General features: G+C 55.9%; 57 protein-coding genes, 3 tRNA genes and 1 other annotated feature (2 of these 61 running past the window's edge). Of the genes, 34 read left to right on the plus strand and 26 right to left on the minus strand.

From position 1 onward, the window contains the following. Positions 1-1,402: the 3' portion of a methyl-accepting chemotaxis protein gene (tsr, locus tag ACMGGH_RS08530; RefSeq protein ID WP_048959804.1), read on the plus strand. It extends 263 nt beyond the left edge of the window; 1,402 of the gene's 1,665 nt are visible here — the last part of the coding sequence; its start codon lies beyond the left edge, outside the window; the stop codon is at positions 1,400-1,402. Between the two features lie 90 nt (positions 1,403-1,492). Here tsr and ACMGGH_RS08535 read toward each other — a convergent pair whose 3' ends face one another. The 10 genes from ACMGGH_RS08535 to ACMGGH_RS08580 form a co-directional block, all read right to left on the minus strand. Next, positions 1,493-2,008 (minus strand): GNAT family N-acetyltransferase, encoded by a 516-nt coding sequence (locus ACMGGH_RS08535; RefSeq protein WP_232948648.1) that lies wholly within the window; start codon positions 2,006-2,008, stop codon positions 1,493-1,495. Next, a complete protein-coding gene (gene opgB, locus ACMGGH_RS08540; protein ID WP_048959805.1) occupies positions 2,008-4,299 on the minus strand; it encodes a phosphatidylglycerol--membrane-oligosaccharide glycerophosphotransferase in 2,292 nt (763 codons plus the stop codon). The genes ACMGGH_RS08535 and opgB overlap by 1 nt, the downstream gene beginning before the upstream one ends. A 268-nt stretch (positions 4,300-4,567) precedes the next feature. Beyond that, a complete protein-coding gene (locus tag ACMGGH_RS08545; protein WP_048959799.1) occupies positions 4,568-5,050 on the minus strand; it encodes a DUF2501 domain-containing protein in 483 nt (160 codons plus the stop codon). 84 nt (positions 5,051-5,134) lie between these two features. Then, positions 5,135-5,872, minus strand: a complete 738-nt coding sequence (dnaC, locus tag ACMGGH_RS08550) for a DNA replication protein DnaC (RefSeq protein ID WP_028015417.1) — start codon at positions 5,870-5,872, stop codon at positions 5,135-5,137. Further along, positions 5,869-6,414, minus strand: a complete 546-nt coding sequence (gene dnaT / locus ACMGGH_RS08555; protein ID WP_028015418.1) for a primosomal protein DnaT — start codon at positions 6,412-6,414, stop codon at positions 5,869-5,871. Before dnaT ends, dnaC begins: the two co-directional genes overlap by 4 nt. 147 nt (positions 6,415-6,561) lie before the next feature. Beyond that, positions 6,562-6,990 carry an organic hydroperoxide resistance protein gene (locus tag ACMGGH_RS08560; RefSeq protein ID WP_013095463.1) on the minus strand — a complete coding sequence of 143 codons (429 nt, stop codon included), beginning with the start codon at positions 6,988-6,990 and terminating at the stop codon, positions 6,562-6,564. 83 nt (positions 6,991-7,073) lie between these two features. Then, positions 7,074-7,526, minus strand: coding sequence for a MarR family winged helix-turn-helix transcriptional regulator (locus ACMGGH_RS08565; RefSeq protein WP_028015419.1), 453 nt, complete (start codon positions 7,524-7,526; stop codon positions 7,074-7,076). Positions 7,527-7,567: 41 nt separating this feature from the next. Continuing rightward, on the minus strand, positions 7,568-8,209 hold the full coding sequence (locus tag ACMGGH_RS08570; protein WP_232948647.1) for a TetR family transcriptional regulator: 642 nt from the start codon (positions 8,207-8,209) through the stop codon (positions 7,568-7,570). 67 nt (positions 8,210-8,276) lie between these two features. Beyond that, entirely contained in the window at positions 8,277-8,750 is a 474-nt protein-coding gene (locus ACMGGH_RS08575; RefSeq protein WP_232948646.1) for a threonine/serine exporter, read from the minus strand. Then, positions 8,741-9,517: a threonine/serine ThrE exporter family protein gene (locus tag ACMGGH_RS08580; RefSeq protein WP_028015422.1), complete on the minus strand. Its 777-nt coding sequence runs from the start codon at positions 9,515-9,517 to the stop codon at positions 8,741-8,743. The genes ACMGGH_RS08575 and ACMGGH_RS08580 overlap by 10 nt, the downstream gene beginning before the upstream one ends. Positions 9,518-9,925: 408 nt before the next feature. Here ACMGGH_RS08580 and ACMGGH_RS08585 point away from each other — a divergent pair, with 408 nt between their 5' ends. Further along, entirely contained in the window at positions 9,926-10,663 is a 738-nt protein-coding gene (locus ACMGGH_RS08585; protein ID WP_028015423.1) for a helix-turn-helix transcriptional regulator, read from the plus strand. Next, a complete protein-coding gene (bglJ, locus tag ACMGGH_RS08590; protein WP_193051535.1) occupies positions 10,660-11,295 on the plus strand; it encodes a DNA-binding transcriptional activator BglJ in 636 nt (211 codons plus the stop codon). The genes ACMGGH_RS08585 and bglJ overlap by 4 nt, the downstream gene beginning before the upstream one ends. 40 nt (positions 11,296-11,335) lie before the next feature. Here bglJ and ACMGGH_RS08595 read toward each other — a convergent pair whose 3' ends face one another. Beyond that, positions 11,336-11,794, minus strand: a complete 459-nt coding sequence (locus ACMGGH_RS08595; RefSeq protein WP_023331967.1) for a YbaK/EbsC family protein — start codon at positions 11,792-11,794, stop codon at positions 11,336-11,338. A 328-nt stretch (positions 11,795-12,122) separates the two neighbouring features. On the opposite strand from ACMGGH_RS08595, the gene ACMGGH_RS08600 reads away from it, so the two are divergent. Beyond that, the gene (locus ACMGGH_RS08600; RefSeq protein WP_180262112.1) at positions 12,123-13,469 is read left to right on the plus strand and encodes a PTS sugar transporter subunit IIC; all 1,347 of its coding nucleotides are present in this window, start codon (positions 12,123-12,125) and stop codon (positions 13,467-13,469) included. Positions 13,470-13,565: 96 nt separating this feature from the next. On the opposite strand, the gene fhuF is transcribed toward ACMGGH_RS08600, so the two are convergent. Together fhuF and ACMGGH_RS08610 are read right to left on the minus strand one after the other, a co-directional pair. Next, a complete protein-coding gene (fhuF, locus tag ACMGGH_RS08605) occupies positions 13,566-14,354 on the minus strand; it encodes a siderophore-iron reductase FhuF (RefSeq protein WP_232948645.1) in 789 nt (262 codons plus the stop codon). A gap of 94 nt (positions 14,355-14,448) precedes the next feature. Further along, entirely contained in the window at positions 14,449-15,513 is a 1,065-nt protein-coding gene (locus ACMGGH_RS08610; RefSeq protein ID WP_227442046.1) for a GGDEF domain-containing protein, read from the minus strand. A 216-nt stretch (positions 15,514-15,729) separates the two neighbouring features. On the opposite strand from ACMGGH_RS08610, the gene ACMGGH_RS08615 reads away from it, so the two are divergent. Continuing rightward, on the plus strand, positions 15,730-15,999 hold the full coding sequence (locus ACMGGH_RS08615; RefSeq protein ID WP_032644970.1) for a DUF1435 domain-containing protein: 270 nt from the start codon (positions 15,730-15,732) through the stop codon (positions 15,997-15,999). A gap of 41 nt (positions 16,000-16,040) precedes the next feature. Here the strand turns inward: ACMGGH_RS08615 and ACMGGH_RS08620 are convergent. From ACMGGH_RS08620 to rsmC, 4 genes are all read right to left on the minus strand, one after another. Further along, positions 16,041-16,126 (minus strand) — tRNA-Leu (locus ACMGGH_RS08620). Between the two features lie 33 nt (positions 16,127-16,159). Next, positions 16,160-16,245 (minus strand) — tRNA-Leu (locus tag ACMGGH_RS08625). Between the two features lie 28 nt (positions 16,246-16,273). Beyond that, positions 16,274-16,359, minus strand: a tRNA-Leu gene (locus tag ACMGGH_RS08630). A 174-nt stretch (positions 16,360-16,533) separates the two neighbouring features. After that, entirely contained in the window at positions 16,534-17,562 is a 1,029-nt protein-coding gene (gene rsmC, locus ACMGGH_RS08635) for a 16S rRNA (guanine(1207)-N(2))-methyltransferase RsmC (protein WP_047363626.1), read from the minus strand. A gap of 102 nt (positions 17,563-17,664) precedes the next feature. Here rsmC and ACMGGH_RS08640 point away from each other — a divergent pair, with 102 nt between their 5' ends. The 8 genes from ACMGGH_RS08640 to ACMGGH_RS08675 all read left to right on the plus strand — a co-directional run bounded on the left by ACMGGH_RS08640 (position 17,665) and on the right by ACMGGH_RS08675 (position 24,026). After that, complete coding sequence (locus tag ACMGGH_RS08640; RefSeq protein WP_041911296.1) at positions 17,665-18,078, plus strand: DNA polymerase III subunit psi; 414 nt, start codon at positions 17,665-17,667, stop codon at positions 18,076-18,078. Then, positions 18,047-18,490, plus strand: a complete 444-nt coding sequence (gene rimI, locus ACMGGH_RS08645) for a ribosomal protein S18-alanine N-acetyltransferase (protein ID WP_028015431.1) — start codon at positions 18,047-18,049, stop codon at positions 18,488-18,490. Before ACMGGH_RS08640 ends, rimI begins: the two co-directional genes overlap by 32 nt. Positions 18,491-18,509: 19 nt before the next feature. Continuing rightward, complete coding sequence (gene yjjG / locus ACMGGH_RS08650; protein WP_232948643.1) at positions 18,510-19,187, plus strand: pyrimidine 5'-nucleotidase; 678 nt, start codon at positions 18,510-18,512, stop codon at positions 19,185-19,187. A gap of 91 nt (positions 19,188-19,278) precedes the next feature. Continuing rightward, positions 19,279-20,868: a peptide chain release factor 3 gene (gene prfC / locus ACMGGH_RS08655; protein WP_028015433.1), complete on the plus strand. Its 1,590-nt coding sequence runs from the start codon at positions 19,279-19,281 to the stop codon at positions 20,866-20,868. A 299-nt stretch (positions 20,869-21,167) separates the two neighbouring features. Beyond that, complete coding sequence (gene osmY / locus ACMGGH_RS08660) at positions 21,168-21,785, plus strand: molecular chaperone OsmY (RefSeq protein WP_028015434.1); 618 nt, start codon at positions 21,168-21,170, stop codon at positions 21,783-21,785. Between the two features lie 127 nt (positions 21,786-21,912). After that, positions 21,913-22,074, plus strand: a complete 162-nt coding sequence (locus tag ACMGGH_RS08665; protein ID WP_003856556.1) for a DUF1328 domain-containing protein — start codon at positions 21,913-21,915, stop codon at positions 22,072-22,074. Between the two features lie 120 nt (positions 22,075-22,194). Next, on the plus strand, positions 22,195-23,247 hold the full coding sequence (locus tag ACMGGH_RS08670; protein WP_032644971.1) for a patatin-like phospholipase family protein: 1,053 nt from the start codon (positions 22,195-22,197) through the stop codon (positions 23,245-23,247). Beyond that, positions 23,244-24,026, plus strand: coding sequence for a TatD family hydrolase (locus ACMGGH_RS08675; RefSeq protein ID WP_232948642.1), 783 nt, complete (start codon positions 23,244-23,246; stop codon positions 24,024-24,026). Before ACMGGH_RS08670 ends, ACMGGH_RS08675 begins: the two co-directional genes overlap by 4 nt. Here the strand turns inward: ACMGGH_RS08675 and ACMGGH_RS08680 are convergent. Together ACMGGH_RS08680 and ACMGGH_RS08685 are read right to left on the minus strand one after the other, a co-directional pair. Continuing rightward, positions 24,021-24,881 carry a YjjW family glycine radical enzyme activase gene (locus ACMGGH_RS08680; RefSeq protein ID WP_232948641.1) on the minus strand — a complete coding sequence of 287 codons (861 nt, stop codon included), beginning with the start codon at positions 24,879-24,881 and terminating at the stop codon, positions 24,021-24,023. The genes ACMGGH_RS08675 and ACMGGH_RS08680 overlap by 6 nt on opposite strands. Further along, on the minus strand, positions 24,856-26,391 hold the full coding sequence (locus ACMGGH_RS08685; RefSeq protein ID WP_232948640.1) for a YjjI family glycine radical enzyme: 1,536 nt from the start codon (positions 26,389-26,391) through the stop codon (positions 24,856-24,858). The genes ACMGGH_RS08680 and ACMGGH_RS08685 overlap by 26 nt, the downstream gene beginning before the upstream one ends. 262 nt (positions 26,392-26,653) lie before the next feature. On the opposite strand from ACMGGH_RS08685, the gene deoC reads away from it, so the two are divergent. The 4 genes from deoC to deoD all read left to right on the plus strand — a co-directional run bounded on the left by deoC (position 26,654) and on the right by deoD (position 30,981). Next, entirely contained in the window at positions 26,654-27,433 is a 780-nt protein-coding gene (gene deoC, locus ACMGGH_RS08690) for a deoxyribose-phosphate aldolase (protein WP_003856543.1), read from the plus strand. A gap of 103 nt (positions 27,434-27,536) precedes the next feature. Next, positions 27,537-28,859: a thymidine phosphorylase gene (gene deoA / locus ACMGGH_RS08695; RefSeq protein WP_041911290.1), complete on the plus strand. Its 1,323-nt coding sequence runs from the start codon at positions 27,537-27,539 to the stop codon at positions 28,857-28,859. Between the two features lie 53 nt (positions 28,860-28,912). Next, positions 28,913-30,136, plus strand: coding sequence for a phosphopentomutase (gene deoB / locus ACMGGH_RS08700; RefSeq protein ID WP_028015441.1), 1,224 nt, complete (start codon positions 28,913-28,915; stop codon positions 30,134-30,136). Between the two features lie 125 nt (positions 30,137-30,261). After that, positions 30,262-30,981: a purine-nucleoside phosphorylase gene (gene deoD, locus ACMGGH_RS08705; protein WP_003856538.1), complete on the plus strand. Its 720-nt coding sequence runs from the start codon at positions 30,262-30,264 to the stop codon at positions 30,979-30,981. Positions 30,982-31,066: 85 nt separating this feature from the next. Here the strand turns inward: deoD and lplA are convergent, their stop codons facing one another. Both lplA and ACMGGH_RS08715 read right to left on the minus strand, forming a co-directional pair. Continuing rightward, the gene (gene lplA / locus ACMGGH_RS08710; RefSeq protein ID WP_232948639.1) at positions 31,067-32,083 is read right to left on the minus strand and encodes a lipoate--protein ligase LplA; all 1,017 of its coding nucleotides are present in this window, start codon (positions 32,081-32,083) and stop codon (positions 31,067-31,069) included. A gap of 39 nt (positions 32,084-32,122) precedes the next feature. Beyond that, complete coding sequence (locus ACMGGH_RS08715; protein WP_028015443.1) at positions 32,123-32,767, minus strand: YtjB family periplasmic protein; 645 nt, start codon at positions 32,765-32,767, stop codon at positions 32,123-32,125. Between the two features lie 117 nt (positions 32,768-32,884). On the opposite strand from ACMGGH_RS08715, the gene serB reads away from it, so the two are divergent. From serB to nadR, 3 genes are read left to right on the plus strand one after another with little or no spacing between them, the layout of a single operon-like run. Continuing rightward, positions 32,885-33,853, plus strand: a complete 969-nt coding sequence (serB, locus tag ACMGGH_RS08720) for a phosphoserine phosphatase (protein WP_028015444.1) — start codon at positions 32,885-32,887, stop codon at positions 33,851-33,853. An 11-nt stretch (positions 33,854-33,864) separates the two neighbouring features. Continuing rightward, positions 33,865-35,250 carry a DNA repair protein RadA gene (radA, locus tag ACMGGH_RS08725; protein WP_003856523.1) on the plus strand — a complete coding sequence of 462 codons (1,386 nt, stop codon included), beginning with the start codon at positions 33,865-33,867 and terminating at the stop codon, positions 35,248-35,250. Positions 35,251-35,285: 35 nt separating this feature from the next. Beyond that, positions 35,286-36,518 (plus strand): multifunctional transcriptional regulator/nicotinamide-nucleotide adenylyltransferase/ribosylnicotinamide kinase NadR, encoded by a 1,233-nt coding sequence (gene nadR, locus ACMGGH_RS08730; protein WP_028015445.1) that lies wholly within the window; start codon positions 35,286-35,288, stop codon positions 36,516-36,518. Between the two features lie 40 nt (positions 36,519-36,558). Here nadR and ACMGGH_RS08735 read toward each other — a convergent pair whose 3' ends face one another. After that, a complete protein-coding gene (locus ACMGGH_RS08735; protein WP_028015446.1) occupies positions 36,559-37,560 on the minus strand; it encodes a zinc-binding alcohol dehydrogenase family protein in 1,002 nt (333 codons plus the stop codon). Positions 37,561-37,668: 108 nt separating this feature from the next. On the opposite strand from ACMGGH_RS08735, the gene ACMGGH_RS08740 reads away from it, so the two are divergent. After that, the gene (locus tag ACMGGH_RS08740; RefSeq protein WP_232948638.1) at positions 37,669-38,568 is read left to right on the plus strand and encodes a LysR family transcriptional regulator; all 900 of its coding nucleotides are present in this window, start codon (positions 37,669-37,671) and stop codon (positions 38,566-38,568) included. 63 nt (positions 38,569-38,631) lie between these two features. On the opposite strand, the gene ettA is transcribed toward ACMGGH_RS08740, so the two are convergent. Beyond that, a complete protein-coding gene (gene ettA / locus ACMGGH_RS08745) occupies positions 38,632-40,299 on the minus strand; it encodes an energy-dependent translational throttle protein EttA (RefSeq protein ID WP_003856515.1) in 1,668 nt (555 codons plus the stop codon). A gap of 227 nt (positions 40,300-40,526) precedes the next feature. Here ettA and sltY point away from each other — a divergent pair, with 227 nt between their 5' ends. Beyond that, the gene (gene sltY / locus ACMGGH_RS08750; protein ID WP_028015448.1) at positions 40,527-42,464 is read left to right on the plus strand and encodes a murein transglycosylase; all 1,938 of its coding nucleotides are present in this window, start codon (positions 40,527-40,529) and stop codon (positions 42,462-42,464) included. Between the two features lie 55 nt (positions 42,465-42,519). After that, positions 42,520-42,849 carry a trp operon repressor gene (trpR, locus tag ACMGGH_RS08755; RefSeq protein WP_024907404.1) on the plus strand — a complete coding sequence of 110 codons (330 nt, stop codon included), beginning with the start codon at positions 42,520-42,522 and terminating at the stop codon, positions 42,847-42,849. Here the strand turns inward: trpR and yjjX are convergent. Further along, positions 42,840-43,355 carry an inosine/xanthosine triphosphatase gene (gene yjjX / locus ACMGGH_RS08760; RefSeq protein WP_041911281.1) on the minus strand — a complete coding sequence of 172 codons (516 nt, stop codon included), beginning with the start codon at positions 43,353-43,355 and terminating at the stop codon, positions 42,840-42,842. The two genes, trpR and yjjX, sit on opposite strands and share 10 nt — an antisense overlap. Before the next feature lie 50 nt (positions 43,356-43,405). On the opposite strand from yjjX, the gene gpmB reads away from it, so the two are divergent. Next, positions 43,406-44,053, plus strand: coding sequence for a 2,3-diphosphoglycerate-dependent phosphoglycerate mutase GpmB (gene gpmB, locus ACMGGH_RS08765; protein ID WP_008502057.1), 648 nt, complete (start codon positions 43,406-43,408; stop codon positions 44,051-44,053). On the opposite strand, the gene robA is transcribed toward gpmB, so the two are convergent. After that, complete coding sequence (gene robA, locus ACMGGH_RS08770) at positions 44,050-44,919, minus strand: MDR efflux pump AcrAB transcriptional activator RobA (protein WP_028015450.1); 870 nt, start codon at positions 44,917-44,919, stop codon at positions 44,050-44,052. The two genes, gpmB and robA, sit on opposite strands and share 4 nt — an antisense overlap. Before the next feature lie 211 nt (positions 44,920-45,130). On the opposite strand from robA, the gene creA reads away from it, so the two are divergent. Genes creA through creD form a run of 4 tightly spaced genes read left to right on the plus strand, consistent with a single transcriptional unit; the run spans position 45,131 to position 49,138 of the window. Beyond that, positions 45,131-45,601 carry a protein CreA gene (gene creA / locus ACMGGH_RS08775; protein WP_048225583.1) on the plus strand — a complete coding sequence of 157 codons (471 nt, stop codon included), beginning with the start codon at positions 45,131-45,133 and terminating at the stop codon, positions 45,599-45,601. A gap of 14 nt (positions 45,602-45,615) precedes the next feature. Continuing rightward, on the plus strand, positions 45,616-46,305 hold the full coding sequence (creB, locus tag ACMGGH_RS08780; protein ID WP_232948637.1) for a two-component system response regulator CreB: 690 nt from the start codon (positions 45,616-45,618) through the stop codon (positions 46,303-46,305). Continuing rightward, a complete protein-coding gene (gene creC / locus ACMGGH_RS08785) occupies positions 46,305-47,729 on the plus strand; it encodes a two-component system sensor histidine kinase CreC (RefSeq protein ID WP_232948636.1) in 1,425 nt (474 codons plus the stop codon). The genes creB and creC overlap by 1 nt, the downstream gene beginning before the upstream one ends. 56 nt (positions 47,730-47,785) lie before the next feature. Further along, positions 47,786-49,138 (plus strand): cell envelope integrity protein CreD, encoded by a 1,353-nt coding sequence (gene creD / locus ACMGGH_RS08790; RefSeq protein ID WP_028015453.1) that lies wholly within the window; start codon positions 47,786-47,788, stop codon positions 49,136-49,138. A gap of 45 nt (positions 49,139-49,183) precedes the next feature. Here the strand turns inward: creD and arcA are convergent, their stop codons facing one another. Next, positions 49,184-49,900 (minus strand): two-component system response regulator ArcA, encoded by a 717-nt coding sequence (gene arcA, locus ACMGGH_RS08795; RefSeq protein WP_003856501.1) that lies wholly within the window; start codon positions 49,898-49,900, stop codon positions 49,184-49,186. A 95-nt stretch (positions 49,901-49,995) separates the two neighbouring features. Here arcA and yjjY point away from each other — a divergent pair, with 95 nt between their 5' ends. The 6 genes from yjjY to thrC all read left to right on the plus strand — a co-directional run. Next, positions 49,996-50,136, plus strand: coding sequence for a protein YjjY (yjjY, locus tag ACMGGH_RS08800; protein ID WP_085928893.1), 141 nt, complete (start codon positions 49,996-49,998; stop codon positions 50,134-50,136). A gap of 399 nt (positions 50,137-50,535) precedes the next feature. Beyond that, positions 50,536-51,222: a tRNA/rRNA methyltransferase gene (locus tag ACMGGH_RS08805; RefSeq protein ID WP_059355609.1), complete on the plus strand. Its 687-nt coding sequence runs from the start codon at positions 50,536-50,538 to the stop codon at positions 51,220-51,222. 211 nt (positions 51,223-51,433) lie between these two features. Continuing rightward, complete coding sequence (thrL, locus tag ACMGGH_RS08810) at positions 51,434-51,502, plus strand: thr operon leader peptide (protein ID WP_015572623.1); 69 nt, start codon at positions 51,434-51,436, stop codon at positions 51,500-51,502. Then, positions 51,441-51,558: a sequence feature (Thr leader region), on the plus strand. (Overlaps the previous gene by 62 nt.) A gap of 24 nt (positions 51,559-51,582) precedes the next feature. Beyond that, positions 51,583-54,045, plus strand: a complete 2,463-nt coding sequence (gene thrA, locus ACMGGH_RS08815) for a bifunctional aspartate kinase/homoserine dehydrogenase I (RefSeq protein ID WP_420299111.1) — start codon at positions 51,583-51,585, stop codon at positions 54,043-54,045. 1 nt (position 54,046) lies between these two features. Beyond that, positions 54,047-54,976: a homoserine kinase gene (gene thrB / locus ACMGGH_RS08820; RefSeq protein ID WP_041911275.1), complete on the plus strand. Its 930-nt coding sequence runs from the start codon at positions 54,047-54,049 to the stop codon at positions 54,974-54,976. Positions 54,977-54,979: 3 nt separating this feature from the next. Further along, a protein-coding gene (thrC, locus tag ACMGGH_RS08825; protein WP_045259424.1) for a threonine synthase crosses the window boundary here: on the plus strand, positions 54,980-56,091 show its 5' portion. 175 nt of this gene lie beyond the right edge of the window; the window shows 1,112 of its 1,287 coding nt (coding positions 1-1,112); it begins with the start codon at positions 54,980-54,982; its stop codon lies beyond the right edge, outside the window.

Below are 56,091 nucleotides of genomic sequence, written 5' to 3' on the forward strand. Positions count from 1 at the left end.
CGATCTGATGCAGATTGCGTCTGCCTCGCTGAAACAGGCGGAAAAAAACTGGGCTGACTATGAAGCCCTGCCGCGCGACCCGCGTCAGAGCGACGCCGCTGCGCTGGAAATTAAACGTAACTACGATATCTACCACGGTGCGCTGGCTGAGCTGATTCAACTGCTGGGGGCGGGTAAAATCAACGCCTTCTTCGACCAGCCGACCCAGAGCTACCAGGATGGATTCGAGAAGCAGTACGTGAGCTACCTGCAGCAGAACGACAAGCTGTACCAGATGGCGGTTGAAGACAGCAACAGCTCTTACACTCAGGCTATCTGGGTGCTGATCAGCGTGCTGGTTGCCGTGCTGGTGGTGATCGTGGCCGTCTGGCTGGGTATCAAGCAGGCGCTGATCTCTCCGCTGACGCGTCTCATTGACAATATTCGCCACATCGCCAGCGGCGACCTGGTGAAGCGCATCGACGTGGAAGGCTCTAACGAGATGGGCGAACTGGCCGACTCGCTGCGTCATATGCAGGGCGAACTGGTGCGTACCGTGGGCGACGTGCGTAACGGCGCGAACGCTATCTATAGCGGCGCGAGCGAAATCGCGATGGGCAATAACGACCTCTCTTCCCGTACTGAACAGCAGGCCGCTTCCCTGGAAGAGACCGCTGCCAGCATGGAACAGCTGACGGCGACCGTTAAGCAGAACGCCGAAAACGCCCGTCAGGCGAGCCACCTGGCGCTAAGCGCGTCTGAAACCGCGCAGAAGGGCGGCAAGGTGGTGGACAACGTGGTGCAAACCATGCGTGACATCGCGGGCAGTTCGCAGAAAATTGCCGATATCATCAGCGTGATCGACGGCATTGCCTTCCAGACCAACATCCTGGCGCTGAACGCGGCGGTAGAAGCGGCGCGTGCGGGCGAACAGGGTCGTGGATTTGCGGTGGTGGCAGGGGAAGTGCGTAACCTGGCCCAGCGCAGCGCTCAGGCAGCACGTGAGATCAAGAGCCTGATTGAAGACTCCGTGGGACGCGTGGAAGTGGGGTCAACGCTGGTGGAAAGCGCCGGTGAAACCATGGGTGAGATCGTGAACGCGGTGACCCGCGTGACCGATATCATGGGCGAGATTGCCTCTGCGTCCGACGAGCAGAGCCGCGGTATCGACCAGGTGGGCCTGGCGGTGGCAGAGATGGACCGCGTGACCCAGCAGAACGCCTCGCTGGTAGAAGAGTCAGCCGCAGCGGCGGCGGCGCTGGAAGAGCAGGCGAGCCGTCTGACGCAGGCCGTGGCAGTGTTCCGCATTCAGCAGGAGCAGATGAAGGCGCGCGAGTTCGCTGCCGCGAAAAGCGTTGTCGCGCCGGTGATGTCGCGTAAAGTCGCGACGGCGGACGCGGGCGATAACTGGGAAACGTTCTGATCCAGCGCGTTGTGCCGGGTGGCGGCTACGCCTTACCCGGCCAACGGAAGCTTGTTGTAGGCCCGGTAAGCGAAGCGCCACCGGGCGATATCAAAGCGGCAGGCGCATGGCGCAGCGGGAGTCATACGCTAAACCGTGCGCCGTCTCTTCTTCGCGTTTTTCACGCAATTCAGGCGTCAGCCTCGTCATCATTTCAAACCCCAGCCGCGCATAGAAGGGCGCATTCCACGGCACGTCCCGGAACGTCGTCAACGTCAGCGATCTCAGCCCCTTTTGGCGGGCATGGTCAGCTGCACAGGCGATGAGCTGCCGACCGATCCCTTTTCCCTGCCAGGCCAGATCGACCGAGAGCTCCACAATAAACAGCGACGAAGGGTGCGCTTCAGTGAGGATAAACCCCACGGGACGGTCGTTCGCCAGCGCCAGCCAGCTTAGCCCCCGTTCGGCATAGTCGAGATGCTGTTCAGCGGAAATGACCTCGCCATCGGCAAGCCAGGCGAGGTCGGGGTAGTCACGAAAACGCTCGCCCGCCGCGCGCTCAATGGCGGGCAGGGCGGCAACGTCGTCGGAATGTGTGGGCCGAACGGTGAGGTTAAGGGTGACCATTAGCCTGCGCGACTCACGATTTTAATTTCAACCATGCCGATCCCGAGCTGGCGCGGTGAATGGCCGAGAATATTTCCTTCATTGGTGGACTGCGGGTCTGGCGGCACAATCACCAGGGTACTGCTGCGCGATGGATTCTCAAAATGCAGGGTGTGAGTGCTTACGTCATTTCCAAGCGTAAGCGTCTGCTCTTGATCGCCCACGCGCACCGGTACGGGTTTATTCGCGTTAGGCCCGTACGCCCTGGCCGTGATCACCAGATCAAATTGTTCTGGCAGCGGATGGGTGTACTCAATTTTCACCTCGTTGCCCAGCTGCGCGTTTGACCAGCGTCCCCACGACTCCGGACGGGAGATGCCGCTAAACTGCTTCACCTCTTCGGGCGCGCCGGCCACGTTAAAGATAAAGCTGTCCGCTTTATAGCGGATGTCGTTGTCGACGATTTTCAGCATGTCGATGTTGTGCTGATAGCGAGCCGTATCAATCACCGTATCTTTAAAGGCGGTTTTGCCTTTCCACTGGGCTTTGTCGACATGCTGCACGGTTTGCTCCCCGCCAAGCTGGCCCTGAGAGACGCACCAGTCCGTAGAGAGCGCCAGCGGCTGCGACCAGAGCTGACCCATTTTGTAACACCGGTCAATCCAGACGAAGTTATCGCGAGGGGCGAAATCGGCCAGCTGGAAGCGCAGCGGCGCGGAATACTCGCTTTCCGGCAGCGGTTCGACGCGACTATCCGACACGCGCACCAGCAGCGGCAGGCGGAAATTGCTGCCGGAGAAGGCAACGGTGTTTTTATCCCGATCGACGGTGAAGTCTTTCATCTCTTTCGGGAAATTCCACAGGCGGATGATGTCGGGCTTCCAGGCGAGGATTTTCTCCTTCATGTTGAGGAACACTTCCGACAGGGATTGCCCCGACAGCGTGCTGCGCCCGAGGCCAATAAAGTTGTCGCCCCCCAGAATGTCCAACACGGTTGCGCCGTTATCCATGGAGTTGCGTTTGGTGGCGATTAACTCCTGCTGCGGCTGGTCGCCGCGCAGCACGAAGAACAGGTTGCTGCGATCCTGCTTGCTGAGCTGGTCCCACGCGCTGTTTTTCATCGCCAGATGGTCAGACGATACGACGATGACGGTGTTTTTAAACCAGGGCGAGGCTTTGATTTTCTCGACCAGCGCGGCGATGTGCTCCTGGCTACAGGTCACGGCGCTGAAAGACTTGTTGTTTTTGCCGTCCACGTCATAGCTTTTTCGCTTACAGGTGCGCGAGACGAACCCGTCCGGATGGTGCGTATCTACCGTCAGCGCAAAGAGAGAAAAACGCTTCCCGGCGCGGGAAAGTTCCTCGAATTTCTTCCAGGTTTCGTCCAGCACCGTATCGTCATAGAAGCCCCAGTCGTTGCGGTAGGTGGGATCGGCAACCGTCGTTTTTAACTCTTCTGAGCCATACAGGTGGTCAAAACCGTGGGATTTCAGGAACACATCTTTTCCGGCAAAGCGCAGGTTTGCCCCCTGCATAAAGTAGTTTTCATAGCCGGAGTTTTTCAGGATATCGCCCAGGCAAATATTCTGCGGGAAGAACGTCGACATCGAGGCGGAGGCGTTGCCTTCAAAAGGTGCGAACAGCGGGATACCGCACTGGGAGGCCACCATCCCGGCGATAGTGTAATCCGTGCCGGGTAACTGCATGGTGTGGCTGAAATCGAGGCCTTCGTTTTTCAGCGCGCCCAGTTCCGGCGTGAGGTTCGGAAACGCATCGTTATCAAAGTAGGTGCGCTCCAGGCTTTCACCGTAGATGTAGACCAGGTTGAGCTTCGGGTTGGCGATCGTTTTCGACGGCTCTTTATAGTAGGCCACGAAGTCCGGATCGCCGTCGCGCGACTGGGATTTTACAAGCTCGGTGATCTGATGAAACGCGGGGCTGGCGTCGACGGAGGCCAGCGCCAGGAAAAGCGCCAGCAGGCTGTAGCCATGATGGTGAGGAAGATGGCGACGGCGGCGCAGCACCCAGGCGAGCGCGCCGAAAATCGTCACCAGCGCCACGATCAGTCCCAGCCCCGGAAGGATGTATTTACCTACTCCCGCGCCCGTCAGGCTGTTCGTCAGGGTGTAGAGCACAGCATCGTTAATGCCGTCGCCGGTGAAGTAATCGCTGGCGTATAAGGTAATGTTTAAAACGATAAAAATGCCGAGCACCACCAGCGTGGCGATAAACCACCAGGTGTTACGGCCGGCTTTCCAGGCATAAACGCCGACGGAAGCCAGAAAAAGGATAAGAGAGATGAATTCTGACAACAGCATATCCTCATGACGCCAGGTGCTTCGCTGGCTAACTGTTTATTTTTGGTAAGACAATGTAATGGCGATGTCGTTTAGCTGCAATTTTAGTGTCACGAAAGTGTGCTGTTGTTAGGATTTGGTTTATAAAATCGTTTTTATGAGGATGGTCGCATCCTGACAAACGGACGCTGAGACGGTGGCAGGTAGGAAAAATGCTCGTTTAACGCCGCGATGCAAGCCTATCGCATTAAACGCGGCGTGTTGTGGCAGAAAATGGGGCGGATCAGGAGATGAAATTAACGCCTTGTTTCAGCACCAGATCGCAGGCTTTGGTTTTCACCTGTTTTGCCAGGGCGGAGTTGCCGAGGGTGCTCAGATTCAGCTGTTGGCCGTTTTGCGCGTTAAGCAGGCCCTGAATGCCGTCCATATAGCTGGTGTCCGCTTTTTGCTCCTGCGTGTCGAGACCCAGTTTACCCAGCACCTGGTTTTTCACGTTTTGCGCGTCGGTCACCGAGGCCAGCTTTTGCTTAGCGCAATATTCCAGGATCCCCGCCGCGTTGTTCATCGTGCCCGCGCTCAGGCTCTGGGAACTGTTGCTCAGCAGGCTGGTGAGAGAAGAGGCCGAGAGCCCGCCCTGGGCGCTGCTGCTCTCTTTGGTCAGCTCATTCGCGGCGCTTGACAGGGACTCCTGCCACGAAGCCGCTTGTGCTGCGCCGGTAACCAGCAGCGCGCCTAAAAAAGTGCTGATAAGAATCTGTTTTTTCATAATGTCTTTCTCAAAAAGGTCCGTTTTGGGCCGGAAGGGGTTCCAGTATATACCTGCGCCCTGCTGGCGATTCCTGGAACTGTCTTAATACTCTTTGCCGGTGACGCGGCTGCGGTAACTGTCCCAGTCGAAGATGACATACAGACTGTTGCCCAGCTTCATGCGGTCCATGACGCGTTCACCCAGTAAGCGGGTCATCTCGTCAATGTTGTGGTTCGTCAGCATCCCGGTGGGACGTTTGGACGAAGAGCGGCGATCGACTATCTGGTTAATGATGACCTTTTCATAACGGGATTCGGTCTGAACGCCAATCTCGTCGATGACCAGTAGATCGACATTGCTCAGATCGTTAAGAAGCTGCTCTTCGCTGGTTTCACGGTTGCTGAAGGTGTCTTTCATGGCGGACATGATATCGGCCACGGTGATAATGAGGACCGATTTACCGCGCAGAAGCAGTTCGTTGCAGATGGCGGCCGCGAGGTGGTTTTTACCTGTGCCCGGCTTGCCGCTAAAAATGAAGCTGGCGATATTGCCGTCAAATTCATCCACGTACTGACGCGCGGCGGCGAGCGCGTTCATCTGCCCGCTGGTCTCAATTTTATAGTTATCAAACGAGCAGTTCTGATGCAGGGGACGAATACCGGAGCGGTTAAAGGTGCGCTGCATTTTCATCGCCCGGTTTTCGCGGGCGAGCGCGGCGGCACGAATTTTTCCTTGCTCCTTTTGCCACGCCAGCAGCTCTTCACCCGTGGTGAAGGCGGGCTTCACGTTGGCTGGCATCATCTTTTGCAGACGTTTCATCAGGTCGCCGACGTTCTTCATTTCGCACCTCGGAATCCACTCGGGATCTGTTTATCCGGTTCTGAAAACGTGTTGATATCGCGCTTAGGCTGGCCATTGTTACTGGCGCGGGTAATTTGAAGATGACGCGCGAGTTTTTGCTGCCACTGAATGTGGGTGAACACTTTGCCTTCCGCCTGCCACCAGGCGATAAACGCGGCGAGCTCTTCCGCGGTGGCTGGCTGAGTTAACGCAATGCCCCACAATGCTGCCTGCCGCTGAAAATCTGCGTCAGGCTGCCAGCCCGCGTACAGGACAAATTTGCCCATCGGAACGGTTAGCGGGGTATTAACCGGTTCTTCAAAAAACTGGTTATCCAGCGTGACGTCGCTTGCCGGACGTGACATCTGCGCTTCGATCTCCAGAAGCTGCGCCAGACGTTCCGGCGTGATTGCGTAAAACGCCGGCGCGTTGTCGGCAAAAACCGCAACCGTGCCGCCTTCGGCGTGGGTCAACACACCGCGTGGGTCGCGCATAAAGGCATCAATGCCAGCAATGCTGGTGGTCAGAATTCTGGAGGACATAACGCTTACTCAACTGATTACTACGGGCGTGATATGGGCTTATGGTAGCACAGAGAGGGGAGGGGATGGAGGGGATTTCCCCGGTGGCGCTGCGCTTACCGGGGCTACAGTCGTAGGCCTGAAAAGCGCAGCGCCATCAGGCAGTTATCACGCGATGATATTCAGCGTCACGTCGATGTTGCCGCGGGTCGCGTTAGAGTACGGGCAAACGATATGCGCCGCATCGACCAGCTTTTTGGCTTCCGCAGGATCCATCCCTTCAACGTGGATATTCAGTTTTGCTTCGATACCAAAACCGGTCGGCAGCGGGCCGATACCCACTTCGCCTTCAATAAACGCCTCTTTTGGCAGGGTAAATTTGTCGCGAGCCGCCACAAACTTCATCGCGCCCAGGAAGCAGGCAGAGTAACCCGCAGCAAACAGCTGCTCAGGGTTCGTGACTTCTCCACCCATACCGCCCATCTCTTTGGGCACGCCCAGTTTGACGTCCAGTACGCCATCGGAAGAGGTCGCGCGGCCGTCACGGCCCCCGGTTGCTTTTGCTTTGGCGGTATAAACAACTTTTTCTAAAGACATGGCAGGTTCCTCATCTTACTTTATATGTGCTATTAAATAGCGTGCGATGTATATGGGTAAATAAGAACGCGTAAAGTATAGCCTTACGCGCGTTGAATCTGTTGTCGCAAAAGTTCCAGCTGCTGCTTGAGCGCCAGCATGGTGTCGGTATCACACTGTGCGGCGCACCCCACCGCGTGTGGGATACCCAGTGCCTGCTGCTGAAGTTCACGTCCGGCTTCAGTCAGCGTGACGGCGACCTGACGTTCATCTTTACGCGAGCGGTGGCGGTTGATTAGCCCTGCGCTTTCCAGACGCTTCAGAAGCGGCGTCAGCGTTGCGGAGTCAAGGAACAGCCGTTCACCGATGTCCGACACCGTCACGTCATCCTGCTCCCACAGCACCAGCATCACCAGATATTGCGGGTAAGTCAGGTTTAGCGGCGCCAGCAGTTGCCGGTACAGCTTATTAAGCGCCAGATTTGCCGAATAGAGGGCAAAACAGAGCTGGTTATCCAGCAGGAGCGCAGCGGTCGTGTCGTTCGTTTTTGCGTTCATGAAATGAATATAGATTGTGCGCGATTTAATTGCAAGCAATTTTAGTGGCAGGTATAACGCAGCGCCACCTGAACGGCCATTTTACGGTAGTGCTGGCGCTGGGCCTGCTCGTCTGCACCCTCTTCAAACAGCAGGGTGAAGGTGTAGCTGTTGGCAACGTAGTGAAAGCTGAAGCTGCTGATCAGACGGTGAAGGTCGCGGGCGTCAACCGTCTGGCTGAAAAGCTGTTTTTCTTTGCCCCGGCGCAGGATACCTTCCAGCAGGTCGAGCGCGCTGCGGTTGACCTGCCGCAGATAGTTTGACTGCTGCATAAAACGGCCGCGCTGCATGTTTTCCATGCAGATAATACGGATGTAATCCGGGTGATCGGCATGATAGTCAAAGGTGGCTTCAACCAGATGGACCAGCGCTTCGACGGGAGGCATATCCGCCAGGCTAAGCGCCTTTTCACTGGCACGAATTTGGGTGTAAACGTACTCCAGGACGAGCAGGTAGAGATTTTCTTTGTTTTTAAAATGGTAAACGACCATGCGTTTGGTGGTACCTGCTTTCTCCGCGATCTGCTCCATGCGGGCGCCGTTCAGTCCAAATTCGGCAAACAGCGCGATAGCGCTCTGAAAAATTTTTTCTTTCAGGCTCGATTCTTCACTGTGATCGGGGTGTTCGCTGCCAGAGTTAGCCACATCCTTTCCTTATTTTTACCAAACGGACCAGAAAGATTATCTCCACGGCAGCGAAATAACACAAATATCAAACGCGCGGGCGTTTGCGGTAGAACCATAGCCCGGGTATCGACAGCCCGATAGAGAGCGCACCGACGATGGAGGACGCCTTAAGAAAGTTGCTAAGGAGAAGGATCATCTGCGGCTCGGTGTAGCCAAAATGGCTGATTTTCACCGCGGAAATCATCGCCGTATAGGCAGATATGCCGGGGAACATCGGGATAACGGCGGCGACGGTGAACACTTTCGGATGCGCCAGATACCAGCGCGACCACTGAATACCGATGCTGCCGACCAGCATAGAGGCGATAAACGTCGACCATTCGATGTTAAAGCCCGCCGTCATCATCACCATTCGCGAGCCGTGGCCAATTGCGCCCAGCAGCGCACACCACGGCAGAGCGCGTTGCGGAACGTTAAATACCATCGCAAAGCCGACGGCAGGAATGGCCGCCAGGGCCATGTCCTGTGCCAGCGCCAGCAGAAAATCTATCACGCCCATCCTCGTAACCCCCACAGCGTCATCGCCATCACCACGCCGATGCAGGTCGCCAGCGTCAGCAGGCTGGCGATAGCCCAGCGTGCCAGCCCGGTATTGATGTGCCCTTTAAACATGTCGGCAACGGCGTTAATCAGCGGGAAGCCCGGCACCAGCAGAAGCACGCTGGCGGCCATCGCAATCGTCGGGGTAGCGGCAAACTGCGGCAGGCGCAGCAGCAGGCCAGACACCGTAGTGGCAACAAACGCGGTAATGCAGAAGTTAATTTGCGGGTGCAGCTGCCGGTGCGTCAGCAGCTGGCGCACGTACATGGCGATGCTGCTGGCGAAAAAGGTGACGATCGCGCCGTCCCAGCCGCCTTTATTGAGCTTACAAAAACAGGCGCACGACAGCCCCACCATAAGCACGACCAGCCAGCGTGGATAACGTAATGGCTTGATTTGGTTAAAACGTTTTTCAATCTCCTTGAGATCGAGAAGCTTATGCTCAGCCAGGATGACGATGTGCTGGACCTCGGTTACAACGTGCATATTAATGCCGCGGTCGTGGTTTTTACGGGTGGACGTAAGACACTGCCCGTCTTTAATGGTGGTCAGCACAATGGCGTTGGACGAGATAGCGCTCTCAACGCTGTCCATCCCCAGCGCCAGCCCCAGCCGGGTTGAAAGCTCCTCGACCAGCGCGCTTTCCGCGCCGTGCTGGAGCAGAAAAAGACCGCACTGAATACAGAGCCGCGTGATAGCACGCTGCGTTGACCGATCTGCCTGCATGTATTGTCCCGAAGATAAGGTGAATAGTTGCCGGTTGGCCCGTAATGCCTACTTTTAGCACAAAGTGCAGTGGCCCTTGCTGTGGGTCAGATCAAGGTTTATGCAAACAGTTACCCCCCTCGTCACGACGACTTACAGGATTAATTTATTAATACGATGAATTATTAATTTGAAATAATAAAATATTTGTATTTAGAAATTCTAATTTTATTTTGTTGTTATTTTAATGTCTGCACAATTAAATTGATTTGCGCTTTGTGAGATATTAGCGCTGTTTTAGGCATTTCCTAAACTAAGAACATATCTCATCTTCTGCTTGTATTAATCTTTTTATACTCAGGGAAGAAAATATTTATACCTTGGTGCGTTTTACATGACGCACCGAAGGAAAATGGACACGGAGGGTCTATGTTGTCGTTGCCTGGTAAGCATGGCGTTGTCATTAGCCGGATACCCGTCATGCAGAATGGGTTAGGGGACGTGATGGCACGTCATTTCCCCGATTTTGAATTGACCTACTGCCGCTCACTGCAGGAGTTAACCCTGCTTCAGTTGCGCCGCGCAGATGTGATTATCGCCGACGTTTCAGGCGAATACAGGAACCCACGGGGTACGCTCGAAGAGTATTACCGCTTACTGAACCAGTACCGGGAAATCCACTGGATATTTTTGGTCTCCCGGCCGTTTTACCCTATTGCCGTTGAGCTGCTTATGCGGCCGGAAAGCACGCTGCTTTCTGATATGGAACCTATCGAAGGTGTCGTTAACGCTATCCGGGCAGGGAGCGAACGCGCAGAACGGATAAGCCAGACGTTATTAACCCCAGAACCTGAGCAAAGTGAGGATGACGACGAACACTTTATTGCGCTCACGCACTCAGAACGTAAGGTGCTTCGCCTGTTAGGCAAAGGGTGGGGGATTAACCAAATCGCTACGTTGCTTAAAAAGAGCAATAAAACGATCAGTGCGCAGAAAAACAGTGCGATGAGAAGGCTGTCATTACGGAGTAATGCCGATATGTACGCCTGGATCAACAGTACACAGGGAATGAGAGAGCTGAGTTTAATGTCAGCCTATGGAGAGTTCGAGGAATGGAAAAAACCGATTCAACAAGACATATCGCCATCATCGAAAATTGCTCGATGAGTGCGGTCGGGCTGCAGCATCTTTTTACGCAGTCTGAACTCAGCCAATATCAACTGCACCTGTTTAATGATTTTGATGGCTTTAAGAAAGCACTGCATCACGTGAATTTTTTCTCGCTGATCTATTCGCTTTCCGATGCGCGAGAAGAACGACGTAACTGCCTGGCGCATCTGCGGGATCTCGCGTTTACGCATAGCCATATTCAGCGCATTATCCTGGTCTCGGATGAGATGGAGGCGAGGTTGATTAGCCATCTTTCGCCTTCACGGCTTCACGGTGTGGTCAGTAAATCGGTGACCCTTGAACACCTGCTGAAGGAGTTAGTGGTATTGTTGAGCGAAACGCTGCGCATTAATGACAATATGCTTAACCACTGGTACTGCAGTCAGAACCGGATGTTAAGCCCAACGGAAAGAGCAATTTTACGTTATATGTCATGCGGATATTCCATTCCCGAAATCGCGGCGCAGCTTGAACGCAATATCAAGACTATTCGCGCGCATAAGTTTAATGCGATGGTGAAGCTAGGGGTGAATTCTGACGTAGGATTGCTTGATGCAGCGGATATTCTTACCCATCTTCCGGTTAGAGAACCGCGAACTGTGGGGCTAAGCAAACCGACATTTTTGTAACCTGTACCTTTTGCGCGCCAGATATGCCCTGGCGCGTCATTCAGATGCACACATCAACCCACTTTGCTGAAGTCAGCTCTGCCATTCTGTCCGGAGAAATACGTACGGCACTATGGATAGCGCCAGCGGCGGGGAGCACTTCAGCGTATTGTTTTAAAGAGATATCGCAGTAAACCGCAAGTGGGTTTTCAAGCCCAAACGGGCAGACGCCACCAACGGGATGACCCGTCACGGTAACCACTTCATCACTGCTGAGCATGCGTGCTTTCGCGCCAAACGTGTCTTTCAGTTTTTTGTTATCCAGACGCGCATCACCCTTCGCCACCACCAGAATCACCTCATTTTTAACCTTCAACGATAGGGTTTTGGCGATTTGTCCCGGCTCTACACGGTGGGCGGCAGCAGCCAGCGCAACGGTAGCCGTACTCTGGCTAAGTTCTATTACCTCTATTTCCGGCGCGTTATCGGCAAAAAACTGCTGTACGGACTGCAAACTCATTGTTTCCTCCTGACAAATATCCTGCGTAATCTGTCATAAGAATTTATGCTCTGTAAATATCTCTTAAGTAACAAATATCTAGGATGGCTGATTTCTGGATCCTCTTCACAATCACAGAAACCGGTTACAGTAACCGGTTGCAGAGCGTGATGCGTAGATTAATACTGAGTATGTAACGTCCCCTGTATCCAATAATAAGAGCCAATTATGAAACCATTTCGTCTGAGCAGTACCGCTGGTACGCAAGCCAGCAAGGTTGTGAAGCTGATTTATGGAACAACGTGCGGCGCGAGCGCGCCTGTAATAAACGTCTGACAGGAGATCAACCATGTCTGCCAACCATGCTGCGTTTAATCTGATATTCCGTTTCGTTGAAAATTACGTGAGCCCGATTGCCGGGCGGATCTCGTCCCAGCGTCATGTCATGGCTATCCGTGATGGGTTCATCTCTGCGATGCCGTTCATGATTGTGGGTTCATTTTTATTAGTGTTTGCTTACCCACCGTTTTCGCCAGATACCACCTGGGGTTTCGCACGCGCCTGGCTGGATATGGCGAAGCAGTTTGAAGGCCAGATCCTGACGCCGTTTGATATGACTATGGGCATTATGTCCATTTATATCTGCGCGGCCATCGCCTATAACCTTGGCAAACATTATGTCAAAACGCACCAGCTGGATCCGTTCATGTGCGCCATGCTGTCGCTGATGGCATTTCTGCTGGTTGCCGCCCCAAAAACCAAAGGCACGCTTCCCGTCGACAGCCTGGGCGGAACGGGTATTTTTACCGCCATTCTGGTGGCGATTTACTGCGTTGAAATGATGCGTTTCCTGAAGGCGCATAACATCGGTATTCGCCTGCCGGACCAGGTGCCGCCGATGATCAAAAACTCCTTTGATCTGCTGATCCCGGTGCTGGTGGTGGTGTTAACGCTTTATCCGCTGAGCCTGGTGATTCAGTCTCAGTTTGACATGCTGATCCCGCAGGCAATTATGTCCATCTTCAAACCTCTGGTTTCCGCGGCGGATTCGCTGCCCGCGATCCTGCTGGCGGTGTTGATTGGTCACCTGCTGTGGTTCGCCGGGATCCACGGGGCGGCTATTGTCTCCGGGATGCTGCAGATGTTCTGGCTGACTAACCTTGGAGCGAACCAGACCGCGCTGGCCGCCGGCCATCCTCTGCCACATATTTTTATGGAAGCCTTCTGGACGTTCTTCATCGTGATTGGCGGGTCGGGTGCAACGATGGGTCTGGTGATTTGCTATCTGCGCAGCCGTTCAGCGCATTTACGCTCTATTGGCCGATTGAGCGTGGTGCCCAGCTTCTTCAACATCAACGAACCCGTTATCTTCGGTACGCCGATTGTAATGAACCCGGTGTTCTTTATTCCGTTCCTGCTAGCCCCGATGGTTAACGCCGTGCTGGCCTGGGCGGCGATGACGTTTGATCTGATTGGTCGTGTTATTTCAGTGGTTCCCTGGACGGCACCGGCACCGATAGGCGCAGCATGGGCCCTGGGCTGGGATTTCCGCGCGGCTATCCTGGTTGTGGTTCTGGCCTGCGTGTCGGCAATCATCTACTACCCGTTCTTTAAAGTGTACGAGAAACAGCTGCTGGAGCAGGAAGCGGAAGAAGCGCAGCGTAATGCGGAAGAGGACAATCAGCAGGTGGCTTAAAGACGTTGTGCCGGGTGGCGGCTGCGCCTTACCCGGCCTACGAGTCGAGGTTTTTGTAGGCCCGGTAAGCGAAGCGTCACCGGGCAATTCACTGCACTACTTCAGCGTGCAATCCCCGCACTGCTTAACGTCCGGCAGGCGATAGCGCTGGCAGCAGGTACGGCGTACCAGAAGCCCGTCACGGAGCACAACGGTACGGAATAACGGGTTATCGCGGCCATCGGAAAGCTGTTTGGCAAAGAAGCAGGACTGGCGCAGGGCCTCCACTTTCTCATCGCCAAGCAGCGGCTTCATTTCCGTTAAATACCAGTGAATTAAATACCCGGTATTACTCCAGATAAGCTTCCCGTTAATCTCGCCCGTTGCTTCAAGTGCCTCTACCACTGGGATCAGGGCCTGGATGACAAGCTGTTCCAGACGTTCCTGAGCAGAGAACTGCTCTGCGCCGCAATCTTCGTGCAGATCAATCCAGAAGCAGGCTGCTCGGCCAGTTTCGTGGAACTCGACGTGAAAATGATCCGGGGAGAGCGCCAGCATGCTCTTTTGGGTTAATACCGCCAGCATGAGCGGGGGAACCATCAGCCCGATATACCATTGTGCCCACAGGGAAAGCAGAGGTTTATTTTCCCGCGTTAGGGTCGGCTGATTGCGATAGATATGGTCGGAATAGGTTGCAAGCAGCGACTGCAGCGTAGAGGGCTGCTGCCACTCAGCGAGCGTCATGGCGTGGTGCGGGGGCGCTTCATCAAGCCTGATAAAGTCCAGCAGGTGGGCGCGCGTCTTAGCAATCTTGTCCCGTATGGCATCCGCAAGCGACGCATTCCCGCTGGTGAGCGGCGCTCGCCAGAGGAGTGGTTCAACGATGTGTGCGGTATGCGTAGCCATAGTTGAGATAGAAATCTAAATGATAATGATTGCCAATCCTAACTATTGCTCATACCAATGGCAAGACTTTTGTCCTGATTAACCGAAGACGCGCTTAAGCGGTTTGTAGCTCTTCACTCAGCAGAATGTTATTGCGACCTAAATGCTTTGCTTCATAGAGGGCTCTGTCCGCTCTCTCCAGAGCGCTTTCCACGTCCTCATTTTCGAAAATGGCAATACCGATGCTGATGGTGACATTGGTGGCGACGCTTTCGTTGAACAGATGGGGGATTTTCAAATCATAGACTTTCTGACGGATCCGCTCTGCCGTATGGCGGGCGTGTTCAAGTGAAATATTCGTCAGCAGCACCATGAACTCTTCCCCACCGAAACGCGCCACAATATCGCGCGAACGGACGGCATCACGAATTGCCGCAGAGACGCGCTTCAGCGCCTGGTCACCCATCATATGGCCATAATGGTCGTTATAGGCTTTGAAGTGGTCGATATCCATCAAAAGAACAAAATGTTCGCCGTTTTCTACCGCTGGCAGGTTCTCCAGACGGCTCTGCAGGCCGCGACGATTATAGAGCCCGGTTAGCGGGTCCATCATACTGAGATCGGTCAGAGTTTCCCGTTCTTCCAGCAGACGAGAGAGCAGCTCCTGGGCGAAGCGATCGTTGCGCCGTTGCAAAATGTTATGAATAGCAATAGCTACCACAGGAAGTGCGAAAGAATAGGACATTCTTAGCCACATATCCTGGTCACTTAACCACACGCAGACAATAAAGGCGGGGAGCGAGTGCAGCGTAAATGCTTTGATATTACTGGCGAAGGCCAGCGTTCCGATAAAAAGCACCGTGAGTAAAGCTATTATCAAATACATCGCCTGGTCATGGGTAATTAGCGAAAATTTCGAATCTATTTGCCAGGCCCACAAAATACCAAAGATTGCTGAAACGGCAGGAATATTTATCTTCCGCGCGCGCTTTTTCCAGTGCCAGACGAACAGGCCAGTACTGATCGCGAAAATAGCAATCAGAGGGGCAGAAAACACGCGTACAGAATAGAGCGGGTTTGTTACCGAGAACACGGCTGACGTTGCGTTCAGAAATAAAAATAAACGTAACGATAATTGATATTTTCTTTGAACCAAAGACCGCCAGGATTGTGATGTCATAGTCGTGCGTTTTTATTAAAACTTAATTAAAACAGATGAATAGGTGTGCTTTCGCACTTAATTATGCAAAAAACTCAAAGCGTAATTATAAGAAAAACTTTATGTGTAGTTAACAGGTGAGCAATTTATCACCTTAGGAAATTTCTGTCATTCTACATAAGGAGAAAGGGCGATTTTTTTTGCTTCATTGCGCTGACAAATGATAATTTTTATCATATGATATTGTTTATCATTATCGTTATGAAAGGGCGATGTATGTTGAACAGGGCGCTGGGAAGTGCATGGGGAGTATTGCTGCCGGGCGTAATCCTTGGCGGTTTGATGTTTGCCGATCTCTCCATCGAAAGCTGGAAGGCCATCATTGTGTCAGGGCTGCTGATGACGTCAGGCATGATCTGGCATAAGCACCTACGCCATTATGTGTTACTGCCATCATGCGTCGCATTAGTCAGCGCAATTCTGGTGATAATGATGAGTTTGAAATAACAGGGAAAATAAGAGGTATTACAGAAGGGAGATAAGATAATTGGTGCGAGGGGGGGACTCGAACCCCCACATCCGTAAGGACACTAACACCTGAAGCTAGCGCGTCTACCAATTCCGCCACCTTCGCACAGTCATCTTACTATTTTTGATATCGCCTCGTTGGTGCGAGGGGGGGACTCGAACCCCCACATCCGTAAGGACACTAACACCTGAAGCTAGCGCGTCTACCAATTCCGCCACCTTCGCCCAGTGCGAGCAATATCAACGTGATTTATGGTGCGAGGGGGGGACTCGAACCCCCACATCCGTAAGGACACTAACACCTGAAGCTAGCGCGTCTACCAATTCCGCCACCTTCGCATACCATCGATACTGTAAAAGTATCGTAACCACGGAGGCGCATTCTAGATGTTTTCAGCTTTACGTCAACAGAAAAGTGCGCGCCTTTTATTGATTGCTGCAAAAATGGACGGAATTGCGACGCCTGCTTGCCGGATGGCGCTGGCGCTTATCCGGCCTGCATTGTATGGCGAATTATTTCTTTGCCTGACGCGTCATCACGGTGCGGTAGACCTTAAAGCGGCCCGTCTGGGCGATCACCTCGTGGAAGCCGAAGGTTTCGTCCAGCACTTTCGGGTACGCCAGGAAGGCGTTCGCCACGATGCGCAGCTCGCCGCCGCTGTTGAGGTGACGAGTCGCGCCACGGATCAGGGTTTGCGCAGCTTCGAGGCTGGTTTCCATCCCGTCGTGGAACGGCGGGTTAGAGATGATCATGTCAAAGCGGCCGGTGACGTCAGAGAAGACGTTGCTGGCAATCACGTCGCCTTCAATGCCGTTGGCCGCAAGCGTTGCGCGGCTGGCTTCTACCGCCGGGGCGCTCACGTCACACAGGGTTAAACGCACTTTTGGTGAATGGCTGGCAAGCACCGTTGAAAGCACGCCCGCGCCGCAGCCCACGTCCAGCACTTTGCCTTTGGTGTGCGGCGTCAGGGTGGAGAGCAGCAGCTTGCTGCCCGTATCCAGCGCGTCACGGCTGAAGACACCCGGCAGGGTTTTGATGGTCAGGCCGTCAAGCTGATACTCGTCCCAGAAGGTGTTGGCATCGAACGTTGTCTGCTTTTCCAGACGGCCATGATACAGACCGCAGCGACGTGCGCTGTCGACTTTGGTCAGCGGCGCGTAGGCTTCCAGCATCTGCTCGGCGCTACGGACACCGCTGCGGTTTTCACCGACCACGAAAATATCGCAGCCAACCGGCAGCAGGGAGAGCAGGTTCATCAGCTGGAACTGGGCTTCTGGCTTGTTCTTCGGCCAGTAGTAGATCAGCGTATCGCAGTCGGCAATATCGCTCTGCTCCGCCACCAGGCTGAAGCGTGCGCGCTCGCCCATCTGGCGGCTCAGCACCTGCCAGTGGTGGTAGTATTGGGTGTGGGCACGGCTTTCAGCACAGTCGAAACGCGCGGGCAGGTCATCCTGCATATCTCCGGCAAACAGAATACGGCTTTCTTCGAAATCATCACTGTGACGCAGCAAGACTTCACTTGCCGGGGTAAATGCAGACATGAATTGTTCCTCAATAAACTCAGGCGGGGATTATAGTAGGTAGATGGCGCACTTTCGACACATTTGCTATATTTGCGCGCCTGAGAGACAGGAGTTATCCCTATGACATCCCGACGAGACTGGCAGTTGCAGCAGCTGGGCATCACCCAGTGGGCTTTGCGTCGCCCGACGGCGTTGCAGGGCGAAATCGCCATCTCCATCCCCGCGCACGTTCGGCTGGTGATGGTGGCGGAAGAACTGCCTGCCCTGAATGAGCCCCTGATCGGTGATGTCCTTCGCAGCCTGAAGCTGACGCCCGACCAGGTCTTACAGCTGACGCCGGAACGGGTTGCCATGCTTCCTCCTGATAGCCGCTGTAACAGCTGGCGCATCGGAGAGACAAACGACATCTCTCTTCAGGGGAGCCAAATCAGCTCACCAGCGCTGGACGAGCTGAAAGCCAATCCAAAGGCGCGCAGCGCGCTATGGCAACAAATCTGCGAATATGAACACGATTTCTTCCCTCACGACGCCTGACCTGACCGCAGCGTTCGCGATTGAAACACGCGCCCACGCCTTTCCGTGGAGCGAAAAAACGTTTGCCAGCAATCAGGGCGAGCGCTATCTGAACTACCGTCTGGACGTTGACGGCACTCTGGCCGCGTTTGCCATCACGCAGGTGGTTCTTGACGAGGCGACGTTGTTTAACATCGCCGTCGACCCGGCGTTTCAGCGCCGTGGGCTGGGCAGAGAACTGCTTGAGCATCTCATTCGTGAGCTCGAAACCCGCGACGTTTTCACCCTGTGGCTGGAGGTGCGCGCGTCGAATGTCGCCGCCATCGCGCTCTATGAAAGCTTAGGCTTTAACGAGGCGACAGTCCGACGTAACTACTACCCCACCGCAGAGGGACGTGAAGACGCCATTATCATGGCTCTGCCAATTGGATAACGAATATAAGGTTGTAACGATGAAATGGGACTGGATTTTCTTTGATGCCGACGAAACGCTGTTTACGTTTGACTCGTTCGGCGGCCTACAGCGGATGTTTCTCGACTATAGCGTGACCTTCACCGCCGAAGATTTTCAGGACTATCAGGCGGTGAACAAGCCGCTGTGGGTGGATTACCAGAACGGTGCCATCACCGCGTTACAGCTTCAGCACCAGCGATTTGACGTCTGGGCGGAACGCTTAAAGGTCAGTCCGGGGACGCTGAACGAGGCTTTCCTTAACGCCATGGCCGATATCTGTGCGCCCCTGCCGGGCGCGATTTCCCTGCTGAATGCGTTGAAAGGCAAGGTGAAACTGGGGATCATCACTAACGGCTTCACTGCGCTGCAGCAAATCCGCCTGGAGCGCACCGGCCTGCGCGATCATTTCGATGCGCTGGTGATCTCGGAAGAGGTCGGCGTGCCGAAACCGGATCCGCGAATTTTCGATTATGCGCTGGCGCAGGCCGGTAATCCCGACCGCGATCGCGTGCTGATGGTGGGTGATACCGCAGAGTCTGATATTCTTGGCGGTATGAAGTCAGGTTTGTCGACCGTCTGGCTGAATGCGCATGGCCGCGTGAAGCCTGAAGGCATCGAGCCAACCTGGACCGTCACGTCATTGACCGAACTGGAGCAACTCCTGTGTAAACAATGATTGCCTGCCCCCCGTTGATGGGTAAAATAGCCGCAATTTTGTATTCCATGATGCGTGGCGTGCTGCCGCGCTTATAAAAGAAGATTTAATTATGACGTTGTCTCCTTATCTGCAAGAGGTGGCCAAGCGCCGTACTTTTGCCATTATCTCGCACCCGGATGCCGGTAAAACGACCATCACCGAGAAGGTGTTGCTGTTCGGACAGGCGATCCAGACTGCGGGTACCGTTAAAGGCCGTGGCTCCAGCCAGCATGCAAAATCTGACTGGATGGAGATGGAAAAGCAGCGTGGTATTTCGATTACCACCTCCGTGATGCAGTTCCCGTATCACGACTGCCTGGTGAACCTGCTGGACACCCCGGGGCACGAAGACTTCTCCGAAGATACCTACCGTACCCTGACGGCGGTGGACTGCTGTCTGATGGTGATCGACGCCGCGAAGGGTGTAGAAGATCGTACCCGCAAGCTGATGGAAGTTACTCGTCTGCGCGATACGCCGATCCTCACCTTCATGAACAAACTCGACCGTGACATCCGCGATCCGATGGAGCTGATGGATGAAGTGGAAAACGAGCTGAAGATCGCCTGTGCGCCAATCACCTGGCCAATTGGCTGCGGTAAGCTGTTCAAAGGGGTTTATCACCTCTATAAAGACGAAACTTACCTGTATCAGACCGGTAAAGGCCACACCATTCAGGAAGTGCGCATTGTGAAAGGTCTGGACAACCCGGATCTCGATGCCGCCGTTGGCGAAGAGCTGGCCGCGCAATTGCGCGACGAGCTGGAGCTGGTGAAGGGTGCGTCTCACGAGTTCGACAAAGAGCTGTTCCTGAGCGGCGAAATTACCCCGGTCTTCTTCGGTACCGCGCTGGGTAACTTCGGCGTTGACCACATGCTGGACGGTCTGGTGGAGTGGGCACCTCAGCCGATGCCGCGTAAAACCGACACCCGCGAAGTGGAAGCGAAGGAAGAGAAGTTCACCGGCTTCGTCTTTAAAATTCAGGCCAACATGGACCCGAAACACCGCGACCGCGTGGCCTTCATGCGCGTGGTGTCCGGTAAGTATGAGAAGGGCATGAAGCTGCGCCAGGTGCGCATCGGTAAAGATGTCGTGATTTCCGACGCGCTGACCTTTATGGCGGGCGACCGTTCGCACGTTGAAGAGGCATATCCGGGCGACATCATCGGTCTGCACAACCACGGTACGATCCAGATCGGCGATACCTTCACCCAGGGCGAGATGATGAAGTTCACGGGTATTCCGAACTTCGCACCGGAGCTGTTCCGTCGCATTCGTCTGCGCGATCCGCTGAAGCAGAAACAGCTGCTGAAAGGCCTGGTCCAGCTTTCTGAAGAGGGCGCCGTGCAGGTGTTCCGTCCAATCGCCAACAACGATCTGATTGTCGGCGCGGTCGGTGTGCTGCAGTTCGACGTGGTGGTTGCGCGCCTGAAGAGCGAGTACAACGTGGAAGCGATTTACGAATCGGTCAACGTGGCGACCGCGCGCTGGGTTGAGTGTTCTGACGTGAAGAAATTCGAAGAATTTAAGCGTAAGAACGAAATTCAGCTGGCGCTTGATGGCGGCGACAACCTGACCTATATCGCGCCAACGATGGTCAACCTGAACCTGACGCAGGAACGTTATCCAGACGTTCAGTTCCGCAAAACGCGCGAACACTAATCCCCTCCCGGAGCACGGCAATCGCCGTGCTCTTCTTTTATTCCTGTCTTATTAGTCCCTTGCGGAATGTTCTTAATTCACCGCAAATTCACGCTATTCGCGCGTTTTTTACGCAATTCTGAAAGCGGCATTGTGAGAGTGATCTATATTTAACTCAGTGTTTAGCACCGGGCATGGATGAATTAACTGTTCAATGCATGTCGATTGGTTCTCCATTTCACCCGTGTGTTTATTCGCGATATATAAAACTACTAAGGAAGTATTTAGCCCGAATAACGGGTAAACACAGGAATACATCGATGAATATGACAAGACTGAAGATTTCTAAAACTCTGCTGGCTGTAACACTGGGTAGCGTTCTGGTTAGCGGTTCCGCCCTGGCGGAAAGCAGCACCATGGATAAAGCACAGTCCACGGCCGACACCGCAGGGCAAAAAATCGATAGCTCTATGAATAAAGTCGGTAATTTCATGGACGACAGCTCTATCACAGCAAAAGTGAAAGCCGCACTGGTGGATGATGAAGCCATCAAGAGCACTGATATTTCCGTTAAGACCGACAAAAAGGTCGTTACCCTGAGTGGCTTTGTTGAAAGCCAGGCCCAGGCCGAACAGGCTGTGAAGGTGGCGAAGGGTGTCGAAGGTGTCGCATCCGTGAGCGATAAACTGCACGTTCGCGACGGTAAAAACGCCTCGGTGAAAGGTTATGCCGGTGATGCCGCTACTACCAGCGAAATCAAAGCTAAACTGTTAGCAGATGACATCGTGCCGTCTCGTAAGGTGAAAGTGGAAACCACCGATGGCGTGGTTCAGCTTTCCGGTACGGTTGATTCACAGGCGCAAAGTGAACGCGCCGAGTCAATTGCGAAAGCCATTGATGGTGTTAAAAGCGTTAAAAACGATCTGAAAACGAAGTAATTCTGGACCATTCGCCCGTAAGGTTTAACCCTGCGGGCGAAATAAGAACGACTCTGGAAAAACGCCGGTGAGTGACCTGAGCGCTCACGTTTAGCGGCCGACATTAACTATGGTAAAGGAGAAGCTTATGTTTCGTTGGGGCATTATATTTCTGGTTATCGCGTTAATTGCCGCCGCATTGGGCTTTGGTGGTCTGGCAGGTACAGCGGCATGGGCAGCTAAAATTGTCTTCGTCGTCGGTATTATTCTGTTCCTGGTCAGCCTGTTTACGGGTCGTAGACGTCCGTAGCAAACGCAATATTCCTTCAACAAAATAAAGCCAGTCACTGCGACTGGCTTTTTCTTATTTGCGTTACAGGTCGGGTGCGTTACTGTGGAGTGATAAAATAATCAAAACAGGAAAGCAGAGGTGGGGCAACGAATTCCCGTTACGCTCGGCAATATTGCGCCGCTGACGTTAAAACCGTTTAGTGCGGGTCAACTCGCTCTGGTCTGCGAGGGGGGAGGACAGCGCGGCATTTTCACCGCCGGCGTGCTGGATGAATTTATGCGCGCGCAGTTCAACCCGTTTGACCTCTACTTCGGCACGTCCGCCGGGGCGCAGAATCTCTCTGCGTATGTCTGTAACCAGCCCGGCTACGCGCGAAAAGTGATCATGCGCTTCACCACGGCGAAAGAATTTTTTAACCCGGTGCGCTTCGTGCGCGGCGGCAACCTGATCGATCTCGACTGGCTGCTGGAGTCGACCTCCAGCCAGATGCCGCTGGCTATGGATACCGCTGCCCGCCTGTTTGATAGCGGCAAAGAATTCTGGATGTGCGCCAGCCGGGGGGATGACTATTCGCCGGGCTATTTCTCACCGCAGAAGGAGAACTGGCTCGACATCATCCGCGCCTCCAGCGCTATTCCCGGTTTTTATCGTACCGGCGCGCTGCTGGATGGCATCAGCTATCTGGACGGCGGCATCAGCGACGCGGTGCCGGTTCAGGAAGCCGCGCGACGCGGGGCGAAAACCATCGTGGTGATCCGTACCGTTCCGTCGCAAATGTATTACACCCCCCAGTGGTTTAAGCGGATGGAGCGCTGGCTGGGCGACAGCAGCCTGCAGCCGCTGGTGAACATCGCGAAGCAGCATGAAACCACCTACGGCGCGATGCAGCGCTTTATTGAAAAACCCCCGGGCAAGCTGCGCATCTTTGAAATTTATCCGCCTAAGCCGCTGCTGAGCATGGCGTTGGGCAGCCGGCTGCCTGCGTTGCGTATGGATTATAAAACGGGGCGGCTGTGCGGGCGTTACTTCCTGGCGACCGTCGGGAAAATGCTGGCCGAGCAACCGCCTCTGCATCGGCATAAACGCATTATTACGCCACCTGCAATTGTCGCCAATGACGCCCTGACCATGCCGCTGGTGGACATTCCGCAGGCGAATGACGCTTTACTGGATAATGAGGATCTGGCGTGACGCACCGCTTTGTTGATACCCACTGCCACTTTGATTTCCCGCCGTTTACGGGGAATGAAGCGCAAAGCATTGTGAAAGCTGCCGAAGCCGGCGTGCAGGCCATCATTGTGCCGTCGGTTGAAGCCGCCTATTTTACCCGCGTGCTGGAGCTTTCCGCGCGATACTCCGCGCTTTATGCCGCGCTCGGCCTGCATCCGATTGTGATTGAGCGCCATCGTGATGAGCATCTTGAAGAGCTGGATCGGGTGCTGCAACGTGCGGGAGAGAAACTTGTCGCCATCGGCGAGATCGGCCTCGATCTCTATCGCGAAGATCCGCAGTTTGAACGCCAGCAGACGATCCTCGACGCGCAGCTTCGGCTGGCAAAACGTCACGATCTGCCGGTGATCCTCCACTCCCGACGCACTCATGACAAACTGGCGATGCACCTGAAGCGCATCGACCTGCCGCGACGAGGCGTAGTGCATGGTTTTTCCGGCAGCCTGCAGCAGGCGCAGCGTTTTATTGAACTGGGCTATAAAATTGGCGTCGGTGGCACCATCACCTATCCGCGCGCCAGTAAAACCCGTGACGTAATGGCGCAGCTGCCTCTCTCTGCGCTGTTACTGGAAACGGATGCCCCCGATATGCCGCTGAATGGTTTTCAGGGGCAGCCGAATCGCCCGGAACAGGCGGCGCGGGTGTTTAACGTGCTGTGCGAACTGCGTCAGGAACCTGAAGAGGTCATTGCCAGCGCGCTGCTCGAAAATACCCGTTCGGTTTTTGGCATCACGCTATAGATAAAGCGCCGGACGAATCACCGTTATCTTCTGTTTTTCCAGCGCCCGCGCCAGCGGTTCAATATCCTCCTGCGTGGCGCTACGCCATGACGCCGCCTCGCCGTAAACTCCGTGTGCATGAAACGCGTTAATACGCACCGGAACATTCCCCAGCTCGAGGATGAACGCGATCAACGGTTTGATATGTTCCAGATAATCACACTGTTCCGGGATGACCAGCAAGCGGAGCTCCGTCAAACGGTGACGGTCTGCCAGCCAGCGAATACTCTCCTTAATCTGCGGGTTTTCGCGTCCGGTCAGGAAGCGGTGATGTTCATTCCCCCACGCTTTGAGATCCAGCATTGCGCCATCCAGCACCGGCAGCAGTTTTTGCCAGCCGGTTTCGCTTAGCAGACCGTTGCTGTCTACCAGGCAGGTTAAATGATGTAGCTCAGGATCGGTTTTGATCGCGGTAAACAGGGCGATCAAAAACGGCAGTTGGGTTGTGGCTTCGCCGCCGCTCACTGTGATCCCTTCGATAAAGGGCGCGGATTTACGGACCTGAACGAGGATCTCGTCGACGCTCAGGCGGTGCGCCATGGGCGTGGCCTGCTGCTGGCACAGGCGCAGGCAGGTGTCGCACTGCTGGCAGTGACTCTCCTGCCACCAGACGCGTCCGGCCTGAATGGTCAGCGCGTCGTGCGGGCAGTGGGGCACGCAGTCCCCGCAGTCGTTGCAGCGCCCGATGGTCCACGGGTTGTGGCAGGTTTTGCAGCGCAGGTTGCAGCCCTGCAGGAACAGCACCAGGCGGCTGCCCGGCCCGTCCACGCAGGAGAAGGGGATGACCTGACTAACTAAAGCGCATCTGCTGTTCATGGCTTATCACGCGCGGCTGACGTTCCAGAATACGGGTATTGCGTGCGGCCTCTTCCCCCAGCCACGTGGTGTTCGTTCTTGAACCCGCTTCCCGGTATTTCTCCAGATCCGACAAGCGAACCATATAGCCGGTCACGCGTACCAGATCGTTACCGGCCACATTCGCGGTGAACTCACGCATACCGGCTCTGAACGCCCCCAGGCAAAGCTGAACCACCGCCTGCGGATTGCGTTTTACCGTCTCATCCAGCGTTAAAATATCGCTGATGCCGGAATGATAGTGTTTATGGTGCGGCGCTACGGCCAGCAGATGACTGACAGGATCCGGCTCGTCACCGTACGGCAGACGCGCCCCCGGCGTGGTGCCCGAATCGGAGCTGATGCCTGACTGGGCGTGCAGCATCGCGCGATGCTTCCAGCCGTGCTTCACCGGCGTATTTTCAACAAACGCCGCAAGCTGTTCGCTGATGCGATAACCCACCGCGTTGGCCTGCTCGTCTTTCCCGTAACGCCCCGCCATGCCTGCTTTCTCACACAGTACGTTCACCGCTTCGGCAAGACCGTACATGCCAAACATCGGCACAAACCGATCGGCATCAATCAGCCCCTCTTTCACCAGGAAGCTATTCTCAAAGAAGCCGGATTGCCCGTACAGAAAATCGCAGCGCGCATCGATGATGGCGATTTGCTGCTGGCAGTAGTGCGGTAGCGTGCGGGTGAAGAAGTCGTCAATGGATGTGCTGTGTTCGGCGATTGCCTTGAGATTAAGGCGCACCAGGGTGCTGCCACCGCCCGCCAGCGGCAGAGAGTTGTAACAGCTCACCACCCCAAAACGGCCTTTTGTGAAAATTTTATCATTCACCGGGCCGTTTGAAATATGCGGTTTGCTGCATTCACAAATGTTTTTTGCCACCTCAAGCAGTAAATCGTCTGGGGTGATCTCAGGATCGTAGATAAAGGTCAGATTGGGCGCAACCTGCTTCAGTTCAGCATCTGCACGCAGAATGGCACGGGTGACAGGGCCGTCGGCAGGCCCGATGTTGGCGTGCATAAACGCATCGGGCAGCGTTCTGTCGAGATAGCGCCAGAAACGTTTTATTCGGCTATCGATTTCTTCTTGTGTTAGAATTCTAACATACGGGTTCAGTAGCGCATCAAGCTGCCCCAGATAGACCGGCATTGATGTCACTGAAGGAACATGGTGATAGAGAATAGTTAACAGAGAGAGGGCGTCATCAAGATCTTTCGCGCCTTCCAGCTCCAGCCATTCCGAACCGTTAGCCAGGAATTTTTCATAATCCGGCAGCACGTAGCGCGGTTTGTAGGGCGCATGGCCTTCGTACATGTCGCAGATAAACCCCTCGTCCAACGCGGCGCGGGCGGCCGGAGATAGCGTCGGGTAGGGCAGATAATTTTCCGCTTCCAGCGCCAGAAAATGACGTTTTTGCTCCGGGGTTAACACCGGGCTTGTCACAATGTGCTGGCAACGTTGTTGCAGGGCGTCGGGCATGTTCACTTCCTTGAATGTTCTGCGGATGATGAACGGATTGTAGGAAGCCAGCCTGCCGGCGCTTTTGATCCAACAAGGGGTATCGCTGCTTTAGTCAGCAATTTGCACGCTAAAGTTTGAAGAAGATCTCATTACAGTAATGCAAATTTGTACGCAGTTTTCATTAACTGTGATGAATGTCGAAGTGTGGATGCGGGTGAATGTTAGAATACTCACAGACCCGCAAGGTAAAATTTATACGGCACTGCCGTTGGAGAATGTTATGACCGATTTAACTGCAAGCAGCCTGCGCGCGTTGAAGCTGATGGACCTGACCACCCTGAACGATGACGACACCAATGAAAAAGTCATCGCCCTGTGCCATCAGGCAAAAACGCCAGTGGGTAACACCGCCGCCGTCTGTATCTACCCGCGCTTTATCCCGATTGCCCGCAAAACGCTGAAAGAGCAGGGCACGCCGGACGTGCGCATTGCAACCGTGACTAACTTCCCGCACGGCAATGACGACATTGAGATTGCGCTGGCGGAAACCCGCGCGGCAATTGCCTACGGCGCAGACGAAGTTGACGTGGTGTTCCCGTACCGCGCGCTGATTGCCGGCAACGAGCAGGTCGGTTTTGACCTGGTGAAAGCCTGTAAAGACGCGTGTGCGGCGGCAAACGTGCTGCTGAAAGTGATCATCGAAACCGGTGAGCTGAAAGAAGAGGCGCTGATTCGTAAGGCGTCAGAAATCTCCATCAAAGCCGGTGCGGATTTCATCAAAACCTCTACCGGTAAAGTGCCGGTCAATGCGACCCCGGAAAGCGCGCGCATCATGATGGAAGTTATCCGCGATATGGGCGTGTCCAAAACCGTGGGCTTCAAACCTGCGGGCGGCGTACGTACCGCGGAAGACGCGCAGCAGTTCCTGGCGATCGCCGACGAGCTGTTTGGCGCCGACTGGGCCGATTCCCGTCACTACCGCTTCGGCGCGTCCAGCCTGCTGGCAAGCCTGCTGAAGGCGCTGGGTCACGGCGACGGTAAGAGCGCAAGCAGCTACTGATTGCCAGACAATGCCGGATGGCGCTTCGCTTATCCGGCCTACAGGATCGCAGGGCGGGTAAGCGTACCCGCCGTCATTCACCCGATTCCGCATGGGGGTTACCGTGTTTCTCGCACAAGAAATTATTCGTAAAAAACGTGATGGTCTTGCTTTAAGCGACGAAGAAATTCGCTTTTTCATCAACGGCATTCGTGACAACACCGTCTCAGAAGGGCAGATTGCGGCTCTGGCGATGACCATTTTCTTCCACGATATGTCGATGCCTGAGCGCGTGTCGCTGACCATGGCGATGCGAGATTCAGGAACCGTTCTGGACTGGAAAAGCCTCAACCTCAACGGCCCGATTGTGGACAAACACTCCACCGGCGGCGTGGGTGATGTGACTTCGCTGATGCTCGGCCCTATGGTGGCAGCCTGCGGCGGTTACGTTCCCATGATCTCCGGGCGCGGCCTGGGCCACACCGGCGGTACGCTCGACAAACTGGAAGCCATTCCGGGCTTCGATATCTTCCCGGATGACAATCGCTTCCGCGACATTATTAAAGACGTTGGTGTGGCGATTATCGGCCAGACCAGCTCTCTTGCTCCGGCAGACAAGCGTTTTTACGCGACGCGTGATATTACCGCCACCGTAGACTCCATCCCGCTGATCACCGCCTCTATCCTCGCCAAAAAACTGGCGGAAGGGCTGGACGCGCTGGTGATGGACGTGAAGGTGGGCAGCGGCGCGTTTATGCCGACCTATGAACTCTCTGCTCAGCTTGCCGAAGCGATCGTTGGCGTCTCCAACGGCGCGGGCGTGCGCACCACCGCGCTGCTGACCGACATGAACCAGGTGCTGGCCTCCAGCGCCGGTAACGCGGTTGAAGTCCGCGAAGCCGTGCAGTTCCTCACAGGCGAATACCGTAACCCGCGCCTGTTCGATGTCACCATGGCGCTGTGCGTGGAGATGCTGATTTCCGGCAAGCTGGCCAAAGACGACGCGGAAGCCCGCGCGAAACTGCAGGCGGTGCTGGACAACGGCAAAGCGGCGGAGATCTTTGGCCGCATGGTGGCGGCGCAAAAAGGCCCGACCGATTTCGTCGAAAACTACGCGAAATACCTGCCGACCGCGATGCTCAGCAAAGCTGTTTATGCGGATGGCGAAGGTTTTGTCTCCGCCATGGACACCCGCGCGCTTGGGATGGCTGTTGTATCTATGGGCGGTGGTCGTCGTCAGGCATCGGACACCATTGATTACAGCGTCGGCTTTACCGATATGGCCCGTCTGGGCGACAGCGTCGACGGCCAACGTCCGCTGGCGGTGATCCACGCGAAAGACGAAGCCAGCTGGCAGGACGCGGCGAAAGCGGTGAAAGCGGCAATATCTCTTGACGATAAAGCACCGGAAACCACACCGACGGTCTATCGTCGTATCACTGAATAGCGGTATACTGATCTGATCGCATTTTTATGAAGCACTAAGTACGGAGAACAATTATGAAACGTGCATTTATTATGGTGCTGGACTCATTCGGCATCGGCGCAACCGAAGATGCAGAACGTTTTGGTGACGTGGGTTCCGATACCATGGGTCACATCGCGGAAGCCTGTGCAAAAGGCGAAGCGGACAACGGTCGTAAAGGCCCTCTGACTCTACCTAACCTGACCCGCCTCGGGCTGGTAAAAGCACATGAAGGCTCTACCGGTAAAATCGCAGCCGGTATGGACGGCAACGCGGAAGTGGTGGGCGCCTACGCCTGGGCGCACGAGCTCTCTTCCGGGAAAGATACCCCTTCCGGTCACTGGGAAATCGCCGGTGTGCCGGTGCTGTTTGACTGGGGCTACTTCTCCGATCACGAGAACAGCTTCCCGCAGGAGCTGCTCGATAAGCTGGTGAAGCGTGCCAACCTGCCGGGCTACCTCGGTAACTGCCACTCTTCCGGCACCGTGATTCTGGATCAGCTCGGCGAAGAGCACATGAAAACCGGCAAGCCGATTTTCTACACCTCTGCTGACTCCGTGTTCCAGATAGCCTGCCACGAAGAGACGTTTGGCCTGGATAAACTCTACGAGCTGTGCGAAATCGCCCGTGAAGAGCTGACCGAAGGCGGCTACAACATTGGCCGCGTTATCGCGCGTCCGTTTATCGGCGACAAAGCGGGTAACTTCCAGCGTACCGGTAACCGTCATGACCTGGCCGTTGAGCCACCGGCGCCAACCGTGCTGCAGAAGCTGGTTGACGAGAAGGGCGGTCACGTGGTGTCCGTGGGCAAAATAGCGGATATCTACGCCAACTGCGGTATCACCAAAAAAGTGAAAGCGACCGGTCTGGATGCGCTGTTCGATGCCACTATCAAAGAGATGAAAGAAGCAGGCGATAAGACCATTGTCTTCACCAACTTCGTGGACTTCGACTCCTCCTGGGGCCACCGTCGCGATGTAGCCGGTTATGCTGCGGGCCTGGAGCTGTTTGACCGCCGTCTGCCGGAGCTGATGGAGCTGGTGGGGGAAGATGACATTCTGATCCTGACCGCAGACCACGGCTGTGACCCAACCTGGACCGGTACCGACCACACCCGTGAGCATATTCCGGTACTGGTGTACGGCCCGAAAGTGAAGCCAGGCTCGCTCGGTCACCGTGAAACCTTCGCGGACATCGGCCAGACCATTGCGAAATACTTTGGTACGTCTGACATGGAATATGGCAAGGCCATGTTCTGAACGGATTGGGTGCGGCCTGATGCCCTCACCCCGGCCCTCTCCCACAGGGAGAGGGAGAACAGAATGTAGGCCGGGTAAGGCGTAGCCGCCACCCGGCAAAAACAACAATGTAAAAGGAACTGAAGATGGCAACTCCTCACATTAATGCAGAAATGGGTGATTTCGCTGACGTCGTATTGATGCCGGGCGACCCGCTGCGCGCGAAGCACATTGCAGAAACTTTCCTCGAAGACGTGCGTGAAGTGAACAACGTTCGCGGCATGCTGGGCTTCACCGGTACCTATAAAGGCCGCAAAATCTCCGTTATGGGCCACGGCATGGGTATCCCGTCCTGCTCCATCTACACCAAAGAGCTGATCACCGATTTCGGCGTGAAGAAAATCATCCGCGTGGGCTCCTGCGGTGCGGTGCGTATGGACGTTAAGCTGCGTGACGTGGTGATCGGCATGGGCGCGTGTACCGACTCTAAAGTTAACCGCATCCGCTTTAAGGATCATGACTTTGCGGCAATCGCTGACTTTGACATGGTGCGTAACGCGGTTGACGCGGCAAAAGCGCTGGGCGTTGACGCACGCGTGGGCAACCTGTTCTCTGCCGATCTGTTCTACTCGCCAGAAGGCGACATGTTCGACGTGATGGAAAAATACGGCATCCTGGGCGTGGAAATGGAAGCGGCGGGTATCTACGGCGTGGCGGCTGAGTTTGGTGCGAAAGCGCTGACCATCTGCACCGTGTCTGACCACATCCGTACCCACGAGCAGACCACCGCTGCCGAGCGTCAGACCACCTTCAACGACATGATAAAAATCGCGCTGGAATCCGTTCTGCTGGGCGATAAAGAGTAAGAGCTGTTGTGCCGGGTGGCGGCTTCGCCTGACCCGGCCTACGGTTTTCCAGGCCCGCTAAGCGCAGCGCCAGCGGGCTTTTTTACTAGCGTACTGCCTGCGCAATCCATGCCGATAAGTCCTGCAACTCTTGTTCCTGCTCCGGGAAATCCCCCATTAACGCGTCGCACTCCTGCTGCAGCATATCCGCCCGATACAAACAGCCCTGCAAGCGGGCCGCCAGCGCTTCCAGCGGTGCCGGGTTGAGGCTGTCCGTAAACACCTGCGTACGGGTAATGTGGCCTTTCTCCACGTCAAAGTGCAGCTCCACGCCGCCCCAGGTAAAACGTTCGTCCAGCAGGTGTGAAAACGCCGGGGCCTGGCCGAAGTTCCATTCCCAGCTGCTCTGGCGTGCAAAGGTTTCGGCGAAGTTGGGCAGATCCGGGGTCTTATCCGGCGAAATCACTTCCGCATCCACGCGCTCGCCGTAATGTTCAAAGAACGCTTCACGGATCGCGTCGCAAATCTGCTCGTGCGTAATCCCCGGCAGCAGCTCCACCAGATTCGCCACGCGTCCGCGCACGGAGGTAATGCCCTTAGCCTGGAGCTTTTTCTTATCAGGATTAAGGTAGTTCGCCAGACGGCTCAGGTCGGCGTTCAGCAGCAGGGTGCCGTGGTGGAACCCGCGATCCATCGTTTCGCGGTAGGCGGAGCCGGAGATCTTGCGGTCGCCCTCGGGCGTTTTGACCACGAGATCGTTCCGCCCCGAGGCTTCAGCCGTCACGCCGAGCGCATTGAGCGCGTTGAGCACAATAGACGTAGAGATAGTTTTGTCGTATTCCGGTTTTCCCGCCATAAAGGTAAAGCAGGTATTGCCCAGATCGTGAAACACCGCGCCGCCGCCGCTGCTCCTGCGTGCGAGACGGACGTTGTCCTCTTCCATACGCCGGGTGTTGCACTCTTTCCACGGGTTTTGCGCGCGGCCGATGACCACCGTATCGGCGTTACGCCAGAGAAACAGGACGCGCTGGGTGGCGGGCATCTGGCGGAAGATGCACTCTTCAACCGCGAGATTAAACCAGGGATCGTGAGAGTCAGAGATAAGCAGGCGTAACGTCGTCATGGCAGAGTTCCTTTTCCATATCTTTCGCCTACTTTATCACTATTCCTTCTTCTCGCTCTCTTCGTCTTCGGGAACCGACCTGCTGGCGGTCAGCAGGAACGGCGACTGCTGCCAGCGGGTACGCTTGCCCTGAAGCAACGTGCGCGCCAGCACGACGCCAATCGCCAGCGAGAGTAACAGCATCAGGCGCAGAATATTGGTGGTGTTATCCACCTGCTTAGCTTCTGTTGGCAGGGTGTGGGTATCCAGCGTCAGGCGCAGATACCCCAGCGGGCCATTTTTACCCTGAACGGGTTCGACAATCTGCTGGTTGAAATAGCCTCCGGCTTTTTTGCCGTCCAGCGCCAGCCTGTCGCGCACGTCGACGTGCTCACCGGCGCGGGCAATCAGGTCGCCTTTTTCATCGTACACGCCCGCATCCAGAATGCGGCTGTTTTCCGTGAGCTGACGCAAGACCTGGCCTATCCGCTTATCGTCCGGCGTTTCATTGCGCATCAGGGGCGCAACGTTGAGCGTCACCTGACGCGCCAGGGTACGGGCCAGCTCTTCAAACTGCGGGTTGCGCTGCCGCTGATGATTCTGGCTAAACCACGATGCCCCTTGCATCAATGCGACTAACAGTGCGAGACAGATCAGGACAATCACGGCGCGATGAAGCCGGAATTTCAGTTTTGCGCGAGCCATATTCCACCTGCTGAAAATTTAGGGCTTAATGTTGCCAGAAGTGATGGTTACAGGGTAGCCTCATGCGTTATTTTCCCTCTGGAACCTTCCGGCGCGAACAAAATTACAGGAGCTTTAATGCCGAACATTACCTGGTGTGACCTGCCAACGGATGTCTCTTTATGGCCAGGATTGCCGCTCTCGTTAAGTGGCGATGAGGTGATGCCTCTGGATTACCACGCTGGCCGTAGCGGCTGGCTGCTGTACGGACGCGGCCTGGATAAGCAACGCCTGACCCAGTATCAAACCAAACTGGGCGCGGCGATGGTCATTGTCGCCGCCTGGTGCGTGGAAGATTACCAGGTCATCCGCCTCGCGGGTTCCCTGACGCAGCGCGCCACGCGTCTGGCGCATGACGCCGGGCTGGACGTAGCGCCTCTCGGCAAAATTCCGCACCTGAAAACGCCGGGTCTGCTGGTGATGGACATGGACTCCACCGCTATTCAGATCGAATGTATTGACGAGATTGCTAAACTGGCAGGCAGCGGCGAGCTGGTGGCGGAAGTCACCGAGCGTGCGATGCGCGGCGAGCTGGACTTCACCGCCAGCCTGCGCCAGCGCGTGGCGACCCTGAAAGGGGCCGATGCTAACATCCTGCGCCAGGTGCGCGACGTGCTGCCGCTGATGCCGGGGCTGACGCAGCTGGTGCTGAAGCTCCAGTCCCTCGGCTGGAAAGTGGCGATCGCCTCCGGTGGCTTTACCTTCTTTGCGGATTATCTACGCGAGAAACTGCATCTGACCACGGTGGTCGCTAACGAGCTGGAAATCATGGACGGCAAGCTGACCGGCCAGGTGATCGGCGATATCGTGGATGCCCAGTACAAAGCCAATACCCTGACGCGCCTGGCGGAAAAGTATGAGATTCCGGTCGAGCAGACCGTCGGCATTGGCGACGGCGCGAACGATCTGCCAATGATCAAAGTGGCTGGCCTTGGCATTGCCTACCATGCCAAACCAAAAGTGAATGAAAAGACGGAAGTCACTATCCGTCACGCTGACCTGATGGGGGTGTTCTGCATTCTCTCCGGCAGCCTTAATCAGAAATAACGAGGTAAACCGTGGCGAAAGCTCCAAAACGCGCATTTGTCTGTAATGAATGTGGTGCGGATTATCCGCGCTGGCAGGGGCAATGCAGCGCCTGTCATGCCTGGAACACCATCACCGAAGTGCGTGGTGTGGCGGCTTCGCCGAGCGTGGCCCGCAATGAGCGCCTGAGCGGCTATGCGGGCAATGCAGGCGTGTCGAAGGTGCAAAAGCTTTCTGATATCAGCCTGGAAGCGCTGCCGCGCTTTTCCACCGGCTTCAAAGAGTTTGACCGCGTGCTGGGCGGCGGCGTGGTGCCGGGCAGCGCGATTCTGATCGGCGGTAACCCGGGGGCGGGGAAATCGACCCTGCTGCTGCAAACGCTCTGCAAGCTCGCCGAACAGATGAAAACCCTGTACGTGACGGGTGAAGAATCCCTCCAGCAGGTGGCGATGCGCGCTCACCGTCTCGGCTTGCCGACCGGTAACCTGAACATGCTGTCGGAAACCAGCATCGAGCAGATCTGCATGATCGCCGAAGAAGAGCAGCCGAAGCTGATGGTGATCGACTCCATCCAGGTAATGCACATGGCGGACATTCAGTCCTCGCCGGGCAGCGTGGCGCAGGTGCGTGAGACCGCCGCTTACCTGACGCGCTTTGCCAAAACGCGCGGCGTGGCGATTGTGATGGTCGGCCATGTGACCAAAGATGGCTCTCTGGCGGGTCCGAAGGTGCTCGAACACTGTATTGACTGCTCGGTGATGCTCGACGGCGACGCGGATTCCCGCTTCCGCACCCTGCGCAGCCACAAAAACCGCTTTGGCGCGGTGAACGAACTGGGCGTGTTTGCTATGACCGAGCAGGGGCTGCGCGAGGTCAGCAACCCGTCGGCCATCTTCCTGAGCCGCGGCGATGAGATCACCTCCGGCAGTTCGGTAATGGTGCTGTGGGAAGGGACGCGCCCGCTGCTGGTTGAAATTCAGGCGCTGGTGGATCACTCGATGATGGGTAACCCGCGGCGCGTGGCGGTCGGTCTGGAGCAGAACCGCCTGGCGATCCTGCTGGCGGTGCTGCACCGTCACGGCGGGCTGCAGATGGCGGATCAGGATGTGTTCGTCAACGTGGTTGGCGGGGTGAAAGTCACTGAGACCAGCGCAGACCTGGCGTTGCTGCTGGCGATGGTCTCCAGCCTGCGCGACAGACCGCTGCCGCAGGATCTGGTCGTCTTCGGTGAAGTAGGGCTGGCCGGGGAAATCCGTCCGGTGCCGAGCGGCCAGGAGCGTATCTCCGAGGCGGCAAAGCACGGCTTCCGTCGGGCTATCGTTCCCGCCGCCAACGTGCCGAAAAAAATCCCGGAAGGGATGCAGGTCTTTGGCGTTAAGAAACTCGCAGATGCGTTAAATGTCTTTGACGACTTATAATTACGTATTCGATTTTGCAGGAGGCACCGTAATTTATGTCATCATTTGACTACATCAAGACCGCGATCCGCCAGAAGGGCTGCACGCTGCAGCAGGTGGCGGACGCCAGCGGCATGACCAAAGGCTACCTGAGCCAGTTGCTGAACGCCAAAATCAAAAGCCCCAGCGCGCAGAAGCTTGAAGCGTTGCACCGCTTTCTGGGGCTGGAGTTCCCGCGGATGCAAAAGAACATCGGCGTGGTGTTCGGCAAGTTTTATCCGCTGCATACCGGGCATATCTATCTGATCCAGCGCGCCTGTAGCCAGGTGGACGAGCTGCACATCATCATGGGCTACGACGAAACGCGCGATCGCCAGCTCTTTGAAGACAGCGCCATGTCGCAGCAGCCCACCGTGCCTGACCGTCTGCGCTGGCTGCTTCAGACCTTTAAGTACCAGAAAAACATTCGCATTCATGCCTTTAATGAAGAGGGCATGGAGCCGTACCCGCACGGCTGGGACGTGTGGAGCAACGGCATCAAAGCGTTTATGGAAGAGAAGGGCATTACACCTAACTGGATCTACACTTCTGAAGAGTCCGACGCGCCGCAGTTCCGCGAGCATCTGGGCATTGAGACGGTGCTGATCGACCCGAAACGCACCTTTATGAACATCAGCGGGGCGCAGATCCGCGAGAACCCGTTCCGCTACTGGGATTATATTCCGACCGAAGTGAAGCCGTTCTTCGTGCGTACGGTGGCTATTCTGGGCGGCGAGTCGAGCGGTAAATCAACGCTGGTCAACAAGCTGGCGAACATCTTCAACACCACCAGCGCGTGGGAGTATGGACGCGATTACGTCTTCTCTCACCTCGGCGGCGACGAGATGGCACTGCAGTATTCCGACTACGATAAAATCGCGCTCGGGCACGCCCAGTACATTGATTTCGCGGTGAAATACGCTAACAAAGTGGCGTTTATTGATACCGATTTCGTCACCACGCAGGCGTTCTGTAAAAAGTACGAGGGGCGCGAGCACCCGTTCGTGCAGGCGCTGATTGACGAATACCGCTTTGACCTGGTGATCCTGCTGGAAAACAACACCCCGTGGGTGGCCGACGGCATGCGCAGCCTGGGCAGCTCGGTGGACAGGCGCGAATTCCAGACCATGCTGGTGGAGATGCTTAACGAGAACAACGTTGAGTTTGTGCACGTTGAAGAGTCAGACTACGACTCCCGTTTCCTGCGATGCGTCGAGCTGGTGAAGGAGATGATGGGGGATCAGGGGTAATAACTTCCCCCTCGCCCTTTTGGGGTGAGGGGGGAATACCTCAGAACTCAACCACCACCTTCCCGCGCATATGCCCCTCCAGCACCTTACGGTGCGCTTCGGTAATGCTTTCCACGCTCAGCCCGTGCAGCGTTTCGCTGAGCGAGCTTTCCACCACGCCGTTATCCACCAGCTTCGCCACCTCATTTAAGATCTCACCCTGACGCGCCATATCAGCGGTCTGGTACATGCTGCGGGTGTACATAAACTCCCAGTGCAGGGCGGCGGATTTGGACTTCAGCTTGTCCTGGTTCAGCGGATGTTCATTCTCAACGATGGAACAAATATGCCCCTGCGGCGCAATCAGTTCACTGACCGCATCCCAATGCCCGTCGGTGTCGTTGAGGATGAAAATATAATCCACGAAGGTAAGTCCCTGCTTCGCCAGCTCGCCTTTTAGATCGCGGTAGTTGACCACTACGTCAGCACCGCGATCGCGGCACCACCGGGCGGAATCTTCTCGTGAAGCGGTTGCGATAATCTTCACCTTGCTGTTGTGCTTCGCAAACGGGATCGCCAGCGATCCCACGCCGCCCGCGCCGCCGATGATCAGCAGGGTTTTGTCCGCTTCGGCATCCTGAATGTTCAGCCGTTCAAACAGACCTTCCCACGCGGTGAGCGCAGTTAAGGGTAGCGCAGCGGCTGCCGCCCAGCCGAGGCTGGCAGGTTTGTGGCCGACAATGCGCGCATCTATCAGCTGATGAGTGGTATTGCTGCCCGGGCGGGTGATGTCGCCCGCGTACCACACCTCATCACCTGGTTTGAAGCCGGTGACGCCAGCTCCAGCGGCTTTGACGACCCCGCTGGCATCCCACCCCAGAATTCGCGGCTCGTTCAGCCCATTTTTGGCGATGCCTGCGTGCACTTTGGTATCAACCGGGTTAATCGATACGGCTTTCACCTCTACCAGCAGATCGTGTTCGCCAGGCGTCGGCATTGGCGGGGTGATTTCAATGAAGGTGGACGGATTTTCTGGGTTAACGGCAATGGCTTTCACTGACATGGTGTGCTCCTCAATGGAATGCGTTTTGTTGAGGCTAGTCTATTAAGTGGCCAGCCGCATGATAAGATGGACAATCATGAACTCAGCGTTCGTACAGGGTGAACAATCATGTTTAAACAGCTGCAGGATATGGCGCTGTTTGCGCTGGTGGCGGAGATGGGCAGTTTCACCGCGGCGGCGCAGAAAGCCGAACTGCCGAAATCCAGCGTCAGCCAGCGGATCAGCCAGCTGGAGCAGCAGGTGGGGATCCGTCTGCTGAATCGCACCACACGCAGGATCAGCCTGACGTTCGCGGGCGAGCACTATCTGGTGCACTGTCGGGAGATGCTGGCGGCCAGCGAGCGGGCGGAGTACGCCATTCAGCGCCTGCGTGAAAACCCCAGCGGCAGGCTGCGTATTACCTGTCCGGCGGGGATTGGCGCGACCCTGCTGGCGCATATGAATGCCGAGTTTCAGCTTCGCTATCCTGACGTGTCGCTGGATGTATCGATCTCTGACGACGTGGTGGACCTGGTCGAGTCCGGTTTTGACGTGGCGCTGCGCACCGGCAAGCCGCAGGACTCCTCTCTGATAGGCAGAATGATCGGGCACTGCCCGCGCTACATGCTGGCCTCGCCGGATTATCTGGCACGCCGGGAGCCGTTAATCCATCCCCGACAGCTGGTGGAGCACCGCTGTATTACGCACAAGGCGTGGTCGGAGTGGCTGCTGCGAAGCGAGGGTGAGGATTACCGCTACCTGCCGGACAACGGCCACATGACCGATAATCTGGTGTACGCCCGCGAATGCGCGATTGCCGGGGCGGGGATCACGCTGTTACCCGCATTTCTGCTGGAAGATAAGATCGAAAAGGGAGCGTTGGTTCAGGTGCTGCCGGAATGGCGCGTTGAAGGTAACGATCTTTGGCTGGCCTATCCGAGCCGGAAGCTGAATTCGCCCGCGCTGATGAGCTATATCGAGTTTGCGATGCAGTTTGATGAGGTGAAGCGGTATTACGTGGGTGGGTGATGTTGTGCGGCCTGATGCCCTCACCCTGAATAAAAAACGGCAACCGAGGTTGCCGTTTTGCTTTTATTTCGCAATACGCTTGTACTTAATACGCTTCGGCTCCAGCGCGTCTGCGCCCAGCGTGCGTTTTTTGTACTCTTCGTATTCGGTGAAGTTACCTTCGAAGAACTCCACTTTACCTTCGTCCTGGTAGTCCAGGATGTGGGTCGCGATACGGTCCAGGAACCAGCGGTCGTGCGAGATAACCATGGCGCAGCCCGGGAACTCCAGCAGGGCGTTTTCCAGTGCGCGCAGGGTTTCGATATCCAGGTCGTTGGTCGGTTCATCGAGCAACAGAACGTTACCGCCCACCTGCAGCAGCTTCGCCAGGTGCAGACGACCACGCTCGCCGCCGGACAGCTCGCCCACGCGTTTGCCCTGGTCGGTGCCCTTGAAGTTAAAGCGGCCAACGTAGGCGCGGCTTGGCATCTCGGTGTTGCCGATACGCATGATATCCAGACCGCCGGAGACTTCTTCCCACACGGTTTTGCTGTTATCCATCGCGTCACGGAACTGGTCTACGGAGGCCAGCTTCACGGTTTCACCCAGGGTGATTGAGCCGCTGTCTGGTTGTTCCTGACCGGACATCATACGGAACAGGGTCGATTTACCCGCGCCGTTCGGACCGATGATGCCAACGATAGCGCCTTTCGGTACGGAGAAGGTCAGATCGTCGATCAGCACGCGGTCACCATAGGACTTACGCAGGTTGGTCACTTCAACCACTTTATCCCCCAGACGTGCTCCAGGTGGAATAAACAGTTCGTTGGTTTCGTTACGTTTCTGGTATTCGGTGTTGTTCAGCTCTTCAAAGCGTGCCAGACGGGCTTTGCCCTTAGACTGACGGCCTTTCGCGCCCTGACGAACCCACTCCAGCTCTTTCTCGATAGACTTGCGACGGGCCGCTTCCTGAGACGCTTCCTGCGCCAGACGCTGATCTTTCTGCTCCAGCCAGGAAGAGTAGTTGCCTTCCCACGGAATACCTTCACCGCGGTCCAGCTCCAGGATCCAGCCGGCGACGTTGTCGAGGAAGTAACGGTCGTGGGTAATTGCTACAACGGTGCCTTCGAAGTCGTGCAGGAAGCGCTCCAGCCACGCCACGGATTCCGCATCCAGGTGGTTGGTCGGTTCGTCGAGCAGCAGCATGTCTGGTTTTTCCAGCAGCAGGCGGCACAGCGCCACGCGGCGGCGTTCACCACCGGAGAGATTCGCGATTTTCGCATCCCAGTCCGGCAGACGCAGGGCATCCGCCGCGCGCTCCAGCTGCACGTTCAGGTTGTGACCGTCGTGCGCCTGGATGATCTCTTCATATTTGCCCTGCTGAGCGGCCAGTTTGTCGAAGTCCGCATCCGGCTCGGCGTATTTGGCATACACTTCATCCAGACCTTTCAGCGCGTTAACCACTTCGGATACCGCTTCTTCAACGGATTCACGTACGGTGTGTTCCGGGTTCAGCTGAGGTTCCTGCGGCAGGTAGCCGATCTTGATGCCTGGCTGCGGACGGGCTTCACCTTCGATGTCTGTATCGATGCCGGCCATGATGCGCAGCAGGGTGGACTTACCGGCACCGTTGAGACCCAGCACACCAATTTTTGCGCCCGGGAAGAAGCTCAGCGAGATATTTTTAAGAATATGACGTTTCGGCGGGACAACTTTGCCGACACGATGCATGGTATAAACGAATTGAGCCACGTGGACTTCGCCTCTTTTATCGTAAATGAGAAGGAATTTCAGCCTCGAAGTGTAGCCTTTTTCACGCCCTAATCCCAGCCAGGAACGTCGGGAGTGTTAAAACGCGCAAGAAAGGTAAAAAAGTGTCCATGACGTGGCGCGTTGCTGGATGCCTGGTTAGCATAAGTTGTTGTGACTTTGACGTGGCAAGACGCTGCAATTGACGAAAAAACAATGAGGAAGAGCTTGTGGAAAAAGCCAAACGGGTGGTCTGGCGTCTGCTGGCTGCCAGCGTATGCGTAATGGCGGTAAGCCAGGCGGTGCATGCCGATTCACTGGATGAACAACGTAACCGCTACGCCCAGATTAAACAGGCGTGGGACAATAAGCAGATGGATACCGTGCAGGCGCTGATGCCGACGCTCAAGGATTATCCGCTGTATCCGTATCTGGAGTATCGCCAGATTACCGACGATCTGATGAACCAGCCGACCGTCACCGTGAATAATTTCATTCAGGCTAACCCGACCCTACCGCCTGCCCGAAATCTCCAGTCTCGTTTTGTGAATGAGCTGGCGCGTCGTGAAGACTGGCGCGGCCTGCTGGCGTTTAGCCCTGACAAGCCGAATACCACCGAAGCGCAGTGTAATTACTACTATGCGAAATGGGCGACCGGGCAGCAGGAAGAGGCCTGGGCCGGGGCGAAAGATCTGTGGCTAACCGGCAAAAGCCAGCCGAACGCCTGTGATTCCCTGTTCGGCGCATGGCGCGCTTCCGGCAAGCAGGATCCGCTGGCCTACCTTGAGCGCATCCGCCTGGCGATGAAAGCCGGCAACACGCGTCTGGTAACCGCACTGGCAGGGCAGATGCCGTCCGATTACCAGACGATCTCCTCGGCGGTTATCGCGCTGGCAAACGATCCGAACAGCGTTCTGACCTTTGCCCGCAGCACGGGCTCGACCGATTTTACCCGCCAGATGGCGGCGGTAGCTTTTGCCAGCGTGGCGCGTGACGATGTCGAAAACGCGCGGCTGATGATCCCGCAGCTGGTGCAGGCGCAGCAGCTGAATGAAGATCAAACCCAGGAGCTGCGCGACATCGTGGCCTGGCGACTGATGGGCACGGACGTGACCGACGAACAGGCGCGCTGGCGTGACGATGCGATCATGCGCTCAAACTCGACCTCGCTTGTCGAGCGCCGCGTGCGCATGGCGCTGGGCACCGGCGACCGCCGTGGCCTCAACACCTGGCTCGCGCGTTTGCCGATGGAAGCCAAAGAGAAGGACGAATGGCGCTACTGGCAGGCCGATCTGCTGCTGGAGCGTGGCCGTGAAGACGAAGCCAAAGAGATTCTTCACTCGCTGATGCAGCAGCGCGGGTTCTACCCGATGGCGGCGGCGCAACGGCTGGGCGAGGAGTACACGCTTAAGATCGACAAAGCGCCCGCTAACGCGAACCCCGCTCTGACGCAGGGGCCAGAGATGGCGCGCGTGCGCGAGCTGATGTACTGGAACATGGATAACACCGCGCGCAGCGAGTGGGCCAACCTGGTGACCAGCCGCACCACGGATGAAAAAGCGCAGCTTGCCCGCTATGCGTTTGATAATCGCTGGTGGGATCTGAGCGTGCAGGCGACGATTTCAGGCAAGCTGTGGGACCATCTCGAAGAGCGTTTCCCGCTGGCGTATAAGGATCTGTTTGACCGCTACACCAGCGGCAAAGATATCCCGCAAAGCTACGCCATGGCGATTGCCCGTCAGGAGAGCGCATGGAACCCGAAAGTTCGTTCACCGGTGGGTGCCAGCGGGCTGATGCAAATTATGCCGGGGACGGCGACGCATACGGTGAAGATGTTCAACATTCCAGGTTACAGCAGCCCGTCACAGCTTCTCGATCCGGATACCAACATCAACATCGGCACCAGCTATTTGCAGTATGTCTATCAGCAGTTTGGCAATAACCGCATCTTCGCGTCGGCGGCGTATAACGCCGGTCCGGGCCGCGTGCGCACCTGGCTTGGCAACAGTGCAGGACGCATTGACGCAGTGGCGTTCGTGGAGAGCATTCCGTTCTCGGAAACGCGCGGCTACGTGAAGAACGTCCTGGCTTATGACGCCTACTATCGCTACTTCATGGGGCAGAAAGATACCCTGATGAGCGATGCCGAGTGGCAGAGACGTTACTGATCGGCATGGGTTGTGTTATGCTGTACTCGCTAAAGAGTACAAGAGGCAGCATAACATGACCCAGCATTCCCCGTATTCCTCGGCAATGGCCGAACAGCGTCACCAGGAGTGGCTTCGTTTTGTGGAGCTGCTTCGCCAGTCTTACGAGCAGGATTTGCACCTACCCCTCATGCAGCTGATGCTTACGCCGGACGAGCGTGAGGCGCTGGGCACGCGCGTGCGGATTATTGAAGAGCTATTGCGCGGTGAGATGAGCCAGCGCGAGCTGAAAAACGAGCTGGGCGCGGGCATCGCGACGATCACCCGTGGATCGAACAGCCTGAAGTCCGCGCCGGTTGAGCTGCGCCAGTGGCTCGAGTCAGTCTTATTGAGCGATCAACGATAAATGGCGTTATGAAACGGGCTCAGCGCCAGGATCACCGCCTGATGGTAAACCCCTGAACGCGTGAGCTTACCCGCCGTAAAGACGCCAATCGCCCCTTCTTTACGCCCAATCTCATCAATGCCGGTGTACTGTGACATCACCGGCCCGAGCGCTTCACCTGCACGGACTTTTTCCAGAATGATCTCCGGCAGCGGCAGGGTGGCTGAGCGCGCTTCGCCGCGCTGCTCACGGCTTTCAATCACCACCCAGCTAAAGGTTGCGCCTTCGTCGATGCCTGCTTCAATGGCGACCCAGAAGTCAGCCTTCGGGGCCGCGGCTTTTGCATTTGCCACGCGATTTCGTGCGCCAGCGCGCGTTTCCTCGCTGCCAAACGGCTGTTCAGGTACGCCACTCTCGACGCCGATGGCCTCAATATGGCAGGATCCTTCGCCGAAAATCTCTTCAAAAGCCTTTAGAATTGCCTGAATTTTGGCAGGATTGGTGGTAGCAGAGACAACATGGTGCATAATTAAGCTCAATTCAAAAAAAACTCATCGCAGTATAACGGAAAAAAAGCATGTTACAGGTATACCTTGTTCGCCACGGTGAAACGCAGTGGAACGCCGAGCGACGTATTCAAGGCCAGTCAGACAGTCCTCTCACCGAGAAGGGTGTGCAGCAAGCGTGGCAGGTGGCGGAACGCGCCAGAACGCTGGGCATTACCCACGTTATTACCAGCGATTTAGGTCGCACACAGCAGACGGCGCGCATCATTGCCGACGCCTGCGGCTGCGATGTGATGCTTGAGCCGCGCCTGCGCGAGCTGGATATGGGCGTGCTGGAAAAGCGCCATATTGATACGCTGACGGAAACGGAAGAGGGCTGGCGCCGCACGCTGGTGAACGGTACCGAAGATGGTCGTATTCCTGAAGGGGAATCCATGCAGGAGCTGAGCGTGCGTATGCATGCCGCGCTGGCGGAATGCCTCAAGCTTCCGGCAGGCAGCCGTCCGCTGCTGGTGAGTCACGGTATCGCGCTCGGCTGCCTGGTGAGCACCATTCTGGGGTTACCGGCTTACGCTGAGCGTCGGTTACGCCTGCGTAACTGCTCCATTTCCCGGATTGATTATCAGGAAAGCGCGTGGCTGGCGTCGGGCTGGGTCGTGGAGATGGCAGGGGACATTTCGCATCTCGATGCCCCTGCGCTTGATGAACTGCAGCGTTAACGACGGACAGGAATCAAGAATTCCATACGCAGATTGATTGGGCCTTCTTCCGGTTTGGCATCCTGCGCCGGGTAGTAGCGCTCGATATCCTGACCTTTACGGCGATTCAGATTCAGCATTGGCATGCACGTCCCGTAAACGGTCAGGATAAACTCCTGGACGCCCGTACCCAGTCCTTCATACGAGAACATCACGTACTCGCCGCCTTCCAGCACGACCGGCTTCGAACCCTGAATGTAGCCATTCGCCAGCTCCGGCGTCAGCGCGGTGGTGTAAAACACCTCCTGCTCGTCGTCTTTTTCCTGGCTTGGGTGCGTTTCGTTGAGGCCATACAGGATCGGCGGAATGGCCGGCGCATGGCTCAGGAAATCGCGCCAGAACTGGACGCGCATCTGATGGCGGAACTCAGAAATCTGCTCCAGAGAGCACGAGTAGCTCTGGGTTGTACCGATCAGATGGGTTTCCGGCAGAGTGACCATTTCGTATTTCGGCATCGCGAACTCGCCCAGACGCAGCGGCGGACGCATGCCAAACGAACTCCAGTCAGGCGAGCGGCGATAGAGCGCTGGCGTCAACGAGAACTGTTTTTTAAAGGCGCGGGTGAAGGTTTGCTGCGAATCAAAACGGTACTGCAGGGCAATATCCAGAATTGGCCGCGCGGTCAGGCGCAATGCCACCGCAGATTTCGATAAACGACGTGCGCGAATATAGGCACCGATAGCATGACCGGTGACATCCTTGAACATCCTTTGCAGATGCCACTTGGAATAGCCCGCTTTAGCCGCCACATTATCCAGTGACAAAGGCTGGTCGAGATGACCTTCCAGCCAGGTGAGCAGGTCGCGAATAATTCCAGCCTGATCCATATACTATCCTCATCCTTAAAACAGCAGGTGCCTGATAACAGGTTAGCGGATAATAGCATTTTTTGATGTTTTAGCATTCAGTGTTTTTTTTGCGCATTAATGCCTTTTCTCTCTCATTTTGGGTGAATATATTCTAATCCTGTGATCTTGCTACATTTTTCACTAACGTGTTGAATAATCGCTCAATGCAATTTTAAAGAATGGTAACAATATGAAATACAAGACTTTGCTCTTCACCGCGCTGATGTTGATGGCCGGACGCGCTGCACAGGCGGAACAGATTGGTTCTGTCGATACCGTGTTCAAAATGTTCGGTCCGGACCACAAAATTGTCGTTGAGGCGTTTGACGATCCGGACGTGAAAAACGTCACCTGCTACGTCAGCCGCGCGAAGACGGGCGGTATTAAAGGCGGCCTGGGGCTGGCGGAAGACACTTCCGATGCGGCGATCTCCTGTCAGCAGGTGGGGCCGGTTGAGCTGAGCGATAAAATCAAAAACGGCAAAGCGCAGGGCGACGTGGTGTTCCAGAAACGGACCTCGCTGGTGTTTAAAAAGCTGCAGGTGGTGCGTTTCTATGATGCAAAACGCAACACCCTGGCCTACCTTGCGTATTCCGATAAAGTGGTGGAAGGGTCACCGAAAAACGCCATTAGTGCGGTGCCGATTATGCCGTGGCATTAATTCAGGGATGAACCATGCAACAACCTGTAGTCTGGCTGGTTGAAGACGAAACCAGTATCGCCGATACGCTTATCTACATGCTTCAGCAGGAAGGATTTGCAGTAAAAGCGTTTGAGCGCGGTTTACCGGTGCTGGAGGCGGCGCGCCAGCAGGCTCCGGCGCTCGCCATTCTTGACGTCGGGCTGCCGGACATCAGCGGCTTTGAGCTCTGCCGCCAGCTTCTGGCGCAGCATCCGTCACTGCCCGTGCTGTTTCTGACGGCACGCAGTGACGAAGTGGATAAACTCCTCGGCCTGGAAATGGGCGCAGACGACTACGTCGCCAAGCCTTTCTCCCCGCGTGAGGTGTGCGCCCGGGTAAGGACCATTTTACGGCGGATGCAAAAATCCGCCGCCCCAGCGGAGACGGTGCGTATCGGACAGTTTGAGCTGAACGAAGCTGCCGCGCGAATTAGCTGGTGCGGTGAAGCATTACCGCTCACGCGCTATGAGTTTTTGCTGCTTAAAACGTTACTACAGGCTCCGGGACGGGTTTTCTCTCGTCAACAGTTAATGGACAAGGTGTGGGGCGAAGACGGCGACAGTTACGATCGTACCGTGGACACTCACATCAAGACCCTGCGCGCCAAGCTGCGGGCAGTGAATGAGGAAATGTCACCCATCAGCACCCATCGCGGTATGGGCTATAGCCTGGGGCTTTTTTAATGCGCATCGGAATGCGTTTGCTGCTGGGGTACTTCCTGATCGTCGCCATCGCCGCATGGTTTGTGCTGTCGATCTTTGTTCAGGAAGTGAAGCCCGGCGTGCGCAGGGCAACCGAGGGCACGTTGATCGATACCGCGACCTTGCTCGCCGAAGTTGGGCGTGAGGATCTTCTTTCGGGCAATGCGCAGCAGGGCAGACTGGCGCAGGCCTTTTTACAGCTCCATCAGCGGCCTTTCCGCGCCAATATCGGCGGCATTCATAAGGTGCGCAACGAGTATCACGTCTACATGACCGATGCGCAGGGCCGCGTCGTGTTTGATTCTGCCGGCCTGGCCGTGGGGCAAGATTACTCTCGCTGGAACGATGTCTGGCTGACGCTTCGCGGCCAATACGGCGCGCGCAGTACCCAGAGCCATCCCGACGATCCGGAGAGCACGGTGATGTATGTTGCCGCACCGGTTGTGGAGCAGGGCAAGATTATCGGCGTGCTGTCGGCGGGGAAACCTAACAGCGCGATGGCGCCGGTGATTCACCGCAGCGAGCGACGGATATTGTGGGCAGGCGGGGCGCTGCTTGGCATTGCTTTACTGATCGGTTTTCTCGTCGCCTGGTGGATCAATCGTTCCATCAGTACGTTATCGCGCTATGCCGACTCGGTGACCACTGATACGCCTCTCCCGCTGCCTAATCCAGGCAGTAGCGAACTGCACAAGCTGGCTCTGGCGCTGGAAAATATGCGTATTCGCCTTGAAGGGAAAAACTACATTGAACACTATGTCCATGCGCTGACCCACGAGCTGAAAAGCCCAATAGCCGCCATACGCGGCGCGGCAGAAATTCTCACCGAGCAGCCGCCGCCGCAGGTGGCCGCGCGGTTTATCGATAATATTCTGGTGCAAAACGCGCGTATGCAGTCGCTGGTTGAAAAACTGCTGACTCAGGCGCGGCTTGAAAATCGGGTCGAGATTACGCCCCAGGCCGTCCGCGTCGACCTGCTGTTTACACGGCTTGCCGACGCGCGTTCGGCGCTATTGGCGGCAAAAAAGATTGCGCTGACCCTCCAGCCCGCTTCGCTTCTTGTTGAAGGCGATCCCGACCTGCTCGAACAGGCGCTCGGTAATTTACTGGATAATGCTATCGATTTTACCCCACAGGGCGGTGCCATTGAACTGGCGGCCCAGGAAGAGCAGGGGCAGATACGGCTGATCGTCACCGACAGCGGAAGCGGGATCCCGGATTATGCGCTGGAGCGTATTTTTGAGCGCTTTTATTCCCTGCCGCGCGAGAACGGGTTGAAAAGTAGCGGACTCGGGCTGGCGTTTGTTCAGGAGGTGGCGCGTCTGCACCACGGAGAGATTACATTGCGTAATCGTGATGAAGGTGGCGTGATAGCCACGCTGACACTTCACCGTCCCTTCACATAACTTCAAACTGGCCCCACACAGCCTGGTTACGCTCTCCACATCACAAAGGAGACGTAATGATGAAATCCCCCCTGTTCTGGAAAGTAAGCACCCTGCTGGGGTGCATCCTGCTGTTGTTAGTCCCACTGTTTATGGTGAGTAACCTCATTTCAGAGCGTGAAAGCTACCGCAACGATGTCGAAAATACGCTTCGCCAGAGCACCAGCGGGCCGCAAAAATTGGTCGGCCCGCTGATTGCGATCCCGGTAACCGAGGTTTTTTACAAGTTAGAGGATGAGAAAAAAGTCGAGTACAAGAAAAGCTATATGCATTTTATCCTGCCGGAGTCTCTGCGCGTTGAGGGTAACCAGCGCGTTGAGTCGCGAAATATCGGCATCTATGACGGACAGATCTGGAATACCGACCTCAACATAAAAGCCCGATTCAACACGGAAAAAATGACGCAGCTGAAAGGGGAGTCGATGACCCTGGGGCAGCCGTTTATCGTTGTTGGCGTGGGCGATGCTCGAGGCATTGGCACGGTGAAAGTCTCCAGTATCAACGGCGAGACGCTAAGTGTGGAGCCGGGTACAGGCGTGTATGGCGCGCTTCCCGGTATCCATATCCCGCTGACTGACAAAGCGCTGGAATTAAAAACGTTTGCTATGGATATTTCGCTGAATCTGACGGGAACAGGAAGTTTTGCCGTGGTACCTGTAGGACGTAGCAGTGAAATGGCGCTGAACAGCAACTGGCCGCATCCTGGCTTTATGGGTAATTATCTGCCGGTGAAGCATAAAATTGGTGACGCCGGTTTTCAGGCGAACTGGCAGAGCAGCTGGTTTGCGAACAATCTTGAGAGCTGGTTCAACGGAAGCGAGTCGCCGTCATGGGAGTCAATCCCCGCCTTCAGCGTTACGGTAGCCACGCCCGCCGATCAGTATCAACTGACTGATCGGGCGATCAAGTACGCCATTTTGCTGATTGCGCTGACGTTTATGGCCTTCTTTGTTTTCGAGACCTTAACCGGGCTGCGCCTGCATCCGATGCAGTATCTGCTGGTGGGGCTGTCGCTGGTGCTGTTCTATCTGGTGCTGTTGGCGCTATCAGAACATGTCGGGTTTACGCCAGCCTGGATAGTTGCAAGTTTGGTTGGTGCGGCAATGAACGGAATGTACCTGCAGGCCGTGCTGAAAAGCTGGAAGCGCAGCGGACTGTTTGTGCTGGCCTTGCTGGGGCTGGACGTGGTGATGTGGTTCCTGCTGCGCTCGGAGGATAGTGCACTGCTGTTGGGGTCTGCGGTTCTCGCGCTGGCGCTGTTCGCCGTCATGTACCTGACTCGTCATTTCGACTGGTATTCGCTTTCACAGCCGAAGCGACCTGCGCCGCCCGCAGAGCCTGATAACGACACAATGCGGATCTGGAAATAAAAAAAACGGCGCAAATGCGCCGTTTTTCATGCGTTAACTGCGGGATTATTCCTGCAGATCACCGCAGAAACGGTACCCTTCGCCGTGGATGGTGGCGATGATTTCCGGCGTATCAGGCGTCGATTCGAAATGCTTACGAATACGACGGATGGTCACGTCTACGGTACGGTCATGAGGCTTCAGCTCACGACCGGTCATTTTCTTCAGCAGTTCTGCACGGGACTGAATTTTGCCCGGATTTTCGCAGAAGTGCAGCATCGCGCGGAATTCGCTGCGCGGCAGCTTATACTGCTCACCGTTCGGGCTAATCAGCGAACGGCTATTGATATCAAGTTCCCAGCCGTTGAATTTGTAGCTGTCGACGCTACGACGCTCTTCGCTGACCGTGCCCAGGTTCATGGTGCGGGACAGCAGGTTGCGTGCACGAATGGTTAACTCGCGAGGGTTGAACGGTTTGGTGATGTAGTCATCCGCACCGATCTCCAGGCCAAGAATTTTATCAACTTCGTTATCACGGCCCGTCAGGAACATTAACGCGACGTTCGCCTGTTCACGCAGTTCGCGCGCCAGCAGAAGACCGTTTTTGCCCGGCAGGTTGATATCCATGATCACCAGGTTGATATCATTTTCAGAAAGGATCTGATGCATCTCTGCGCCATCGGTCGCTTCAAAGACATCGTAGCCTTCTGCTTCGAAAATGCTCTTTAACGTGTTGCGTGTTACCAACTCGTCTTCAACGATAAGAATGTGCGGGGTCTGCATGTTTGCTACCTAAATTGCCAACTAAATCGAAACAGGAAGTACAAAAGTCCCTGACCTGCCTGATACATGTCGCAAATTAACATGATCGGCTTAACGTGACTAAAGTACGTAATTGCGTTCTTGATGCACTTTCCATCAACGTCAACAACATCATTAGCTTGGTCTTGGGTACTTTCCCTTTGGACCCGACAGTGTCAAAAACGGCTGTCATCCTAACCATTTTAACAGCAACATAACAGGCTAAGTGACACCAGACACCCAATAAAACTACGCTTCGTTGACATATATCAAGTTCAATTGTAGCACGTTAACAGTTTGATGAAATCATCGTAGCCGAATGCTAGCCTTTATCACAATTTTTCAATAAACCAACTAGTTGCGGAGATTGATTTATAAACAAAGCGAATCCAATCAGAACAGGGTATTCACGTTGCCATTATCATTATAAAACATAGGGATAATAGGCTTCTGTTAACATTCTAACTGATTGTTCAGACACAAAATAGTTTAGCGTCTTTAATTTGTTATGAAACGCTATTTCGGTGATTTGTGTTGCAAATTTGTAAATTCGTGCTGCGTAATATGTTGAAGTGCATCACACTTTTCTCCGCTAACTGATTAAAAAGAGAGCATAAATGCATCTGTCGATTGTACTGGTCGCTCCAGCCAGGGCCGAAAATATAGGCGCTGCGGCGCGTGCCATGAAGACCATGGGTTTTACCGATTTACGTATTGTGGACAGCACTGCGCACCTGGAGCCTGCCGCCCGCTGGGTGGCGCACGGTTCGGGGGATATTCTCGATAATATAACGACTTACGCTACGCTTGCCGACGCGCTGCATGACATTTCATTTACCGTTGCCACCACAGCACGCAGCCGGGCGAAGTTCCACTACTACGCCACGCCTGCTGAACTGGTGCCCATGCTGGAAGAGAAAAGCCAGTGGCTTGAGAAAGCCGCGCTGGTATTTGGTCGTGAAGATTCCGGGCTCACCAACGAAGAGCTTGAGCTGGCGGACGTTCTCACCGGTGCGCCGATGGTAGCCGATTATCCTTCCCTGAATTTAGGCCAGGCGGTAATGGTCTATTGCTATCAATTAGCTTCCCTAATGCAAATCCCTCAATCCCAGACAGAAGCCGCCAATGAAAATCAGCTGGCCGCGCTTCGTGCTCGCGTAGAGCGTCTTTTATCGAGCCTTGGCGTTGCGGACGATCAAAAAATGGCCGACTGGCTACAGCAGCGCCTTGGACGTCTTGAACAGCGGGACACCGCCATGTTGCACCGTTTGCTGCACGATATTGAAAAAAAATTGGCCGAGTAAAATGCTGTCATAAGTTTTTACTATGGCGAAATGGTCTGTCGTGGAGGGTTGCGGCTGGGGGATTCGGATGAAAATAAAACGTCACGCAGCGTGACGTGAACGTCCGCGGAAATGTGATCAAATTAAAAATTCATTGACTTAAGGTGCCCGATCCTTTAACCCTAAAAGAATACAGCACAGACAGATAATAATGACAGAGTACACAACATCCATGAAACGCATCAGCATCACCACCATTACCACAACCATCATCATTACCACAGGTAACGATGCGGGCTGACGCGTACAGGAAAAACAGAAAAAAGCCCGCACCTGAACAGTGCGGGCTTTTTTTTCGGCTAAAGGAAACGAGGTAGAACCATGCGAGTGTTGAAGTTCGGCGGTACATCAGTGGCAAATGCAGAACGTTTTCTGCGTGTTGCCGATATCCTGGAGAGCAACGCCAGGCAGGGGCAGGTTGCGACCGTGCTCTCTGCCCCGGCAAAAATCACAAACCATCTGGTGGCGATGATTGAAAAGACCATCGGTGGCCAGGATGCACTCCCGAACATCAGCGATGCCGAGCGTATCTTCGCCGAGCTGCTGCAGGGGCTGGCAGAGGCACAGCCTGGTTTCCCGCTCGCGCAGCTAAAGTCCTTCGTTGAGCAGGAGTTTACTCAGATCAAGCATGTGCTGCATGGCATCAGCCTGCTGGGCCAGTGCCCGGACAGCGTCAACGCGGCGCTGATCTGCCGGGGCGAAAAACTCTCCATCGCCATCATGGCGGGCGTGCTGGAAGCGCGCGGCCACAACGTTACCGTGATCAATCCGGTTGAGAAATTGCTGGCAGCGGGCCACTACCTCGAATCTACCGTTGATATTGCCGAATCAACCCGCCGTATTGCCGCGAGCAAAATCCCCTCTGACCATATGATCCTGATGGCGGGCTTTACCGCAGGAAATGAGAAGGGCGAGCTGGTAGTGCTGGGCCGTAACGGATCCGACTACTCCGCCGCCGTGCTGGCCGCCTGTTTACGCGCAGACTGCTGTGAGATCTGGACTGACGTCGACGGCGTCTATACCTGCGATCCGCGCCAGGTGCCGGACGCCAGGCTGCTGAAGTCGATGTCCTACCAGGAAGCGATGGAGCTTTCCTACTTCGGCGCCAAAGTGCTTCACCCGCGTACCATCTCCCCTATTGCCCAGTTCCAGATCCCATGCCTGATTAAAAACACCGGTAACCCGCAGGCGCCAGGCACGTTGATTGGTGCCAGCAGCGATGAAGATGGTCTGCCGGTGAAAGGCATTTCCAACCTGAATAATATGGCAATGTTCAGCGTCTCCGGTCCGGGGATGAAGGGGATGGTCGGCATGGCGGCGCGCGTTTTTGCGGCCATGTCACGCAACGGTATCTCGGTGGTGCTGATCACCCAGTCCTCTTCCGAATACAGCATCAGCTTCTGCGTGCCTCAGGTCGACTGTCTGCGCGCCCGCCGCGCGCTGGAAGAAGAGTTCTATCTGGAGTTGAAAGAGGAACTGCTGGAGCCGCTCTCCATTCAGGAACGCCTGGCGGTGATTTCCGTGGTTGGCGACGGTATGCGCACGCTGCGCGGTATCTCCGCCAAATTCTTTGCCGCGCTGGCGCGGGCCAATATCAACATCGTGGCGATTGCCCAGGGCTCGTCCGAGCGTTCAATCTCCGTGGTGGTGGATAACGATGACGCCACCACCGGCGTACGCGTGGTTCACCAGATGCTGTTCAACACCGATCAGGTTATCGAGCTATTCCTGATTGGCGTGGGTGGCGTCGGCGGTGCGCTGCTGGAGCAGGTGAAGCGCCAACAGGAGTGGCTCAAGAAAAAGCACATCGATCTGCGCGTCTGCGGAATTGCGAACTCGAAAGCGCTGCTTACTGACGTTCACGGTCTGAACCTGGAGAACTGGCAGGCGGAGCTGGAAGAGGCGAAAGAGCCGTTCAACCTGGGGCGCCTGATCCGTCTGGTGAAAGAGTATCACCTGCTTAACCCGGTTATCGTTGACTGTACCTCGAACCAGGCGGTGGCCGACCAGTACGCCGACTTCCTGCGCGAAGGCTTCCACGTGGTGACGCCGAACAAAAAGGCCAACACCTCGTCGATGGATTACTATCACCAGCTGCGCCTGGCGGCGAGCAAGTCGCGCCGCAAGTTCCTGTACGACACCAACGTCGGCGCCGGCCTGCCGGTCATCGAGAACCTGCAAAACCTGCTGAACGCGGGCGACGAATTGCAGCGTTTCTCCGGCATCCTCTCCGGCTCCCTGTCGTTTATCTTCGGCAAGCTGGATGAAGGGATGAGCCTGTCGGAAGCCACCCGTGCCGCGCGCGAGCTGGGATACACCGAGCCAGATCCGCGCGACGATCTCTCCGGGATGGACGTGGCGCGCAAGCTGCTGATCCTGGTGCGCGAAACGGGCCGCGAGCTGGAGCTTTCGGATATCGTGATTGAACCGGTGCTGCCAGCTGAGTTTGACACCAGCGGCGATGTCAGCACCTTTATGGCGAATTTACCTCAGCTTGACGATGCCTTTGCCGCACGCGTTGCGAAAGCCCGTGATGAAGGTAAGGTATTGCGCTATGTTGGCAACATTGAAGAGGACGGCGTATGCCGGGTGAAGATTGCCGAAGTGGATGGTAACGACCCGCTTTATAAAGTCAAAAACGGCGAAAACGCCCTCGCGTTTTACAGCCACTATTATCAGCCATTGCCGCTGGTGCTTCGCGGCTATGGCGCAGGGAATGATGTGACGGCGGCGGGCGTGTTTGCCGACCTGCTGCGTACCCTGTCATGGAAGTTAGGAGTTTAAGATGGTTAAAGTATATGCCCCGGCTTCCAGCGCCAATATGAGCGTCGGATTTGACGTGCTGGGTGCGGCGGTGACGCCGGTGGATGGTTCGCTGCTGGGCGATACGGTAACGGTTGAGGCGGCAGAAAGCTTCAGCCTGAATAACGTCGGCCGTTTCGCCAGTAAGCTGCCGCCTGAACCACGCGAGAATATCGTTTATCAGTGCTGGGAGCGCTTCTGTCAGGAGATTGGCAAAAACGTGCCGGTCGCCATGACGCTGGAAAAAAGCATGCCGATTGGTTCGGGCCTGGGCTCCAGCGCCTGCTCGGTTGTCGCCGCGCTGGTGGCGATGAACGAGCACTGCGGCAAGCCGCTGAACAATAGCCGTCTGCTGGCGCTGATGGGCGAGCTGGAAGGGCGCATCTCCGGCAGTATTCATTACGATAACGTGGCGCCGTGCTTCCTCGGCGGCATGCAGCTGATGATTGAAGAAAATGGCATCATCAGCCAGCAGGTGCCAGGGTTTGATGAGTGGCTGTGGGTGCTGGCGTATCCGGGCATCAAGGTCTCTACCGCGGAAGCGCGTGCGATCCTGCCTGCGCAGTATCGTCGCCAGGACTGTATCGCCCACGGGCGTCATCTGGCGGGCTTTATCCACGCCTGCTACACCCGTCAGCCGCAGCTGGCGGCGAAGCTGATGAAAGACGTCATTGCCGAGCCGTACCGTACGAAGCTGCTTCCTGGCTTTAACGAGGCGCGACAGGCTTCAATGGATATCGGCGCGCAGGCGTGCGGCATCTCCGGCTCCGGCCCGACGCTGTTCGCCCTGTGCGATAAGCCAGACACCGCGCAGCGCGTGGCGGACTGGCTCTCAAAACACTACCTGCAAAATCAGGAAGGCTTTGTTCATATTTGCCGTCTGGACACGGCTGGCGCACGAGTACTGGGATAACGAATGAAACTCTACAACCTTAAAGATCATAACGAGCAGGTCAGCTTCGCGCAGGCGGTGACTCAGGGGCTGGGCAAAAATCAGGGGCTGTTTTTCCCGCACGACCTGCCGGAATTTCAGCTGACCGAAATCGATGAGCTGCTGAAGCTGGACTTTGTCACCCGCAGCACCAAAATTCTGTCTGCGTTTATTGGCGATGAAATCCCGCAGGAGCTGCTGGAAGAGCGCGTGCGTGCGGCGTTTGCTTTCCCGGCTCCGGTTAAGCAGGTGGAGCCTGACGTCGGTTGTCTGGAGCTGTTCCACGGCCCGACCCTGGCGTTTAAAGACTTCGGCGGCCGCTTTATGGCGCAGATGCTGACCCACATCAGCGGCGACAAGCCGGTGACCATCCTGACCGCCACCTCCGGTGATACCGGTGCGGCGGTGGCACACGCGTTCTACGGCCTGAAAAACGTCCGCGTGGTGATCCTCTATCCGAAAGGCAAGATCAGCCCGTTGCAGGAAAAACTGTTCTGCACCCTCGGCGGCAACATTGAAACCGTGGCGATCGACGGCGATTTCGATGCCTGCCAGGCGCTGGTCAAGCAAGCGTTCGATGATGAAGAGCTGAAGGCCGCGCTGGGGCTGAACTCGGCGAACTCCATCAACATCAGCCGCCTGCTGGCGCAGATCTGCTACTACTTCGAAGCGGTGGCTCAGCTGCCGCAGGAAGCGCGCAATCAGCTGGTAGTTTCCGTACCAAGCGGCAACTTCGGCGACCTGACGGCGGGGCTGCTGGCGAAATCTCTCGGTCTGCCGGTGAAACGCTTTATCGCTGCCACCAACGCCAACGATACCGTGCCACGCTTCCTGAAAGACGGCAAATGGGCGCCTAACGCTACGCAGGCGACGCTCTCCAATGCCATGGACGTGTCGCAGCCGAACAACTGGCCGCGCGTGGAAGAGCTGTTCCGCCGCAAGGTGTGGCGTCTGGGTGACCTGGGCTACGCTGCGGTGACGGACGAAACCACCAAAGCCACCATGCGCGAGCTGAAAGCGGTGGGCTACACCTCTGAGCCGCACGCGGCAATTGCTTACCGCGCGCTGCGCGACCAGCTTAACCCGGGTGAATATGG

The sequence above is a fragment of the Enterobacter sp. BNK-16 genome (genome assembly GCF_048684955.1).
GTDB lineage: Bacteria > Pseudomonadota > Gammaproteobacteria > Enterobacterales > Enterobacteriaceae > Enterobacter > Enterobacter bugandensis.

Excerpts from the sequence above, each read along its gene's own strand:
- ACMGGH_RS08535 (WP_232948648.1), bottom strand. The coding sequence starts at position 2,008 with ATGGTCACCCTTAACCTCACCGTTCGGCCCACACATTCCGACGACGTT.
- ACMGGH_RS08545 (WP_048959799.1), bottom strand. The coding sequence starts at position 5,050 with ATGAAAAAACAGATTCTTATCAGCACTTTTTTAGGCGCGCTGCTGGTT.
- dnaC (WP_028015417.1), bottom strand. The coding sequence starts at position 5,872 with ATGAAGAACGTCGGCGACCTGATGAAACGTCTGCAAAAGATGATGCCA.
- dnaT (WP_028015418.1), bottom strand. The coding sequence starts at position 6,414 with ATGTCCTCCAGAATTCTGACCACCAGCATTGCTGGCATTGATGCCTTT.
- ACMGGH_RS08560 (WP_013095463.1), bottom strand. The coding sequence starts at position 6,990 with ATGTCTTTAGAAAAAGTTGTTTATACCGCCAAAGCAAAAGCAACCGGG.
- ACMGGH_RS08565 (WP_028015419.1), bottom strand. The coding sequence starts at position 7,526 with ATGAACGCAAAAACGAACGACACGACCGCTGCGCTCCTGCTGGATAAC.
- ACMGGH_RS08575 (WP_232948646.1), bottom strand. The coding sequence starts at position 8,750 with ATGGGCGTGATAGATTTTCTGCTGGCGCTGGCACAGGACATGGCCCTG.
- ACMGGH_RS08580 (WP_028015422.1), bottom strand. The coding sequence starts at position 9,517 with ATGCAGGCAGATCGGTCAACGCAGCGTGCTATCACGCGGCTCTGTATT.
- ACMGGH_RS08585 (WP_028015423.1), top strand. The coding sequence starts at position 9,926 with ATGTTGTCGTTGCCTGGTAAGCATGGCGTTGTCATTAGCCGGATACCC.
- bglJ (WP_193051535.1), top strand. The coding sequence starts at position 10,660 with ATGAGTGCGGTCGGGCTGCAGCATCTTTTTACGCAGTCTGAACTCAGC.
- ACMGGH_RS08595 (WP_023331967.1), bottom strand. The coding sequence starts at position 11,794 with ATGAGTTTGCAGTCCGTACAGCAGTTTTTTGCCGATAACGCGCCGGAA.
- ACMGGH_RS08600 (WP_180262112.1), top strand. The coding sequence starts at position 12,123 with ATGTCTGCCAACCATGCTGCGTTTAATCTGATATTCCGTTTCGTTGAA.
- fhuF (WP_232948645.1), bottom strand. The coding sequence starts at position 14,354 with ATGGCTACGCATACCGCACACATCGTTGAACCACTCCTCTGGCGAGCG.
- ACMGGH_RS08610 (WP_227442046.1), bottom strand. The coding sequence starts at position 15,513 with ATGACATCACAATCCTGGCGGTCTTTGGTTCAAAGAAAATATCAATTA.
- ACMGGH_RS08615 (WP_032644970.1), top strand. The coding sequence starts at position 15,730 with ATGATATTGTTTATCATTATCGTTATGAAAGGGCGATGTATGTTGAAC.
- rsmC (WP_047363626.1), bottom strand. The coding sequence starts at position 17,562 with ATGTCTGCATTTACCCCGGCAAGTGAAGTCTTGCTGCGTCACAGTGAT.
- ACMGGH_RS08640 (WP_041911296.1), top strand. The coding sequence starts at position 17,665 with ATGACATCCCGACGAGACTGGCAGTTGCAGCAGCTGGGCATCACCCAG.
- rimI (WP_028015431.1), top strand. The coding sequence starts at position 18,047 with ATGAACACGATTTCTTCCCTCACGACGCCTGACCTGACCGCAGCGTTC.
- yjjG (WP_232948643.1), top strand. The coding sequence starts at position 18,510 with ATGAAATGGGACTGGATTTTCTTTGATGCCGACGAAACGCTGTTTACG.
- prfC (WP_028015433.1), top strand. The coding sequence starts at position 19,279 with ATGACGTTGTCTCCTTATCTGCAAGAGGTGGCCAAGCGCCGTACTTTT.
- osmY (WP_028015434.1), top strand. The coding sequence starts at position 21,168 with ATGAATATGACAAGACTGAAGATTTCTAAAACTCTGCTGGCTGTAACA.
- ACMGGH_RS08665 (WP_003856556.1), top strand. The coding sequence starts at position 21,913 with ATGTTTCGTTGGGGCATTATATTTCTGGTTATCGCGTTAATTGCCGCC.
- ACMGGH_RS08680 (WP_232948641.1), bottom strand. The coding sequence starts at position 24,881 with ATGAACAGCAGATGCGCTTTAGTTAGTCAGGTCATCCCCTTCTCCTGC.
- ACMGGH_RS08685 (WP_232948640.1), bottom strand. The coding sequence starts at position 26,391 with ATGCCCGACGCCCTGCAACAACGTTGCCAGCACATTGTGACAAGCCCG.
- deoC (WP_003856543.1), top strand. The coding sequence starts at position 26,654 with ATGACCGATTTAACTGCAAGCAGCCTGCGCGCGTTGAAGCTGATGGAC.
- deoB (WP_028015441.1), top strand. The coding sequence starts at position 28,913 with ATGAAACGTGCATTTATTATGGTGCTGGACTCATTCGGCATCGGCGCA.
- deoD (WP_003856538.1), top strand. The coding sequence starts at position 30,262 with ATGGCAACTCCTCACATTAATGCAGAAATGGGTGATTTCGCTGACGTC.
- lplA (WP_232948639.1), bottom strand. The coding sequence starts at position 32,083 with ATGACGACGTTACGCCTGCTTATCTCTGACTCTCACGATCCCTGGTTT.
- ACMGGH_RS08715 (WP_028015443.1), bottom strand. The coding sequence starts at position 32,767 with ATGGCTCGCGCAAAACTGAAATTCCGGCTTCATCGCGCCGTGATTGTC.
- serB (WP_028015444.1), top strand. The coding sequence starts at position 32,885 with ATGCCGAACATTACCTGGTGTGACCTGCCAACGGATGTCTCTTTATGG.
- nadR (WP_028015445.1), top strand. The coding sequence starts at position 35,286 with ATGTCATCATTTGACTACATCAAGACCGCGATCCGCCAGAAGGGCTGC.
- ACMGGH_RS08735 (WP_028015446.1), bottom strand. The coding sequence starts at position 37,560 with ATGTCAGTGAAAGCCATTGCCGTTAACCCAGAAAATCCGTCCACCTTC.
- ACMGGH_RS08740 (WP_232948638.1), top strand. The coding sequence starts at position 37,669 with ATGTTTAAACAGCTGCAGGATATGGCGCTGTTTGCGCTGGTGGCGGAG.
- trpR (WP_024907404.1), top strand. The coding sequence starts at position 42,520 with ATGACCCAGCATTCCCCGTATTCCTCGGCAATGGCCGAACAGCGTCAC.
- yjjX (WP_041911281.1), bottom strand. The coding sequence starts at position 43,355 with ATGCACCATGTTGTCTCTGCTACCACCAATCCTGCCAAAATTCAGGCA.
- gpmB (WP_008502057.1), top strand. The coding sequence starts at position 43,406 with ATGTTACAGGTATACCTTGTTCGCCACGGTGAAACGCAGTGGAACGCC.
- robA (WP_028015450.1), bottom strand. The coding sequence starts at position 44,919 with ATGGATCAGGCTGGAATTATTCGCGACCTGCTCACCTGGCTGGAAGGT.
- creA (WP_048225583.1), top strand. The coding sequence starts at position 45,131 with ATGAAATACAAGACTTTGCTCTTCACCGCGCTGATGTTGATGGCCGGA.
- creB (WP_232948637.1), top strand. The coding sequence starts at position 45,616 with ATGCAACAACCTGTAGTCTGGCTGGTTGAAGACGAAACCAGTATCGCC.
- creC (WP_232948636.1), top strand. The coding sequence starts at position 46,305 with ATGCGCATCGGAATGCGTTTGCTGCTGGGGTACTTCCTGATCGTCGCC.
- creD (WP_028015453.1), top strand. The coding sequence starts at position 47,786 with ATGATGAAATCCCCCCTGTTCTGGAAAGTAAGCACCCTGCTGGGGTGC.
- arcA (WP_003856501.1), bottom strand. The coding sequence starts at position 49,900 with ATGCAGACCCCGCACATTCTTATCGTTGAAGACGAGTTGGTAACACGC.
- ACMGGH_RS08805 (WP_059355609.1), top strand. The coding sequence starts at position 50,536 with ATGCATCTGTCGATTGTACTGGTCGCTCCAGCCAGGGCCGAAAATATA.
- thrA (WP_420299111.1), top strand. The coding sequence starts at position 51,583 with ATGCGAGTGTTGAAGTTCGGCGGTACATCAGTGGCAAATGCAGAACGT.
- thrB (WP_041911275.1), top strand. The coding sequence starts at position 54,047 with ATGGTTAAAGTATATGCCCCGGCTTCCAGCGCCAATATGAGCGTCGGA.